The sequence below is a fragment of the Butyrivibrio hungatei NK4A153 genome, from assembly GCF_000424465.1.
Classification (GTDB): domain Bacteria; phylum Bacillota; class Clostridia; order Lachnospirales; family Lachnospiraceae; genus Butyrivibrio; species Butyrivibrio hungatei_A.
Window position 1 is genome coordinate 57,672 of the sequence record NZ_KE384196.1, and the last position, 57,671, is coordinate 115,342.

Sequence of the window (57,671 nt, forward strand, 5' to 3'; positions counted from 1 at the left end):
TTTTTGATCTGCAACTGTTAATGAGATCTGAGGCTGAGGAACGTATTCAAGAGATTCGTCATTCTCATTTACTTCATCACCTTCTTTAATAACAGATTCTTTGAATTTTGCAATGGCTGCATCTACATCTTCCTGAGATTTGAAGATCATTTTTTCTTTGCCGCCCATGAATTTATCCAGGTGAATACTGTTATAGTTATCAACCGAACCGTCTTTGTGATGAACAGTCAAAAGATACTGAGGATATATCTTTGTTCCCTTAGGATAATTATCGGGATTACTGTATATTTCATCACAGATACTCTGTATTTTTGTATTTTGTGATGAATAAACCTTAAGACCGCCGGAATAAACTTCGTTTATCGCCTCCTGTTTGGTCATGACTTTATCACCCATTATTTCTTCATCCATAAGTGAGTTAATAAGATCTTCAATAAGGGCATCAACAAAGTAAGAGTTAACTTTTTTGTTTTCTTCTGTTTTTTCATTCACAGATTTGATGCGGTCATATATATCATCTGATTTTGCAATGTCATATTCATCCTGTTTGATATAGCCCTGAGCGAGCATTTTATCAAGGACGATATTTCTTTTCTCTTTATTGTTCTCAGGATGTCTACGAGGGTCGTATTTGCTGGGGTTCTGAGTGATTCCGGCAATTACGGCACATTCTGAGAGGTCGAGGTCCTCGACATTTTTTCCGAAATAAGTCTTTGCAGCTGCCTGAACGCCGTAGACACTCTGTCCCAAGGCGATTGTGTTCATGTAGTTTACAAGAATATCTTCCTTGGTCTGTTGTTTTTCAAGTTCAACCGCAAGGAACTGCTCCTGAATCTTACGCTTAATTTTTTCAAGCTTGGATTCGTTTGTCCAGGTTTCGCTAAATACAGTGTTCTTAATAAGCTGCTGTGTAATTGTACTCGCACCCTGTGACATATCACCTGATGAAAGTGCTTTGAATCCGGCACGGATAATACCGTGAATATCAATTCCGTTGTGGTCGTAGAAACGTTCATCCTCTACGGCGACAAAAGCGTTTGACATATTCTCCGGAATCTTATCTTTGGTTACAACTACACGGTTTGAATCAGCAGCATCAAGTTTTGCAATCTGATTACCATCCTGATCGTATACAAATGTAGAAAAGCCCTTGGGAGTAGCAAGAGTCTCCAACTTACTTGCATAATCATTCGCCTGATCTTTTACACCCATAAAAACGCCGAGTCCGGCGCTGGCACCTATTATCGCTACGGCTAAAACTCCTGATATCAGAGAGTAAAAACCTAACAGTCCAAATTTTTTCCCCCACTTATCGGTACCGGAACTTAGCACTCGGGCTTGAGACACGATACCTCGTTTACCATAATTCATATATCAACCTCTCTTTTTATTCCTTTTATAATGTATGTTAGTATACCACTAATTGAAGATATTATAAAGAAAGTGTGTTATTATGGCTTTATGAGTGAGATTAAAACGTACAAAGTAGTAACAAAAGAGGGAACGGGCGAGATTGTCGAGAAAAAGTCCAGATTTATAGGTGGTTCCTACATAGTCGAGTCCGTAGAAGACGCAGAAAAGAAGATCGCAGAGGTGTCAAAAAAGTACTGGGATGCTCGCCACAATTGCTATGCCTATGTAATAGGTAAAAACAGCGAGAATACCAGATGCAGCGATAACGGAGAACCGTCGGGAACTGCAGGAAAGCCCATACTTGAGGTGATCACGGGGGCGGGACTTACCAATACACTTGTGATAGTTACAAGGTATTTCGGAGGAGTTCTTCTTGGTACCGGAGGCCTTGTGAGAGCCTATACACAGGCCGCTCAGGCCGCCATTGCAGCTTCCGAAACGGGAGAGATGGTATATGCCAGACAGATCACGATAGAAGTCGCATATAATATGATAAATAACGTAAAATATTTCCTTGAACAAAATAAAATTTCTATAAGCGATCCAAGGTATACAGAAAACGTTCAATATGATATTTGCGTAAAAGAAGAAGATAAAGAAGAAATCACCGAAGGCCTCATCCAGAAGTGTGAAGGAAAGATCACCATCACTGAAGGCGATGCGGGATACTACCTCATGTAAGAAGAGTAGGAATGTAAGAGCTTAAGGAAAAAAATCATGCATTCTTGAACATGAAGTTCAGGAGTCATACTATATAAAAAGGCAGATATATGAATGAATCGCGATTTTGTGCGCGCTTTTTGCGCACAATCGGAGCGATGCATCATATATCTGCTTTTTATATTGAACTATGATTTTTACTTTTTAAATCCGGCTCTCTTACGAAGTGTAGGATCGAGAATTCTCTTTCTGATACGAAGGCTTGTAGGTGTGACCTCAAGAAGCTCATCGTTATCGATGAATTCGATTGCCTGCTCAAGAGACATGATTCTCGGAGGAACAAGTCTCAATGCTTCGTCTGAAGATGAAGTTCTTGTGTTTGTAAGGTGCTTTGTCTTACATACGTTAACTTCAACGTCTTCGCTCTTTCCACTGGTTCCGATTACCATTCCTGAATAAACCTTGTCACCTGTCTTAATGAAGAGCTGACCTCTGTCCTGAGCATTGAAGAGACCGTAAGCTGTAGCTTCACCTGTCTCAAATGCGATTACGGAACCGGTCTTTCTATAGTTCATATCTCCCTTGTAAGGAGCATATCCGTCAAAGATTGTATTGATGATTCCGTTACCCTTTGTATCAGTCATGAACTCACCTCTGTAACCGATAAGTCCACGTGAAGGGATGTTAAACTCAATACGTGTATATCCGCCGTTTCCGGCACCCATGTTTACAAGCTCACCTTTTCTTTCGCCAAGCTTCTGGATAACGCTTCCTGAGAACTCGTCGGGAACGTCGATGTAGCATTTTTCCATAGGCTCAAGTTTCTGGCCGTTTTCATCTGTGTGATAGATAACCTCAGCTTTACTTACCGCAAACTCAAATCCTTCACGACGCATTGTCTCGATAAGAACAGAGAGGTGAAGCTCGCCTCGACCTGAAACCTTGAATGTCTCTGTTGTATCTGTATCTTCTACACGAAGAGAAACGTCTGTGTTGAGCTCTTTGTAAAGTCTGTCTCTGAGGTGACGTGAAGTAACATACTTACCTTCCTGACCTGCGAGAGGAGAGTCGTTTACAATGAAGTTCATGGATATTGTTGGCTCTGAGATCTTCTGGAAAGGAATTGCAACCTGCTCATCAACGGAACAGATTGTATCACCGATCTTAAGATCTTCGATTCCTGAGATGGCAACGATTGAACCGATCTTTGCCTCCTGAACCTCAACTCTTCCGAGACCGTCATACTCATAGAGCTTGCTGATCTTGGTCTTAACGCGTCTTTCAGGCTCGTGGTGGTTTACTACGATAACTTCCTGGTTTACTTTAACAACACCGTTATCAACCTTACCTACACCGATACGTCCTACGTACTCATTGTAGTCGATAGTGCTGATAAGAACCTGTGTGCTCGCATCGGGATCTCCGACGGGAGCGGGTATATAATTAATGATCGTATCAAGAAGAGGCTTCATATCCTTGCCTGCTTCATCAAGTGAAAGAGATGATGTTCCTGCTTTTGCGGAAGCGAATACGAACGGGCAGTCAAGCTGGTTGTCATCTGCGCCAAGGTCGATGAGAAGTTCAAGAACTTCATCGATAACTTCGTTAGGTCTTGCTTCGGGTCTGTCAATCTTGTTGACACATACGATAACGGGAAGACCGAGAGACATAGCCTTTCCAAGAACGAACTTGGTCTGGGGCATGGGACCTTCGAAAGCGTCAACAACAAGGATAACGCCGTTAACCATCTTAAGAACACGCTCAACCTCGCCGCCGAAATCAGCGTGACCGGGAGTGTCGATGATATTGATCTTGATATCTTTATAAGTAATAGCCGTATTTTTAGACATGATCGTGATTCCACGCTCTTTTTCGATATCGCCGGAATCCATTACGCGCTCTACAACTTCCTGACCTTCACGGAATACACCGCTCTGTCTCAAAAGTCCGTCAACCAGAGTTGTTTTACCATGGTCAACGTGTGCAATTATCGCAACGTTTCTAACATCATTTCTTGTCTGCTTCATAAATCTTTTGTCTCCTTAAAAAACACATCCATTTCAAACTAAGGAATTATAGCACGCGTATTTTTAATGTTCAACCATAAAATTTCACAGAAAAACTGACCTTCTGTGTTAGAATAGAGCGTAGCTGTGAAGATATGACCCAAATAAAGTTATGAAAGGAGATAATAATGAAAGCTAAATTTTCTATATATTTAAACGACATAGCGTTGAAATTGAAAGAGATGATAGCAGAGCTTGCAAAAAGCTATGACTATGTCAGCGTTCTTTCAACTGACTCTGTAGGTTTCAATGTCAGAGTATCTCAGCACGTTAAGACTATTGCCGGATCAACACTTACAACAGAGAGAGGAAACGTTATAAGGGTTTACAAAGACGGTCTGTACAGCGAATATTCTTTTAACAGATTTGAGGGCGATACCGTAGCTATGGCAGCCAAGGCTAAGGGAGTTCTTGATCGTCAGCTTGCAGTGTTAAAAGAGACAAATTCAGAAATCTACAATACTCCAAAGCTCGAGGATGAGAAGCAGGAGCTCTTTGTGGAGATGGAGACGGGCGAACTTCCTGAAGAGACAGATCTTTCGGCTCTTGTCGGTAAGCTTCAGAAGCTCAGCGACGAGGGAGCAGCTCTTTCTGATGAAGTCATTGATTGCACCTGTGCGGCTCAGTCAACCCACATTTGCAAGATGTTCCTTACACCAAATAAGGACCTTCGACAGAGCTATGTAATTTCAGAAGGTTTCGTGTACATGATCGGTGACCGTGATGGTAATAGCAATCAGGCTATCAACGGAATTTCTGACAGAGAAGGTCCGGAAATCTTTGACAGACTCGGAGACCTCGTCAATAAGAGTTTCAAGGAACTTCAGGACAGCCTTGGTTCTGAGCACGTGATTCCCGGAGAGTACGAGATCATCACTGCTCCCGACGTTTCGGGACTTATCGCTCACGAGGCATTCGGTCACGGCGTTGAGATGGATATGTTCGTTAAGAAAAGAGCTCTCGGAGCAGATTATATTGATAAGAGGGTTGGATCGGATCTTGTTACCATGCATGAAGGGGCAAACTGCGTAAAAGACGTATCCAGCTATGCATTTGACGATGAAGGAACTCTGGCGGGCGATGTTATCGAGATTGAAAAGGGTATCCTTAAGGCAGGTATATGCGATGCCCTGGCAGCTCTCAGACTCGGAACAAAGCCAACCGGTAACGGTAAGAGAGAGAACTTCGAGCACAAGGTTTATACAAGAATGACAAATACAATGTTTGATAAGGGAACATCCACAAAAGAAGAGATGATCGCTTCGGTTAAGAAGGGATATCTTTTAGACGGAATTGATGCCGGAATGGAGGATCCAAAGCACTGGGGAATTCAGTGCATCATAGCAAGGGGCTACGAGATCATCGACGGAAAGCTCACCGGAAAGGTGGTTTCTCCTGTTGTTCTCACGGGCTATGTGCCCGATCTTCTTGGATCCATTTCCATGGCCAGCAACGACTATATATCATTCGGAGACGGAGCCTGCGGAAAAGGCCACAAGGAATGGGTTAAGGTTTCAGACGGCGGCCCATACCTGAAGGCGGTGGCAAGACTTGGATAAAGGGGATGAGAAGATGACAGATAAGATAATTGAACTTTTGAAAAACTCAGGCGCAGATGCCTGGGAAGTTACAGATACATGTACAGAGGGCTGGGAGTTCTATTTCATCGGACACAGGCTTGATCAGAACAGAGTTCGCGACGTTGAGCACATAGAGGTAATTGTTCACAGAAAGCTGGATGACGGCAAGTTCCTTGGAAGCGCATCGCAGGAGATAGCGCCGACAGCAACGGAAGCCGAGGCTAAAAAGATTATCGACGACCTTTATGAGAGAGCTTCCTATGTTAAGAATCCATACTACGAGCTCAATAAGAAGCCTGTTAAGGGAGTGGATGAGAACTTTGATCCACAGCAGATGGCAAAGGATTATATCGAAGCTATGCAGCATATTCCCGAGACTTCAGGCGAGGACATCAATTCCTATGAGATCTTTGCTGAGAACTGCAAGAGAAGATACGTCAACTCTGAGGGCATTGATGTTACGATCTCTTACCCGAGTTCAACCGTCGAAGTTGTTGTCAATGCAAGAAACGATGAGCATGAGATCGAGCTTTACCGCATGTATACTGCAGGAACATGTGACAGAGAGAATCTGGTAAAAGAAATTTCGGATACTCTTAAGTATGGTAAGGACAGACTTGTGGCAAAACCGACACCAGCCGCCTATAAGGCAGCAGTTCTTTTCCCTACACAGGACTGTGTTCAGATTTACGAGTGGATCGTTGATAAGATGATGGCATCCATGAAGTACCGTGAAATGTCTGATTGGGAGATCGGCAAGGCGATCTGCAATGATGTTAAGGGCGACACCTTCACGATCAGTGCGGTAAAAGAGCTTGCCAATTCCTCCAAGAACTTTCCTGTTGATGCTGAAGGTGCAGAGGTCAGGGATATGGCTATCATTAAGGACAACGTTCCCGTAAGCTATTGGGGCGGCGTTCAGTTCCGTCATTATCTCGGGGTTGAGGATTCCTTCATTGCAACAAACTTTAAGGTTGAGGGCGGCAGGCTTTCGGAGAGCGAGATAAGAACAGGTACATACCTTGAGCCTGTTGAGTTTTCGGACTTCAGTGTAGATATTTTCACCGGAGAGATCGCGGGAGAGATCAGACTTGCTTACTGGCATGAGGGAGATAAGGTTACACCTGTGTGCGGAGGATCCGTAACGGGAGCTCTTACCGAGCTCATCAGCGATGTTAAGCTTTCAAAGGAACTTCGTCAGTATGACAATTATCTCGTACCCAGCGTTATAAAGATTGAAAACGTCACAATTGCTGGGGCTTAAAGCTTTTTTAGATAATGCTTAGTTTATGGTAAAAAATGCTTGTGTGTTGACAGTCTATTGACGCTGGTGTAGTATCAGTATAAGAAACAGTTGGATAGAGGTTGCGTATTTAATAAGTAACGTCGCAGATGTGACAGGCACAGATGAAGCGGCATGAAAGGGAAATACGCCGAAAGGGTTGACCCCCTGAAGGTCAATTGCTTGGGCATACGGTTAAGAACCGTATGACTGTCATCTAAGGATGGGGCGCTATCAACATTATTCTTTTTATAGTGAAAAGATTATGTTACCGGCTCCCATTATGGAGTCGGTTTTTTGTTGGACACAAATTCCATTCGATGAAAGATGCTTCAACCGGCGCGATTTATTAAGGAGGAAAAAATGGCAATTTTTAAAGGAGCGGGAGTTGCAATCGCAACACCATTTAAGGAAAACGGAGAGGTTAATTACGAGGAGTTCGAACGTCTTATCGAGTTCCAGATCGAGAACGGAACAGACGCGATCATCGTTTGCGGAACAACAGGCGAAGCAGCAACCATGACAGAAGAAGAGCACATGGATGTTGTTAAGTTCTGTATAGATAAAGTTGCAAAAAGAATTCCCGTTATTGCAGGAACAGGATCAAATTGCACAGAGACAGCAATTAAGCTCTCTAAGCTTGCTGAAAGCTACGGTGCGGATGCGCTTTTGTGCGTAACACCATATTACAATAAGGCAACACAGGGCGGTCTTTTTGCACACTTTTCTGCAATTGCTGACGCAGTAAATATCCCTATCATTCTTTACAATGTACCGAGCAGAACAGGATGTAACATTCTTCCTGAGACAGCTGTTAAGCTCTGCAAGGAGAAAAAGAATATTGTTGCCATCAAGGATGCTACAGGAAACATGTCACAGACTATCAAGATGATGCAGCTTGCAGACGGATGTATTGATCTTTATTCGGGAGATGACGATCAGATCGTACCTCTTATGTCAGTCGGCGGCCTCGGAGTAATTTCGGTTCTTGCAAACGTTGCTCCGGCTCAGACACATGAGATCTGCCGGAAGTGTCTTGAGGGAGATTATGAGACTGCAAGAAAGCTTCAGTTCAAGGCATATCCTCTTGTAAAAGCTCTTTTCTCAGAGGTTAATCCTATTCCCGTTAAGAGCGCGCTTAAGATGATCGGTTTTGCAGCAGGTCCGCTTCGCCTTCCTCTTACAGAGATGGAGCCCGAGAACTGCGCTAAGCTTAAGGAAGAGATGAAGAAGTTCGGACTTATCTGACGGATGCTTGGCAAAAACGATGTTTCTTAGATAAAATAGCTAGGATTACACAGATTTGGAAAGGAAACACAGATGACAAAAATGATCATGCACGGCTGTAACGGCCGTATGGGCAAGGTTATCATCGACCTTATAAAGGAAGATAATGATATAGAAGTAGTAGCGGGCGTAGACGCTTTTGGCGATAACAATTACGATTTTCCCGTATACAGAAGTCTTGATGAATGTATTACCGATGCCGATGTTATCGTTGATTTCTCGAATGCATCAGCAGTAGAGGGACTTCTTAATTACTGCACGGCTAAGAATGTTCCGGTTGTTCTTTGCTCAACAGGACTTTCTGAGGATCAGCTTAAGATGGTAAAAGAAGCTTCTTCAAAGGTAGCGGTTCTTAAGTCGGCAAATATGTCGGTTGGTGTAAATGCACTTATCAAGGTGCTGAAGGAAGTTTCTCCCATGTTTGCGGCTGCGGGATTTGATATCGAGATAGTTGAAAAGCATCATAATCAGAAGCTTGATTCACCCAGTGGAACAGCAATCGCACTTGCAGACAGCATTAACGAATCTCTTAATAATGAGATGGATTATGTATACGACAGAAGCACAAGAAGAGAAAAGAGACCTCAGAAGGAAATCGGAATCTCTGCTGTACGCGGAGGAACAATCGTAGGTGACCATGATGTTATCTTTGCAGGTCACGACGAGGTTGTAACTCTTTCTCACAGAGCTTATTCAAGAGCAATTTTTGGAAAGGGCGCCATTGAGGCAGCTAAGTTCCTTGCCGGTAAGTCTGCGGGATTGTATGACATGTCGGATGTTCTTGCCTGACTGATCGGAAGCGGCACCTGAGGAGAAGTGTATGAGATTCAGACCTTGTATTGATATTCATAACGGCAAAGTGAAGCAGATAGTGGGGAGCAGCCTTCGTGATAAGAACGATGAGGCAAAAGAAAACTATGTTGCTTCACAGGATGCTGTATTCTACGCCAGAATGTACAGAGAGATGGGACTTTCGGGCGGGCATATAATATTGCTTAATCCTGTAACAAGCCCCTTGTATGAGAAGACGAAAAAACAGGCCATAGAGGCTCTTTTGGCTTGCCCCGGACTCATGCAGGTCGGTGGCGGAATAACGACTGAAAACGCCTCAGAATTTATAAATGCGGGTGCTTCTCACGTTATTGTCACTTCTTATGTATTTAAAGACGGAGAGATCAATTACGCCAATCTGCAGAAGCTTAAAGAGGCAGTTGGAAAAGAGAAGGTTGTTCTTGATCTTTCATGCAAAAATGTAGACGGAAAGTATTACATAGTAACAGACAGGTGGCAGAAGCTTACTGATGTTGAACTAAATGAGGAAACGCTTGATCTGCTTTCCGGGTACTGCGATGAATTTCTTGTTCATGCTGCCGATGTAGAAGGCAAGCAAAAAGGTATAGAGAAGAATGTGGCAAAGATCCTCGGAGACTGGGGAAAGATACCCGTTACCTATGCCGGAGGAGCAGGAAGCCTTGATGATGTAAAAGAGCTTAAGGAAATCGGAAAGGGAAGAGTGGACGTTACGATAGGAAGTGCCCTTGAGATTTTCGGCGGTAATCTTAAGATAAAAGATATAGTTGATATATGTGAATGATAAACAAAAAAGCCATCCAACAAATGTTGGATGGCTCTGTTGATTAATCATCTATACAATATTGCAAATTCTAAATATTTATTTTTATATTTAAGAATAAGTCGACATGTAGTCTGATTAATTAGCTTCAACTTTTGATTAATTAAAGCTTGTTTACGTTTACGGCCTGAGGTCCTTTTTCGCCCTGGATTACATCGTACTCAACTGAAGCGCCTTCGTCGAGAGACTTGAAGCCCTCCATGTTAAGTCCTGAATAATGTACGAATACATCGTTTCCAGCCTCATCAGAGATAAAGCCATAACCTTTCTGGTTGTTGAACCACTTAACAGTACCTTTGTTCATTGTAATACCTCCACTAAAAAATAAAAAAATAATCGTTCTGTTGTCCATGACAACAAACTAACAATAGCATAAATAGCTAAAAAAGTAAAGTAGATCTTCCTATTTACTTTAAGATTTTAAAGTGATAAAATATATAAGCACAGAGGTTTTTTGTTAACGAAATATAGTTTACCTTTTTGTGTTAGAAAAATCGGAGGGATGGCGAAATGAACAAAAAGATTAGAACAGATGCTGTAGACCATCTGTTTGACGCAATTCTATGCCTTCAGAATAAAGATGAATGTTATAGTTTTTTCGATGATCTTTGTACCGTGAACGAACTTTTATCTCTTTCTCAGAGATTTGAGGTGGCTTCAATGCTTAAAGAGCACAAGACATACCTTGAGATTGCAGAGAAGACAGGAGCATCAACAGCGACCATCAGCAGAGTAAATCGCTCACTGAATTATGGCGATGATGGATATGAGCTCGTATTCGATAGATTGCAAGAGTAATTTCGAAATTAAAATTGAGTCAAAAAAATATAAGCGCTTCGGCTTGAACCGAAGCGCTTATTTAATCTAAATATTTACTTAAATTACTTTCTTCTCGTCAGATTCGTTAGTCTCTGATTCAGAATCGTTTTCTGCATCACTTGTTACGGCAGCAGCTCTTTCTTTTGCGATATCCGCTGAATTTCTCTCAAGACCTGTCATTTCGCATCTGCCCTGGAAAATAGCATTCTCATCGATGATAATACCTTTGCAGATGACGTCGCCGACAACTTTTCCGGTATCGCTTATCTCGACTTTTCCCTGAGGCGCGGATAGATTTCCGTTTACTTCGCCGGCTACATAAATATTTACGCCGGAAGCAGTTCCAAAAATTTTACCTTCCTGACCTACAATGAGAGCACCGCTTATAGTGACGTTGCCTTTGATAGTGCCATCGATCCTTGTTGAATCCTTTGTGGTAAGCGGACCGTCAATTACGGCGCCGGGACCGATAATAGTTCCTACCTGTTCAAGTATCTCATTTTCAGTTGCGTTGGTAGAATCTTTTTTAGTGTTTCCAAACATAATGAATCCTCCATTTAACCCTTGATATCCATTACATCTTCGGGATTTACGTATTTCTCATCCTTCTGTATCTGATATCCTAAAGTTTTGTTTTGGCTGCCTACAACGTATAACAGGTCGCCCCTGTCAACAGTATCGCCTTCCGAAACTACAGGTGAACCTTCGTTTCGATAAATTGAAATATATCCGTTTCCGTGATCTATGGAAACGATGTGTCCAAACTTCGCATCTGAAGTTACGGTCATAACTGTTCCGCTTCCGGTAGCTATAATATTACTTCCGGGAGCTGCTGTAAATAGAACCAGAGGATTTCCTGTTGCGGTATCCTTGTTCTTGTCGGTAAGCTTGGTTATATTGGTGGCATTCGGATCATCCACAGCCTGAGTGGGAAGCGGAGTGGTTCCTGTCAAAGGAAAGCCTGAAGGAACTGCCAATTTTTCAGCCTCTTCACTAGCCTGACGCTCGTTCTTAAGTCTTTCACTGAGGGCAGCCTGAATATGTTCCGAATTGGAACTTGCGCTCTCGTATGACGCTGCGAGACTACTGTTTTCTTCTTGAAGATCTGAGATTTCTTGCTTCTGTTCGGCTTGTATAGCCTTCAAATTAGAAATGGTCATAATACTATAGATAATGTAGCATCCTAAAAATAATGCAAAAGCAAAAATTGAGTATGCCAACCATTGTGTTTGGGAATGATTCAGATGGAGACGTTTTGTTACACCGTCAGAGTCTCCGGAAATAACCATAAATGTATAACTTCGCTTGTGTCTGTGTTTTCTGTGGTACCTTTGCTGTCTGGGCTTACTAATAGTACTCATATTCACCTCCGACTTAGACACTGTATTTTAACATATAATCGGTCAATCGTGCAACTTTACATGAATAGGGCCCGCGAAAACGCAGATAAATAGCGCTTTCCCGGGTCCTGAAGAATAGGAGTATAATTATGATCAACCCATAACAGCTTCTACTGTGTATTCTTTTACGCCTTCTTCGTATGGGATGATATTTCCGCTTATTTCTTTTCCGTTTACGGTAAGCTTCTTGATACCCTTCTGAGCACCGTTCTGCTTAACGCTGATGTTGTAAGTAGCACCGCGGTATTTTCTGGTGAGAGTGAAGTCACCGAAATCTGCGGGCACACAAGGATCGATTGAAAGACCGTTGTGTGTAGGATATACACCCAGGATGTACTGGGAGATATTTACAAATGTCCATGCAGCTGTTCCTGTAAGCCAGCTGTTCTTGCCCTGACCAAAGAACTTAGCGTCTCTTCCTGCAACCATCTGAGAGTATACATAAGGCTCGGTGCAATGAACTTCGCTGATATCCTCGATGTAAGCAGGACATGTCTTCTTGTAGATCTCGAAAGCTCTGTCGCCGTGTCCGAGAACAGTCTCAGCGATAGATACCCAAGGATTGTTGTGACAGAAGATACCGCCGTTCTCCTTGTATCCCGGTGGATATGAACTAACTTCACCAAGTTCGAGATGATATTTTGTGTAAGCAGGCTGTAAGATCATTACGCCGTACTTTGTATCAAGTCTTTCTTCAACGCTCTTAAGCGCTTTCTCTGCAAGACCTTCTTTTACACCGATTCCTGCAAGAACGCAGAAGCCCTGAGGCTCGATGAAAATCTGACCTTCTTCACATTCTTTTGAACCAACCTTGTTGGAATTAGCATCGTAAGCTCTTACGAACCATTCGCCGTCCCAACCTGCTGTGCAAGCTGCATCGTAAACTTTCTTGATTTCTTCTCTTGCTCTCTTTGCTTCAGCATCATCGCCGAGGAGTTCAGCAAGCTGTGCATATTCTTCGCCGTATTTTACGAACATACCTGCGATGAATACAGACTCGGCAACAGGGCCTTCTGAAGGACCGAATGTCTGGAATGACTCACCCGGATGCTCTGAGAAGCAGTTAAGGTTGAGGCAGTCGTTCCAGTCCGCACGTCCGATAAGAGGAAGGCCGTGAGGACCCTTGTGAGTAGCAGTGAAGTTGAATGAGCACTTAAGGTGATCCATAAGTGTCTTTGCAACGCTCATATCATTATCGAAAGGAACCATTTCTTTCAAGATAGAAAGGTCGCCTGTTTCTCTTACATATGCGCTTGTACCTGCGATGAGCCAGAGCGGATCGTCGTTGAATCCTGATCCGATGTCTGAGTTACCCTTCTTTGTAAGGGGCTGGTACTGATGGTAAGCGCTTCCGTCCTGGAACTGAGTAGAAGCGATATCGATGATACGCTGTCTTGCTCTGTCGGGAATAAGGTGAACGAATCCGAGAAGATCCTGACAAGAATCTCTGAATCCCATTCCACGGCCGATACCTGACTCATAATAAGAAGCAGATCTGGACATGTTGAATGTAACCATGCACTGATACTGGTTCCAGATATTTACCATGCGGTCAACCTTCTCGTTTGAAGAAGATACATGATAGATTCCGAGAAGATTCTTCCAGTAGTCGTTAAGCTCTGCGAGAGCCTTGTCAAAAGCATCCTCAGTCTTGTATGCATCAAGCATTGCGTATGCAGGCTTCTTATTGATAACGCCATATGATTCCCACTTGTCATCTTCGGGATTCTCGATGTATCCGAGTGTGAAGATGAATGTCTTGGATTCGCCGGGCTTAAGGTTGATGTTGATCTGGTGAGCAGCGATAGGAGACCATCCGCTTGCGACAGAATTTGTGCACTTTCCTGCTGCAACTGCATCAGGGCTGTCCGGTCCGTTGTATGCGCCAAGGAATGCATCCCTGCTTGTGTCATATCCGTCAACTTTAGTATTTACGCCGTATACTGCGTAGTGATTTCTACGCTCTCTGTATTCTGTCTTGTGGAAAAGAGTTGCTCCGTCGTTTGTAACTTCAACTTCACCTGTACTGAGGTTACGCTGGAAGTTCTTCATATCGTCATCTGCATTCCACAGACACCATTCTACATATGAAAAGAGAACGAGCTTAGCATCTTCTTTCTTATTATTTGTGATAGTGATCTTGGAAACTTCACAATTATCATTCATAGGAACGAAAGTTAACACATCGGCTTTAATATCTGATTTTGATGATGAGAACTTGCTATAACCTAATCCATGGCGACACTCGTAGCTGTCAAGGGCTGTCTTTACAGGCTGCCATCCGGGATTCCAGATAACGTCATTTCCTTTATCTGTTTCATCTTTAATATAGAAGTATTTACCGTTGTTATCATAAGGAACATTGTTATAACGGTATCTTGTAAGCCTTAAAAGCTTGGCATCCTTATAGAATGTGTATCCGCCGCAAGTATTTGATATTAATGAGAAAAATTCCTTATTTCCAAGGTAGTTGATCCAGGGAAGAGGAGTCTTTGGTGTAGTGATGACGTATTCACATGCATTGTCATCAAAGTAGCCGAATTTCATAAATATAACCTCCGTTCACTTAAACGTTTAAGATAATTACTAGAGACATTATATATGGGAAGCTCCTATATTGCAACACAAAATATCACAAATATTATTGCCCTTAAACCGTTGTCCTGTGCGCGTTTCAGAGACAACACGCATAAAACCGCCGATGGACACTGGGCGTAAATGATATTTCGAAAACGTTTTACTAAATCATTAACCAATTGTAACCAAAATCAGAATTATATATGAAAAAAGAGAGTGGATTTTGTAAAAAACAAACAAAGATATATAATGTGCACAAAAAAATCGTTTTTTTTATTGCTTCTGGAGTCATTATGATGTATATTTATCGTGCGAAAACGATTAAGTTCAAGGGTATTTATTGATATGGCTAAGCGTAATGTTTCATTAAAGGATATTGCCGTTGCTTGTGGAGTGTCCATAGCTACAGTGTCTAAGGCACTAAACGATCATAGCGACATAGGGCAGGAAACTAAGGAACATATACGGGCAGTTGCTGATAAGCTCGGATATCATCCGAATGCGGCTGCGCAGGCTCTTAAGACGAACAGGACCAACAATATCGGTGTCTTGTTTGTAGATGAAGCCAACAGCGGTCTCACACATGATTATTTCAATCATGTGCTTAACAGTTTTAAGAAAACTGCGGAGGAGAACGGTTTTGATATAACCTTCATCAATGGAGGGAAGGCGAAGATCAACAATATGTCCTATCTGTCACATGCGATATACAGAGGCTTTGATGGAGTGGTTATAGCATGTGTTGATTTCTCCGATCCGGAAGTTGAGGAACTTATTAAGAGCAATATACCGGTCGTCACGATCGACCATATCTTTTTTAACAGGACTTCAGTCGTGTCTGACAATGTAAAAGGGATGAGAGAGCTTGTAAATTATGTTTACGGGCAGGGGCACAGGAAAGTGGCATATGTTCACGGCGCAGGTTCATCCGTTACACAGAACAGACTTACAAGTTTTTATAAGACACTTCAGGAATTGGGAGTAGAGATTCCGGATGAATATGTAGTTGTATCTCCTTATAGAGATACTGATGCCGCATATGAAGCGACTAACAAGCTTTTAGATCTGAAGGAACCACCTACATGCATCCTTTATCCCGATGATTTTGCGGCACTTGGTGGAATAAATGCTATAAGACAGAGAAATCTCAGAATACCGGAAGATATTTCAATTGCAGGATATGATGGACTTGAACTTGCAAAGCGTCTTTCTCCGAGACTTACCACAGTGGTGCAGAATTCTGAGAAAATCGGTGGAATAGCGGCAACCAAATTGATCGACCTTATAAACAATCCTAAGGGGACACTGGTTGAGCAGATTGTAGTTGAAGGTACATTGGAAAAAGGGGAATCCGTTAAAAAGATTCAATAAGATTTGAGATGGCTGAGCCATTTTAAATACACACAACAATTATTTAACGCAAAAGAATGGGAGGTACGGTTATGAAGAAAAGAGTACTTGGGTTACTTCTTTCTATGACTATGGTAGCAGGAATGCTTACTGCTTGTGGCGGAAATGCAAACACTGCTGCTTCAACCGGAGCATCAGCTGATGGAAACGCAGCAGATGCAACTGCAGCAGATGCACCTGCAGCTGCTGGAGATGAGGGTAAAGTCCTCAATATTTACTGCTGGAACGAAGAGTTCAAGAGCAGAGTTACAGATCACTATCCTGGATATACAGAGACAGATGCTACTTCAGGAAAAATCGGTGATGTAACTGTAAAGTGGAATATCACACCCAGCCAGGACAATGCTTATCAGAACAACCTCGACGAGGCTCTTCTTAAGCAGGCTGACGCAGCAGCTGATGACAAGATTGATATTTTCCTTGTAGAGGCTGACTACGCACTTAAATATGTAGATGCCGATGTTTCAATGCCTGTTGCAGATCTTGGTATCGCAGACGCTGACATCGCTAACCAGTACAAATATACACAGGATGTTATGACAGATTCTAACGGAAAGCTTAAGGGTCTTTCATGGCAGGGCTGCCCCGGTGTTCTTATTTACAACCGTGCAGCTGCTAAAGATGTTCTTGGTTCTGACGAACCCGCTGAAGTTCAGAAGGCCGTAGCTGATTGGGATACATTCCTTAAGACAGCTGAGCAGATGAAGGCTAAGGGCTACAGCATGACATCAACAACTAACGATGCTTATCGTGTATTCTCTAACAATGTATCAGGTAAGTGGGTACAGGATGGAGTAGTTAAGGTTGATCCCAGCATCATGAAATGGGTTGAGATGACAAAGAAGATGGTTGACGCTAAAGAGGTTGGTTCTACATCAGATCTTTGGAGCGATGACTGGAGCAAGGGATTCTATCCTGACGGAAAGACATTCTGCTACTTTGGACCCGCTTGGATGATCAACTTCTCAATGGCTGCTGATAAAGAAGGCTCAATCGCTCACGACGGTGGTTGGGGTGCAACAGAAGGACCTCAGGGATTCTTCTGGGGCGGAACATGGATCTGCGCAGCTCAGGGAACAGACAATGTATCTCTTGTTGCAGATATCATGAAGCAGCTTACAACAAACAAGGATATCATGCTTGATATCGTTGCTAAGGACAGTGATTTCGTAAACAACAAGCCTGCTATGGAAGAAGCAGCAACTAAGGACGAGTATGCATTTGCTCCTCTTGGTGGACAGAACCCTCTTGCAATGTTCTGCAACGGTGCTGAGAAGTGCGATCTTTCTAACCAGTGCGAATACGATCAGGGTTGTAACGAAGAGTTCCAGAAAGCTATGAAGAACTACTTCGACGGCAACGCTACTCTCGACCAGGCTCTTGACATGTTCAATTCAGCTATCGTTGAGAAGTATCCTGAATTAAAGACTGAGTAATCAGTAAGTAATTTGTAGTTTTAGATTTATCATTGTGGAACGTATTGTTCGCAATGCGTTCCACAAATATTTATTCAGAAGGGTAACGGGTATGAAAAAGAAGAGCAAAGTAGTCAGTTATAATAAATGGGGCTACATTTTCCTTATTCCGTTCGTGGTAATTTATCTGGTATTTCAGATGATACCGCTTTTTTCAACAATTTATAATTCATTCTTTGAGAATTATCGCTCGGGATTAAAACAGATCGGTCCGAATTTTGTCGGATTACAGAATTTTGCAACAATAATTACAAACGGAGATCTTCCTACATATTTAAAGAACACTTTGATAATGTGGATTTTGGGATTTATTCCGCAGATTCTTCTTTCACTTTTGTTAGGAGCATGGTTTACAGATCCGTCACTTAGATTGAAGGCACAAGGCTTTTTTAAGACAGTTATTTATCTTCCAAATCTGATAATGGCCTCAGCATTTGCAATGTTGTTTTTCACATTGTTCTCAAATTCAGGCCCTATCAATTCGATTTTGGTACAGATTGGTTTTTTAAAAGAACCTTATCAGTTCATGGCCCATGTTTGGTCAGTTCGTGGCTTGGTTGCTTTTATGAACTGCCTTATGTGGTTTGGAAATACGACAATTCTTTTGATGGCAGGAATGATGGGTATTGACCCTTCACTTTTCGAAGCGGCACAGGTTGATGGTGCTACAGCCACTCAAATTTTCTATAAAATTACATTGCCTTTGTTAAAACCAATCCTTATTTATGTTATGATTACATCATTGATTGGTGGACTCCAGATGTTTGACGTACCTCAGATTTTGACAAACGGTACAGGCGATCCTATGAGATCTTCAATGACCTTGATCATGTATCTTAACAAGCATCTTTTCAGTAAGAACTTTGGTCTTGGTGGTGCTCTTTCGGTATTCATGTTTATTATTACCGGTATACTCAGCTTGATCGTATTTAAGTTCACGACAGGCGAGGATAAGGATTGATTTTGGAGGCTTAACAATGGAAGAAAAAAGAATTGCGATGGCCGGACAGAGTGATACCGGAGCATCGGTTCACGCCAGACGCGTGATAGCGTATATTATACTTATATTGATAACATTTATCTGCCTTTTCTGGTTCTATGTTTTGTTTATAAATTCAACCAGATCAAACGCAGATCTTACAAGAGGATTCAGTCCCGCTCCGGGAAAATTCCTTGGAACAAACTGGGATAATCTTGTACATGGAACTTTGCCTATATTTAATGGCTTGATTAATTCGCTTATTGTTGCTACACTAACAGCGGTATTTGCTACATATTTTTCTACGATGACAGCGTATGCAATACACGCTTATGACTTTAAGCTTAAGAAGTTCATTTTTACATTTATTTTGATGGTTATGATGATCCCTACTCAGGTAACTGCACTTGGTTTCTTGCAGCTTATCGGAAAGATGGGATTGGATGATAAGTTTACACCACTTATTGTTCCGGCTATTGCTTCACCTGCAGTATTTTTCTTTATGAAGCAGTACATGGATTCTACACTTCCTCTTTCTCTTGTGGAAGCTGCCAGAATCGACGGATCTACAGAGTGGGGCACATTCAACAAGATTGTAGTACCGCTTATGAAACCTGCTGTTGCTGTTCAGGCAATCTTCAGTTTCGTAACAAGCTGGAATAACTACTTTACTCCTGCACTTGTGCTTCACACAGACACAAAGAAGACACTTCCTATACTTATAGCTCAGCTCAGAAGTGCAGACTGGCTTAAGTTTGACATGGGACAGGTATATGTAATGATTTCATTCTCTATCTTCCCTGTTATAGTTGTTTATCTTTTATTATCCAGACACATCGTCGGCGGTGTTACACTCGGTGGTGTAAAGGGATAATCTGACTTAGTTATTTACTACTCTTCATCTTGCTTGTCCGCGAGGTGAAGATACTCTTTCCTTTTATAAGCGTTATGGAAGGCCATGGTATTCCCCATACCATGGCCTTTCGCATGCTCAAAAAAGCCATATCAATCTCATTAGAAAGGGATTGATATGGCTTTTTATAAATCATCGTTATATTTATGCTTCGCTTACTTGTGGTATCTTGCTTGATTCTGCTGCACGTGTGGCTTTTATTTTCTTTATCCATAGCGCTACAGCTTGGAAAAGCAGAAATACATATATTGCACCACAGTATGCGTATTTTTCTGAATTTGCGCCTTCAAGCCAGGCAAATATCCTAAAGAAATCTCGCTGTGAAAGAGATGGTAGATATGAGTTTAATTTATTTTGCCAAGAAATAGCAAATTTATAAGTGATTATAATTTCCGATGTTGTCATTATGATAAATAAAACTTTCCACACTATCTTATTGTTTCCACGAATAAAATAGAATAATGTAGCCACAACTCCAATTACAGCCGGAATAAGTATAAGAATTACATACAATAAATTTGGCTTTATTACAGAAGTTAAAGTATCAATAGAGAAGTTATATTTAAGAGGCTCTGCGAAGATTAAAGGCATTATCTTAAAGGTGATTATCTGTGTGACATGAATCAAACTGCTTGTGGCAAAAGTCACTATTCCAATAATGCCAGTTATCTTAGGGGAAAGAGTCCCTTTTGCTACGTGAATGAATCCATAAATTAAGACTAATGTCAGAGCGCAGAATATAATCTTAGGCATCATTATCCATGCGGTGTTCTCATTGAAAAAAGAATCAGCGTGAAAATATGCATAAGTTGTAGTTTCTTTTATAAATTTGCATGTAAAAAAATCCGTGGAAATCATACTCAAACAACGAAATAAAAAAACAGCATAGACAGTAAAAATCACTTTTTCTGCAAGGTTATTATCTACTATAGAGTTTCTTTCTATGACTTTATTCATATCTTTTCCGGATAATAGGTCATCGAGGCTGACATCCAGTGCTTCTGATATTTTCTTTGTAGTAGGAAGATCGGGATACCTTTCACCGCATTCCCATTTTGAAACGGCTTGTCTTGTAACAAATAACTGTTCCGCGAGAGTTTGTTGTGTCAATCCTTTTGCCTCGCGTGCCTTTCTGAGCTGCTCGCCAAACTCGACCATATTATCTTGCTCCTTTCGAATTATCACCTGCAAGTGTAATTCCAGTATCCGTTACAATCATAAAAATAACAAGCAACAGGTCCAAAATGCTTGTAGACAGTCTGTCGCTATCCCTATTTTATGCGCTTTTCAAAGGTTAGCGTGAGCGAACCCATACTAGTTCGTTTGATGTAAGACTGTGAAGAAAATCTACATTTACAAATGTCAGGGCGGTAAATGCGATAATAATTACGAAGACCATAAACATAAGAGTTTTTTCTTTGAAGAGCTTTTCGGGTCTTTGTACCGCTGAATCGGGATCAAACGCCATTGCAACATAGTAAGAGAAAAGCAGGAATACAAGAGGCATGCACAATAAATATTCGATGCGGTACTTTATGAGAAATACCCCGAGGCAAAATGTTGATACGAGTGAATAGAAGAGTGCTGATGCCAAAAGAGTTTTCTCGGAATAATATTTGAAGGAACGTCTGTATAAGCCTGCTGTTTCAGGATTTCCGATCATTCTGTACTCCGCAAAGCGTTTTGTTGCCATGAGGAATGCTCCGCTCATCCAGTAACCGATCAGGATGCTTGAAGGTGGAAGTGATGAATCTGTTACGACGAACCATCCCATCATGAGACGAAGCATATTGTTTACTGATTCGGAGAGAACATCGAAATATGCGATGTCTTTTGTTCTGAAAGGTTTTACGTTGTACAAAAAGCCCATAAACAGAAGAATAAGTGATGTTATAAGGAAAGGCTTATTAACAAGTAATGAAAGAATCACACCGACAATAATAAGGGCAATGTATTCGGCTATAACAATCGAGAACTTCATGTTTTCCGCTACGACAGGCCTGTTTTTCTTGGTCGGATGGAACTTGTCAAAAGGTGCATCCAGCCATTCGTTTATTACGTAGTTTGCGCTTGCAATCATGCAGGTTGCAAAGAATGCGCATATAAGTTTGATGATATTTATATCTCGTATCGAATGCTCGGTCAGTAGAAAGGCGATTGCAACTCCGGGCATGATAAAGAAGTTTTTTATCCAGTGGTCGGGACGGGCGATTTTAACGTAATTTTTCATTGTGCATCTCCATGTTTTTTATAATGAATATACCCATATGGTGTATGGTGAGTTTGTATCCGAGTATTTACCGATGAGCTTAAATCCGGCCTCATCGCCGTTTGAAATCTCGATTCGTGAGAATACATATTTTCCGTTTAATTTCTCAAATGCAGATCTATCGATAAGAAGACGCTTGTCTTCAACATCAACTGTTCTTACAGGATTCCAGATGCCGTAGTCGCTACCTGAAAAGATATAGGCACGTGCGCCCCAATCGTCGTAGTAGTTGCGGGCTTCCTCTGATTCGGAAAGCGAAGGTGCGATCACATTTCTGAATGAATCCTTATATGACTGATAGTAGTAGCTGAGGCACCCGTCCAAAGTCGCAATCTCGTTGTAAGAAAGAACAGCGGGGTGAAAACCGTAAGCTACGCTGTATTCACCGTTATAGCCAATATCTTTTTTTATCTTCTCGAATAATTCTGTAGAAAAGAAATCCCCGTAGGACAGGGTTTCCGATTTCTGCCCTTTCAGTGTTTCCCAAGTGTTTACATAGCATGTGTTGAAAAAGTCGTTATATAAAGACTGTGTGCCAATTACCGAGAGAAGAACCAGTATAGTGACTGTCTTTGGGACAAATGGTAAAACTGCGTTTAAACGGCTTTTTTTACTCTCGTTGAATGTAATGTAATCTGAAAGACGTATCATTGCGATAAGGGCTTCAACGTACCACAGAAGCGGGTTAAAAAATATAGTTCTGTTAAACTGCCATCCCTTTAAAGGCGGAACGAGCGTCTCAAATAGAGTTCTTACGGCATGATTGTTGTAAAGACCGTAAACAATGCAGTTTGCAACTATAAAAAGAAATACAAGGTTAAAAGGATCCTTAAGAGCATTCTTTAGCTCTTTTCTCCTGATATATCCCCAATTTATTGCTATAGATGAAATGACAAACAAAGGAAGAACCACAACTCTGTGCAAGTCTTCGCAGTGGAAAATGTTATTTACAAAAACATTAAAGATGCTGCTTATGATCTCAGATGCAGAGAGATCGTCGATCACCATTGTGTCTCTGATCGTTGCCTGTCCGGAGCCGAATATCAGGGCAAAAAGCCTGTATTCAATGAGAATGTAGCTTACGGACATAAGGATCATCGCAGTAAAGATCCTTATGTTTATCTTTTTTTCTTTTATCCAAAGATAAATGAAGTAGATAAAGATATAACCCAGGATAAAAGGGCCGAAGAATGTAAAATACGACAGCGTCGGGTACAGAAAAGCGAGCAGGTAATAGATTTTGTTGCCGCTGTTTTTAAGTCTTCTGATTATGAATACAAGTAGCGGGAGCGAAGCAAAAGAAAACGAGAATGCCGGATAGAGCGGTAAAAGGCCGTAGATGAAGCTAAAGAGCACAACAGCCCATTCGTATCTTTTGTACTTATCTCCTAAAATGTCTTTTCCCAGGAGGATTCCCGAAAAGAGTGCGATGAATATTTTGAGAAAATATCCCGTAATATACGCCGCGAAATTCGGAAGGATCATATAAAGCCAGGAATAAGCGTAAAACTCTGACAGCAGGAAATTTCTGTCAATACCGCCGAGAAGCGGAATAGTCTTTCCCTGTGAAAAGAACGCATTATTATCCTTTAACAATTTGTAATCGGTTATGTGAATGTCCAGATTATCATGAACGCCAATGAACGTATGAGATTCGCCTGCAATAAGAAAAACGGCGAGCTGAAGAAACACTATACCTAAAACTATAAGAAAATACCAATTCCTAAAAACTTTTTGTTTCATTTAAAACCTATAAACCTATAACCCGAAAAACCACGTTGACCAATGAAAAAGTATAGCATATCTCAACCCCATTTAGACCAATTATTCCAAGGGTTCACAGTTTTTTCGTATTTTATCAAGGGAGCTCTCTCGCAATACGCGAATAAAGATCTGCCCTGTGCCAAAAGGGGTCTCTTATGGTAAAATGTTTCTATTGTGCTATGGGAACCCATGTAAATAGCGGTAGTTTGGCATGATTACCAAAGAGAATGGGGGAGGGAAAAGTTTTTTTGGCAAAAATAAGCCTTGCCTTCAGAACTTTAGCATGCTAAACTCTTTACGTCGCACACAAATGTCCGTAGCAGAAAAACAAGGTGTTATAAATGCGGAGGTCAGGGATGCAGCAGGACACAGGGTATTATGTTATTAGAAGACAGGCGGTTCCGGAAGTGCTGCTTAAGGTTGTAGAGGCCAAGAAACTCTTGGAGTCAGGCAAGGTTAAGACAGTAAATGAAGCGTCTGCGATGCTCGGTATCAGTCGCAGTTCTTTCTATAAATATAAAGAAGATATATATGAGTTTCATGATTCATTGCAGGGAACGACATTTACCCTGACATTCCAGATGAATGATGAAGTAGGTCTTTTATCATATGTTTTGAATCTGATTGCGGATTTCGGAGCAAATATCCTGACAATCCACCAGTCAATCCCGCTTAACGGAGTGGCATCCATATCGATCACGATTCAGGTGCTTGAAGCGACTAAGGATATAATGGAGATGATCTCCATTATGGAAGGTAAAGAAGGAATTCATAAGGTGCACATAACCGGAAGAAGTGCAACCTATTAAAAATATATTGGAGGATGAAATGGCAAAAGTAGCGGTTTTAGGTTACGGAACAGTAGGAAGCGGAGTTGTTGAAGTTCTTGACACAAATGCAGCAGAGGTTGCAAACAGCGCAGGAGAAGCCGTAGAAGTTAAGTACATACTTGACCTCAGGGATTTCCCCGGCGATAAGCATGAGAATCAGGTCGTACATGACTTTGATATTATACTTAACGATCCCGAAGTTGACGTTATCTGCGAAACAATGGGAGGTCTTGAGCCTGCTTTTACATTTGAAAAGAAGGCACTTGAAAAGGGAAAGAGCGTATGCACATCAAATAAAGAGCTCGTTGCAGCGCACGGTCCCGAACTTGTTGAGATTGCAAAGAAGAACGGCGTAAGTTACCTCTTTGAAGCAAGCGTAGGCGGCGGTATTCCGGTTCTTCGCAGCATCAACGATTCACTTAAGCATGAGAAGATCGATTCAATAACAGGTATTCTCAACGGAACAACCAATTACATCCTTACTAAGATGGATAAAGAGGGCATCGGATTTGCCACAGTCCTTAAGCAGGCACAGGATAAGGGCTATGCAGAGAGAAATCCCGAAGCCGATATCGAGGGATATGATGCATGCCGTAAGATCGCTATTCTTTCAAGCCTTATGAGCGGCGAGCACGTAAATTACGAGGATATTTACACAGAGGGAATCACCACGATCAGCATTGAGGATTTTGCTTATGCAAAGAGCCTTAACATGGCTATCAAGCTCCTTGGAATGTGCAAGAAGAACGAGAGCGGATTCTTTACTATAGTAGCTCCTTTCCTTATTCCTATGGAGAATCCTCTTGCAAACGTAAACGGCGTATTCAACGCGATCGACGTTCACGGAAACATGCTCGGCGATGTAATGTTCTACGGTAAGGGCGCAGGTAAGAGCGCTACAGCAAGTGCGGTTGTTGCAGACGTTGTAGATATCCTTAAGCACAAGGACAAGCATATCGAAGTAAACATGAATTCCAAGAAGGCAGTGCTTACTTCAAAAGACAACGCTGTTCGTAAGTTCTTTGTAAGAGTTACCGAGGATCTTGAAGATCATGCAAAAGAACTGTTCGGAAACAAGATAGAGATTATTAAGAGCGAAGAAGTAAAAGGCGAGTTCGCATTCGTCACAGATCTTATTTCAGAAAAAGATTTTGAAGAAAAGCTTTGGAAGTTTGACAGCGTTAAGGGATATATCAGGCTTTATTGATAAGTTTTCCCTATAAAAATACAAAAAAGAGGTTTGTTCATTATGAAGAAGGTAGTTAAATTTGGCGGAAGTTCACTTGCAAGTGCAGAGCAGTTTAAAAAGGTAGGCGAGATCATCAAGGCAGATCCCGACCGCGTGTATGTTGTTCCTTCTGCTCCGGGAAAAAGAAATTCCAAGGACACAAAGGTTACAGACATGCTTTACAAGACATATGCTCTTGCCGAGGCAAAGAAGGACTTTTCAAAACAGCTTGCCGATATTAAGGCAAGATACGACGAGATCATCAAGGGACTTAACCTTAAGCTTGATCTTTCTGATGAGTTCAAGACAATTGAGAAGAACTTTAAGGCTATTGCAGGTAATGACTATGCTGCAAGCCGTGGAGAGTACCTGAACGGAATAATCATGGCAAATTACCTTGGTTATGAGTTCATCGATTCCGCAACAGTAGTTGTATTTGACAAGAACGGTGAGTTCGACGGAGAGAAGACAAACAAGCTTATGTCTAAAAAGCTTGAGAAAACTCCCAAGGCCGTTATTCCGGGATTCTACGGTGCATATCCCGACGGAAGCATCAAGACATTTTCAAGAGGCGGTTCCGATATAACAGGTTCTATCGTTTCAAGAGCTATCAAGGCTGATGTTTACGAGAACTGGACAGATGTTTCGGGATTCCTTGTTGCAGATCCCAGAATCATCGACAAGCCACCGCACATTGAGACTATCACATATACAGAGCTTAGAGAGCTTGCATACATGGGAGCTTCCGTTCTTCACGAAGACGCTATCTTCCCTGTAAGAAAAGAGGGTATTCCGATCAATATCAGAAATACCAACAAGCCTGAGGATCCGGGAACATGGATCGTTGAGTCAACAGCAAAGAAGTCTAAGTATGTTATTACCGGTATTGCCGGAAAGAAGGGATTCTGCTGTGTAAACATTCTGAAGGATCAGATGAATTCAGAGATTGGATTTGTAAGAAAGGTACTTCAGGCTTTTGAAGATCAGCAGATCTCAATCGAGCACGTACCTTCAGGAATCGATACCATGACGGTATTTGTTCAGGAAGATGAGTTTATCGAGAAAGAGCAGTCGGTTGTTTCAGAGATTCACAGACTTGCACATCCCGATATGCTTGAGATTGAATCAGATCTTGCCCTCATCGCAGTCGTTGGACGCGGAATGAAGTCTACAAGAGGAACAGCCGGAAGAATATTCTCAGCACTTGCTCATGCAAGCGTTAACGTAAGAATGATCGACCAGGGTTCTTCAGAGCTTAACATCATCATCGGTGTTGATGCGCGTGACTTTGAGAAGGCAATTCGTTCAATATATGATATATTCGTAACTACTCAGTTCTGATATATATAATCTAAGAATTTTACGGCAGCTTCGGTTCGTGTGGAATTTGCAATGATTCCGACAACCGATGTCTTGCCTGAATATATTCCGGTCTTTTCGTAGGCTTTAGAATTATTGATGATAATTCCTACGGGGACCGGATTTTTCATTTCTTCTTTGGGAAGATTGGTATAATTTCCGGTCTTTGCCGCGTTGTCACAAAGAACAGCGTATTTGTTGTTTTCGTCAAAAGTTCCGTTTGTCAGATAAGCCTGATATTCATCGGATGCAATGTATTCGATGTAGCCCGCATCCATGTAGAGAACATTGTCACCCATTGCTTCAAGGTCTTCTTTGGAATAATAAGCTGAAAGGTCGGCGAATACATCCTGTCCGGCATACTGGAAAAAAGTATTGTAGTCCGCGCCGAGAACATCAAGCTCCTTTGCGGCTATGTTTGCCGTTATCTTCTGAGTTGTAGCGACAGCAACCTGATCGATGTTGTCCGGGTTAAGAACTGCTGTGGTGTCTACAAAGCAGACATTTTCTGCGGGATCGACACCTATGGCTTCCATAAAGTCCTCAGCCATCGTGTTTTCAAGTGAAGCAGGTGTAGAATTGACAAGAATTACACTGAGAAAAGTGGGCTTTTCGTTGACCATGTTCTTTATGCCTGAGATGATGAAGATCAGGGCGACGACAACCGTCATTACGTGGAACTTGTAGTAGTCCCAGAAATAATCCCATTTTGCCTTGAAATCTTTATCCTTCATCTTGTCTTGCTGCTGCTTGACTTCTTCACGAATTGACATATACATACCTCTCTATTTTTAATAAAACAATGTCATTTTGTTTCTAAAACATATATAATGAAATAAAGCTTGTACATTTATAATGATATAAACGTTATTTAACTATAAGTCAACTGATTGGTCAAAAAAAACTTGAAAGAGTAACGGAAATAATATAAGATAGTCGATAAAATGGCAGGCAGTCAAGTATGTAGGAGGTTGGATTTATACATGATCGGTAATGACAACAGTTATGTTGAATGTCTAGTAGCCAGTAAAGCGTCTCCGCTAGTTGTTGTTCTTAAGTATGTGTGCTTTGGATTGGCTATATTTTTCTTACTTTCAACTCTATTGTTAAATGCAAATATCATTTGTGTTCTGCTTTTTCTGGCAGCCGGTGCCGGATACTATTTCGCAAAGCAGAATTCCAGTATAGAGTATGAATATCAGTATTGTGACAAGGAAATTTCCATTGATAAAATCTTGAATAAGAGTTCCCGTAAACATATAGGAACTTATGAAGTCGAAAAGATCGCTGCTATGGCGCCTTCGAATTCATATCATCTTTCGGAGTACAAGAATCAGACATTTAAGACTCTTGATTTTTCGGCAAAAAATAAAAATGTTCAGCCCGATCCTACATATACATTTTATTATGACGGAAAAGAAAAGATCGTATTTGAGCCAAGCAGTGAGCTTGTTGCTGCCGTTAAGGCCGTTGCACCGAGAAAGGTTTTTACAGACTGATTTTTTTGGTGGATTAATTATTGTGTAGTTATTACGGAGGTTTTTTGCCTCCATAATCATTATTATTATTTAGATTGGAGTTAAAAGATGGGACAGATTATTGGTGAAGGAATAACATTTGATGACGTGCTTTTGGTGCCTGCATATTCACAGGTTATACCCGGACAGGTAGATGTGAGTACATGGCTTACCAAGAAGATCAGACTTAACATTCCTATGATGAGTGCGGGAATGGATACAGTTACAGAGCACAGAATGGCAATCGCAATGGCCAGACAGGGTGGAATCGGTATTATCCACAAGAACATGTCTATTGAGGCACAGGCTGAAGAAGTAGATAAAGTTAAGAGATCTGAGAACGGCGTTATCACAGATCCTTTTTCACTTTCACCGGATCACACACTTGCAGATGCGGACGCACTTATGGCTAAGTTCCGTATTTCGGGTGTTCCCATTACAGAAGGCAGAAAGCTTGTCGGAATCATTACAAACCGTGACCTTAAGTTTGAAAAAGATTTCTCACAGAAGATCAAGGATGTAATGACAAGCGAGAATCTTGTTACTGCTAAGGCAGGTATCACACTCGAGGAAGCAAAGAGCATCCTTGCAAAGTCCAAAAAAGAGAAACTTCCCATCGTAGATGACGACTACAATCTTGTAGGTCTTATTACAATCAAGGATATTGAGAAGACAATTAAGTATCCCCTTGCTGCAAAGGATGACCAGGGCAGACTTCTTTGCGGTGCAGGCGTTGGTATTTCAGCTAACTGTCTTGACCGTGTTGCTGCTCTTGTAGATGCTAAAGTTGACGTTATCGTGCTTGATTCCGCACACGGACATTCTGAGAACGTTCTTAAGTGCCTTAGAATGATAAAAGAGAAATTCCCCGATCTTCAGGTTATCGCCGGAAACTGTGCTACTGGTGAGGCTACTAAGGCTCTTATCGAAGCAGGTGCCGACGCTGTTAAGGTTGGTATCGGTCCCGGATCTATCTGCACAACTCGTGTAGTTGCAGGTATCGGTGTTCCTCAGGTTTCAGCTGTTATGAACTGCTATGAAGTAGCTAAGGAATATGGTGTTCCGATCATCGCAGACGGTGGTATAAAGTATTCAGGAGACATCACAAAGGCTATCGCTGCCGGCGGAAACCTTGTAATGATGGGTTCAATCTTCGCAGGCTGCGACGAGGCTCCCGGTGACTTCGAGCTCTTCCAGGGCAGAAAATATAAGGTATATCGTGGAATGGGATCAATCTCAGCTATGGAGAACGGTTCCAAGGATCGTTATTTCCAGGAAAATGCAAAGAAACTTGTTCCCGAAGGTGTTGAAGGACGTGTTGCATACAAGGGAACAGTAGAAGATACAGTATTCCAGCTTATGGGTGGTCTTCGTTCAGGTATGGGTTATTGCGGATGCGCTACCATCGAGGAACTCAAAGAGAACGGAAAGTTCATCAAGATGACTTCCGCAGCGCTTCGTGAGTCACATCCTCATGATATTCAGATCACAAAAGAGGCACCTAACTATAGTGTAGATGACCACTAATTTCCTGTTATTTTATTAAATTGATAAACAGGGATGGGGGGATATTTTGCAAGAGACACTAAATGAGATGGACACGATAAATGCTACCAATAAGGGCTCTTCTTCGTCAGTAAGCGGAGCTCTTGGTAGTTTTACGCCTAAATATGCCGATGAAATGCAGGCTTGGCAGGACAAGTTCTGCGAGATGGCAGGGGTTTACGCCTTCTGCCTTGATCCGGCAGGTGTCCCTCTCAGTAATTTTTCCGGAAATCCTCATGAGATAGAAATCATAAAAAAATACGTTACGGAACCCAGAATAAAGAGTATCCACAAGCGAGTGTCGGAGAGCGACCTCGAGGATCAGGCGGTTGAGATAACAGAGATTCCGAACCTGCGTCTTGCTGCGGTAGCTGTTAAAAACGGCAATACAACAGCGGCTGTGTGGATAGTCTGTGGGGTGTTCACTGATTTTGAATACGATTCCGAGTATTTTCATCTTGAGCCGATAGATTCTTTCGGCTACAGAACTTCAGAGAGTAAATTTTATAAGACGCTGGATATATTGCGCACGACACTTGATATTCTCATAAAGCTTGAAGCTTCCAGATCCAAAGCTGTGGCTGTAAGTGAAGAGAGCAGGCAGCAGGAGCTTGAAATGACGAATTCATTCAGGCGTGCCGAGACCATGACTGAGATAGTATCACTCCTTGATAGCGACGATACTATTGAAGAAATAATGGTCGAGATATTAAAGAAGCTCTGCACATATCTCCAGATAAGCAACGGATTTACATGTAAGGTTCATCACAATTCTCTTATGGATATTGTTGTTCAGTGGACTGCTTCCGGTGTTGAAAAGATTTTTCCTGAGACCACTGACAGAGAGCTTTGCTGGTTCCTTGGAAGCGAGAAGGCGGTTGTTATATCAAGTGATACGGCGATGAATGCGGGCGAGCGCGAACAGGTGGAAGACCTTGGCATTAAGGCTCTTGTCGCAATGCCTGTTATTATTAACGGCTCGGCTCTTTTCTATGCATGTCTTACAGAGAACAGAGAGAACAGGATATGGTCGATAGATGACGTTAAGTTTATCAACGATGCGATCCGCGTTCTACAGACAATAATAACAAAGAGACTTCAGAAGAATTCGCTCGCAAGTTCTTTTGCTTCGCTTGAAGCTGTGCTTGATAACGTGGGAAGTGCCATCTACGTAAGGGATATAGGCACCGGCGTCCTTCTGTTTGCAAACAGAAGCTTTAAAAAGAACTTTAATAAAGAGCTTACCGAGAATACTCTTGTGGATCTTTTTGAATCAAATATTCCCGCGAAGAGCAGAAGCGGAAACTACGAGGTTCATCACAAGGACAGAGAGAAATGGTACGATGTTTACTACACTAGGATCAAGTGGGTGGACGGACGTCCCGTTTCTTTGTGTGCTATATATGATATTACCGAGAAAAAGCTGTATCAAAAGAGAATTGAGCAGCAGGCATATACAGATTTCCTGACAGGCCTTTACAACAGAATGTGCTGTGAGAAAGACCTTGCCAGATACATTGACGAAGCAAGGACAAAGCGTATTCACGGTGCGCTTATGTACCTTGATCTTGATGACTTTAAGCATATCAACGACAGTTTGGGACATCAGTACGGAGATGTTCTTTTAAGAGATATTTCTAAGGCGATAAGCAGAATCGAAGGAATAACCAATTCCTGCTACAGAATGGGTGGAGACGAGTTCGTTATTATCGTTCCTCCCGAGAGTTTTGATAGACTCCCCAAGATCATTGAGGAGATAAAAAATACTTTCGCAACACCGTGGTATCTTAAGGACAGCGATTATTACTGTACAATGAGTATGGGTGTTGTAAAGTATCCCGATCACGGTGACAATGTTTCGGAACTTATCAGAAAGTCCGACGTTGCGATGTATGAAGCGAAGAAATCCGGTAAGAACAGGATTGCCGAGTATTCCGACAATATTGATTCTTCATCGATACACAGACTCGATCTTGAGAAGAATATGTATGACGCTATAACAAAGAGTTGCAGCGAGTTTGAGGTTTACTTCCAGCCTGTTATCAGCGAACCTATAGACAACAAGAGCGGAAGAAAGCAGTACAAGCACGTCGGTGCAGAGGCTCTTGTAAGATGGAACAGTTCAAAGCTTGGATTCTTGAGCCCCGATGAATTTGTTCCGCTTGCTGAGTACCTGGGACTTATCACGCCTATCGGTAATCACGTTCTTAAAAAAGCTTGTGAGTGCTGCAGACAGTGGAATGAGTCGGGAACGGGAGAATATGCGGTTTCCGTAAATCTTTCCGTTGTGCAGATTATGCAGAACGACATCGTGGATGTTATAAGGAAGAATATTGAAGAAAACCACATCAATCCTCGTAATCTGGTACTTGAGCTTACTGAGAGACTTGCGATAAACGATCTTGCAAGAACGAAGCAGACGCTTCTTGATATCAAGGCACTCGGAGTAAGGCTTGCACTTGATGATTTCGGTACGGGTTACTCTGCTCTTAGCAGTATAAGAGCGCTTCCTTTTGACATAATCAAGGTTGACCAGAACTTTGCCAAGGATCTTGCCGAGGATGATTATTCGCAGGCATTTATCCGCATGATGGCAGAGCTTGGAAAGGCAATAAATGCCGAGATCTGCGTTGAAGGAATAGAGACGCAGGCGCAGCTTGATGCGATAAAAGGAATGGGAGTTAAGTATGTTCAGGGTTATTATTACGACAAACCCATGCGCAGAGTGGCTTTCGAGGAAAAGTACGTTTATAACTAAAAATATGTTATTATATAAGAGCGCTAAACGGCACAAAGATATAAATGTAAAGGTTAGGATTTAATAATGGCAGAAGTAATTACAAATACAAGTGATAATGCTGAGGTGGAAAATACACCTTCCAGACATTTTATAGAGCAGGCTATAGACAAGGATCTTGCGGAGGGAGTTTACGATCATGTATGCACAAGATTTCCTCCCGAGCCAAACGGTTTTTTGCATATAGGACATGCTAAGAGTATTCTTCTTAACTACGGAATGGCAAAAGAATACAACGGCAAGTTCAACATGAGATTTGACGATACCAATCCCACCAAGGAAAGATCTGAGTTCATGGACTCCATTATCGAGGACGTTAAGTGGCTCGGTGCGGATTATGAAGACCGTCTTTTCCATGCTTCGGATTACTTTGATGAGATGTATGAGAATGCCGTTAAACTTATAAAAAAGGGCAAGGCATACGTTTCAGAGCTTACTGCCGAGCAGATGCGTGAATACAGAGGAACACTCACAGAGCCCGGTAAGGACGATCCTAACAGAAACAGAAGTGTTGAGGATAACTTAAGACTCTTTGAGGATATGAAGAACGGCAAGGTCGAGGACGGCGCTATGACACTGAGAGCCAAGATCGACATGTCTTCACCTAACATAAATATGAGAGATCCCATTATCTACAGGGTTGCTCATATGACACATGCACGTACACAGGATAAGTGGTGCATTTATCCTATGTATGACTATGCTCATCCCATTGAGGATGCGATTGAGGGTATAACACATTCACTCTGCACATTGGAGTTTGAGGATCACAGACCTCTTTACGACTGGGTAAAAGAGGAGTGCGGCTACAAGAATCCTCCCCGTCAGATTGAGTTTGCGAAGCTCTACCTCAACAATGTCGTAACAGGTAAAAGATATATCAAGAGACTTGTAGAAGACGGAATTGTTGACGGATGGGACGATCCGAGACTTGTAACCATCGCAGCACTCAGAAGAAGAGGATTTACTCCCGAGTCAATCAAGATGTTCGTTGATATGTGCGGAATCAGTAAAGCACAGTCAACTGCAGAGTACGCGATGCTTGAGTATTGCATAAGAGAAGACCTTAAGCTTAAGGCAAAGAGAATGCTTGCAGTTCTCAACCCCGTAAAGCTTATAATAGATAACTATCCCGAGAATGCGACAGAGTATCTCGAGATTGAGAATAACAAAGAAGTTCCTGAGATGGGAACAAGAAAGATTCCTTTTGGAAAAGAGCTCTATATCGAGAGAGAAGACTTCATGGAGGAGCCTCCGAAGAAGTATTTCCGTCTTTTCCCCGGAAACGAAGTAAGACTTATGAACGCTTACTTTGTAACATGTACGGGTTGCGATAAGGATGAGAACGGCAATGTTATCGCCGTACATTGTACTTACGATCCCGAGACTAAGTCCGGAAGCGGATTTAACGCAAGAAAAGTTAAGGGCACGATTCACTGGGTTGCTGCAAAAGAAGCGGTAACTGCAGAAGTTCGTCTTTATGAGAATATTATTGATGAGGAGAAGGGCGTTTATAACGAGGACGGTTCTCTTAACTTAAACCCCAACTCAATTACAGTTATCAAGGATGCTAAGCTTGAGCCCGAACTTGCAGATGCGGTAAGCTACGACAAATTCCAGTTTGTAAGAAACGGATTTTTCTGCGTTGACAGCAAGGATTCTAAGCCCGGAGCACCTGTATTTAACAGGATTGTTTCGCTTAAGAGTTCTTTTGTTCTGCCAAAGAATAATTAAAAATTTTTCTATAGTAATATTTAGAAAAGAGGTATAGAAATGGCTGGTATTTTTTCTGGACTGGAGAAGCTTGGACTTGGAAATATTGACGGAGGAAATCTTTTTGAGGATCCAAACAAGAAAGAGGCCAATGTCAAGAAAGCTGAGCCCCAGAAGAAGCTTACACTTGTCAATGAGGAGGATTATCTTTTTGACAAGAAATATAAATGTCCTATCTGTGATTCGGACTTTGAATCAAAGACTGTTCGTACAGGTAAGGTTAGAATGAAGGCTGTGGATGTGGATTTAAGGCCTGACTATTCTGAAGTCGATCTTACAAAGTATGACATCATTGCATGCCCCGAATGCGGATATGCGGCGCTTGGAAGATATTTCACGACGCTCAATAAGTATCAGATTGACGATATCAGAAACAAAATCTGCATGAATTACAAGAAGCAGGACTACAAGGAGCCTATATACACATATGAGCATGCACGAAGCCTTTATCAGCTTGCACTTGCAAATGCGGTAGTAAAGAAGGCGAAGAACAGCGAGAAGGCTTATATCTGTCTTAAGACAGCCTGGGTAATTAGAGGTGAGACTCAGAGACTCGATCAGGACGAAGCTGATTACGAGAAGAAGAAAAAAGATAACGACGCTCAGGAGCTTGAGCTTTTAAAGAACGCACTTAACGGATTCATCATGGCAAGGCAGTCAGAAGATTTCCCTATTGCCGGAATGGATTCGACAACGCTCGATTATCTTATCGCAGCACTTGCATTTGAGACAGAACAGTATGATATCGCAAGCAAGATGATCTCTGAACTTCTCATGTCCAGAACCGCAAACAGCAGGATTAAGGACAAGGCTAGAGCTCTTAAGGATATGATGGCCGAGAAGCAGGGCGAAAAGTAATTCTCCCAAATAAAAACAGACATAATAAAACCCCATGGATAGCGATATCCGTGGGGTTAACTATTATTTATAACTTATCTTCTTCATTGCCAAAGAATTCATCAGGTGTAGCGGAATCATTGCTTTCGGTAGTGCTTATTGCTTCGGCAGCTTCAGCAGTAGTTGCGGCTTTTCCGGCCTTTTCTTCGGCGGTTTTGATGTCTACGTATTTTCTGGAACCGAATCTGGACTCGGTTGCTTCATCCAAATCCTCATCGAAATCTTCGAACTCTTCAAAATCATCGTCATCAAAACTGTCGGCAATCTCAGCATCTCTCTTACTTAAGTAATAATATACACCGGCTGCGGCTGCACCAACAGCAGTACAGAATAAAATAAACTTTCCGAATCCATTTCCCTTGGACATAACCATACATCCTCCTATCCAAACGTTGAATTAATTTTATAACAATTTTCAGATAAATAAAAGTACGTTGTATTAAAAATTAATAAATAACGGCAAATCGTTTGAATTAGTACTTACAAAATGATATATTAAAATCAGACTGATGTAGTCAATTGAAGCCGGAGAACGTGTATGAATGAACGATTTTTTGAGCTAAAAAAAGATAAGCAGGAACGGATCATTAACGCGGCGTTTAAGGTGTTTGCGGAGAACGGCTACACGCATTCCAGCACCGACGAGATAGTTAAGACTGCGGATATCAGTAAGGGCTTGTTGTTTCATTATTTTGGAAATAAAATCGGTTTGTATTCTTTTCTGTATGATTATGCGACGAGGTCGGTGACGCTTGAATTTTCGACACATGTTGAAAAGAGTGAGACCGGCTACTTTGAGCTGTACAAGCAGGTTCTTGCGGCTAAGGGCGATGCTCTTAAACGGTTCCCGTATATTTTTTCTTTTCTGAAAAAAGCGGATGAAGAGACGGATACTAAGGCTTCTTTTGAAATAAGCGAGAAGCGGGAGAAGTTCTCGATGATAATGCGTGCGCTTAAAGAGAGGGCGGACATAACAGTCTTTTCCACGGGAGTTGACTACAACAAAATATGGTACATTCTTGATTATACGGTGGAAGGAGTACTCGAAAAGAATATCAGAGGTGGTAGCTTTAGGGCAGACCTGTTTATGGAAGAAGCTTTGGAATACGTTGATATGGTTCAAAGGATGGTGCTTACATAATAAGGAGGCTAAAAAATGGGTAAATTTTTAGTGGCTGGTGTAACACAGATTGAAACTATCGTAAGAGTTGAAAAGATTCCTGTCAGCTTTGCGCCTATGACAAGCGCTATAGATTCTATCTATACCGCGATGGGCGGTGATGCCTACAACGAGTCGCTTGCACTTGAGTGGCTGGGTGACGAGGTTGTCTTTATGTCAATTGTCGGACGTAATCAGGATCTTGAGATGATCAATCCGCCCGACAGGAGAATCACGCTTTCCACTGAATATATTATCCCGCAGATGAATGATACGCCTACCGAAGTTGTTCTGTACGACAAGGAAAGGCGACAGCAGATCTTTGAAGATATCAAGGATCTTAGAGAAAATACATATGACATGTCCATGGTTCCGCCTATTGCGGAGAGCTGTGACATGGTAGTTCTGGCCAATGCGAATTTCTGCAGGCCGTTTGTTAAGGTTGCGAAAGAGCACAATAAGCCTGTCGCAGTTAACATCAGATATTACGAGAGAGAAAAAGAAAAATATAACGCAGACTTTCTAGACTCCGCAAAGGTTCTTTATTTCAGTGACGATACTTTGACGGAAGATCCCTACGATTTCATAGACAGAATGGCAAATACATACGGAACGGAGATAATTATCCTCGGTCAGGGCAGTGAAGGACTGATGCTTTATGACAAAGTTCAGAATCTTCGAATTCACTACAACACCGTTAAGACCAACGAGGTAGTAAATACCATAGGTGCAGGTAATGCGCTTTTTGCATGCTTCCTTCATTACTACATGGAGACGGGAGACAGCGTAAACGCCATAAAGAATGCACTTTTGTTCGCATCCTACAAGATTGGATATATGGGAACGTCAAACGGATTTATGACGCCGGATCAGCTTGCACAGTGGAGAAACCTGATCTGGGGTATTAAGTAAAAAAGATACTATAAGGGGACCGATATGAAAAAAAGCGAAAATGAGCAAAAAAGAGCTTGCGGCGTTTTACTTCCTGTTTTTTCATTGCCGTCGAAATACGGAATCGGTGCGTTTTCAAAAGAAGCGTACGAGTTTGTGGATTTCCTTAAGAAAGCGGGGCAGAAGTATTGGCAGATCCTTCCTCTTGGGCCTACGGGATACGGTGATTCGCCTTATCAGTCTTTTTCTACTTTTGCAGGAAATCCGTATCTGATAGATCCTGAGTTTTTTGCGGAAAAAGATCTTTTGACATTGGAAGACCTTGAGGTATTAAAGAGCGAAGAGCCGGTTGATAAGGTTGACTACAAGACTATTGAGGCGCATAAATACGAGCTTATGCGCAAGGCTTTCGGAAATATAGATAAGGCCTTTGGAGCTTCTGGCATAAAAGCTGATTTCGAGAAGTTCAAGAAAAGCAACGGAAAGAAGTGGCTCTTTGACTATGCACTTTTTATGGCTCTTAAGGATATGTACGGCGGAAGGTCTTGGAATACCTGGGATGAGGCCATAAGACTCAGGAAAAAAGACGCCATGACAAAGTATAGGGAGAAGCTCTCGGAAGAGATAGATTTCTACTGCTTTGTCCAGTTTGTTTTTTATGTGCAGTGGAATGCGCTTAAAAATTACGCGAATAAGAACGGGATCGAGATTATCGGCGACATACCGATATATGTTGCTTTTGACAGCTCGGATACGTGGGCAAATCCTGAACTTTTCCTTCTTGATAAGGACAATGTTCCTATAGAGGTTGCGGGATGTCCTCCCGATGCGTTCAGTAAGACAGGACAGCTTTGGGGAAATCCGCTTTATAGGTGGGACTATCACAAGCAGACGGGGTATAAGTGGTGGCTTGAGAGAATAGGGCACTGCTACAAGCTTTATGATGTGCTTCGTATCGATCATTTTAGGGGCTTTGATGAGTATTATGCGATTCCTTACGGAAATCCTACGGCTGAGATCGGAAAGTGGCGTAAAGGTCCCGGATACGATCTTTTCGATGCGGTGAAAAAAGAATTCGGAGACGTAAAGGTTATCGCAGAAGATCTGGGATTTCTTACGCCTTCGGTCATTAAGCTTGTAAAAAAGACGGGATATCCCGGAATGAAGGTGCTTCACTTTGCGTTTGGAGCGGATGATGACAGCGAATATCTTCCGCACTACTATAACAGCAACTGCGTTGTATATACGGGAACTCACGACAATGATACGACAAGGGGATGGTATAAGACACTAAGCAGAGATGATAAGAAATTTGTGAGGGACTATCTTGGAGTAAACAGCGGAAGGCAGGTTATAAGCGGACTTATACGCGCTGCATTTTCAAGCGTTGCGGACACTGCGATAATTCCCATGCAGGATTATCTCGAGCTTGACGAGAGTGCAAGAATAAACATTCCGTCGACTCTCGGTGGAAACTGGCAGTGGAAGATGGAAGGCGATGAGCTCACGGATGAGCTCTGCGAGAGGATGTATAGCTACGCTAAAGTTTACGGAAGAATCAGGAAGTAAATGAAAATTTAGAAAGTAACTTAAGGCATAGGAAGTAGCCGGGAGACATAGAAAGTAACATGGGCGGAAAAGTATTCATTGTCTATAGGAGTGAGTTATAGACGAAATCGGCGATGTAGAAATACGTATCTATATCGCCGCAGGTGATTAAAATGATTCAGTGCTCATGTATGAATTGCTGTAGTGGAAATCTCCGGTTACGTCTTCGCGGAACCAGGAAGCGGGGTGATATGCGCTTGCGGCTTCTTCGCTTGGAAATTCAACTTCGGCAAGCAGACGACCGTTAAACGGCGCGTCAAAAACATCAAGTTCAATCTTGATGGCGCCTGATTTTATTGCAAAATTAATATTTGGATTGGCCGACAGAAATCCGTTATCAAATGCGTCTTCGTTAAGTGGCAGGAGATATCGGGTTTTCTTTATGATGTTGCCGTCACATTTTTTTACAAGATGATCATAGCTCACCGCATCAAGGGGCATGTTGTACTCCACCTTTCCGATGCCGCTTTTTTCTGCGGGTGAGGAGCCTTTGTAGGTCATATAGTATCTGTCGTCTTCTCTTCGTACGCGTACGGCGGGGGTTGTGTTTAGGTAGCCTTGCTCGATTATATGGCAGGGATATGTATCAAGGTTCTGCGGAAGGTCTTTTACGGTAAATTTTTTTTCTATCTCAATTCCCATGGTATATGCACCTTTCTGTGATTTTGTCTAAGACTGAATATACTTTTTGTGCTATCATGTCTTCGATTTTAGTGGTGTTATGACTTTTTATAATAAAATGATACCAAAAAGTCATAGATTTCAAGTTTTCATATCTTAAATTATAGTAGAGGACATGACTTTTTTGAATAAAAACTATCTAACAGGTCATGTTTTCTCAGATTAGTGCGAATAGAAATGATATAATGATTCATATAATTGCGTAGAAGAGCCGAAAAGACGAATGTTGAAAAGCGAAAGTATTAAGAATAAACGGAGGACGAATATGGCAAAAACAGCGATTTTTCTTGCAAACGGTTTTGAAGAAATAGAGGGACTTACAGTAGTGGATATTCTCAGGAGAGCGGGAATCGACATAACAATGGTTTCTATAACGGGAACTACAGCCGTTGAGGGTTCTCACGGAATAAAGCTTGAGGCTGATGATACAATTGAGAACTATGATTTTGGCGGAGTTGATATGATCATTCTTCCGGGCGGAATGCCGGGAACGAAGAACCTTGATGCGTGTGCGCCTCTCAAAGCTAAGATAGAAGAGTTTAACAACGCAGGCAAGATGCTTGCAGCAATCTGTGCTGCACCAACCGTATACGGCAAGATGGGACTTCTTAAGGGCAAAAAAGCCTGCTGCTATCCCGGATGCGAAGGCGACCTCATCGGTGCAAACGTATCTACTGACATGGTCTCAAAGGACGGCAACTTCATCACATCACGCGGCATGGGAACGGCAATTCCATTCGCACTTGCAATCTTAGAGCACTTCAATGGAAAAGAAGCAGCAGACGAGATGGCAAAAGCAATCGTATACTGATTTCCGAGCAGTTATGTTATAGACAGGGGGATAGGAAAGGAGATACGAGTTTTCGCTACGGGCAAGTGTTTCGGCATATAAAAGGCTGAAGTGGTGTGGTTTTTATATGCCTTTTTGACTTAAACTAAGTCTCAAAAGCATATAAATGCGCTTGAGCATGAGCTGTTTATATGCTTTTGCTTCGAGGATTCAGGGAAAAAAGCATATAAAATTGGCACAAATCATAAGTTTTATAGGATAGACGTTATCATTTTTAATGCTATAAGCATATGAATCTGCCTGGTATTTGAATATCTATATGCTTTGAGCTTTTGACCTTTCGAAACTATTTCTGCAAGTCTGTTAAGGAAGATAGAACCTTACGCAAAAAATAAGGCAGATATATATAATTTTTGCGAATTTGTGCCATATAAATGAGACCAACTCTTTGGGCTCATTTATATGTCCGGCACAATCTGAGCTAAAATTATATATATCTGCCTATATATTTACAGCGTAACCCTATCAGGTTTTAAAGAACTGAATATCCTGATTAAGCTTATTTGCAACATCTTTAAGGTTAGTAGCCGAACCTGCAAGAGATGTAACAGTAGCGGAAAGCTCTTCCATAGAGGCGCCGGTTTCTTCTGATGAAGCGGCGTTCTGCTGTGAAATGGCAGAGAGCGAATTCATTGAATCCGATACAACATTCTTGGAAGATACGCAAGTCTCTGCACCTGAGGAGATGCTCTTTACACCGTTTACGGTCTCGCTGATATCTGAAAGCATTTCGTTTACGGAAATGAGTGTTTCGCCAAGAGCATCCTGCTGGTCAAGATTTCCTTTTCTTACTTCATCTGAAGCTTCAACCGCAGCTTCACTCTGCTCAAGAAGGATATCCATCTGTTTTCTGATATCGTCAGCCATTGCCTTGGAATCATCGGCAAGTTTACCAATCTCTTCAGCAACAACCGCAAATCCTTTTCCTGCTTCGCCTGCCCTTGCAGCCTCAATCGAAGCGTTAAGTGAAAGGAGGTTTGTCTGAGTTGCGATACTTGCAATTCCTTCGACCTTCTCGTTGATGCTTGAAACCGCTTCCTGAGTAGCGGAGATAGTCCTTGAAATGTCGTCGATCTTGGAAGTCATGTTTGTACTTGATTCCTGAAGAGCTGAAAGCGACTGTGAAGAAGCTTCCGAAGCATCTTTCATTCTTGTTGCAAGAGCTTCAAGACTTCCGGTTGAACCCTGAACATTTGAAACGGCATCACCGATCTGAGTAACATTCTCGGATGCTTTCTGAATCTCATCGGCCTGCTGGGTAGCACCGGATGCAATATCCTGAACTGCATTTGATACATCTTCGGCTGTTTGCGAAATCTGATTGGCCATATCTGAGAGCTCCTCGGATGACTCGCCGATTGTTGTTGCAGATGCTTTAATATTGGAAACAATTGCCTGAAGTTCATTTATTACAGTGTTTGTGTTGTTGATGATCGCTCCAAACTCATCTTTTCTGTTAATATGCTTGGTCACAACTGCAAATTTACCGTCAGCAAGCTCTGCGAGAGCAGTGTTGACATCGTTGATGGGGTTCGTGAAAGAAATAGCCATCTGTACAGAGATAAATGCTGTTAAAACGAGCAACACCAGTCCGACGATCACGACAATAAGTGCAGCGGATCTTGTCTCTGCGGTTACTACTTTCGTATCGGTTGCAGCAACAACTACAAAACCTGTACTCGGAGATTTCTTATAAGAAACTACGGCATGATATCCTTTACCGGTATCAACCTGATATACTCCGCTGTCCTGACCGGAAGTTACGAATTGTGATTTGCTTCTGTCATCTTCGTTCTCTGCAGTGATCTCATACTGTGAATGAGCAGCAACAAGTCCGTTTCTGTCAACGAAGAAAGCGTCGCTTGACTTTTCGGAAAGAAATTCATGGAATCTGTTAAGATCGAGATTTCGCTGAACAATACCTATAGCCTCACCCTTTGAATTGTACACGGGAGCTGCGATTGTAATCTGACGTACACCTGTTGATGCTGAAACTATGACATTGGAAACATAAGTATTTCCGTTCATTGCTTCTTTAAAGTAATCTCTTTCACCTACTTCGACAAGCTCTCCTGTATTTCTGAGAATCTGTTTTCCATCTTTGCCCGTAAGAACGGTAATGTTGCCGTCATTAAGCATTGTATCGATTTCTTCGAGATATTTGGCGGCTTCTTCCTGGAAAGTAACATTGAATGGAGTCTCCATGAATCGTGTTGTGGCAGGTGATTTGGCAAGTGTCTGAATACTCATTATATTTTTTTCCATAATGCCTTCAAATTCGGACTGAATATAGTTTGCTTGCCAGTTTAGTGTATTTTCTGCATCCTTAACCGCTTTTGAAGTCGATGATGCATAACTTACTATTACGGAAATAATAAGCGGAACAGCTGCTACTAAAAGCATTATTGCAATCATTCGCGGTTTAATGCTGTTCATAAAATTGGTAGTTTTTTTCTGGGGTTTGGAATCCTTTGCCATAGAAATTGCCTCCGTACTATTGATAAAAGTAAATAACTTTAACACGTTAAAACGATTAAAAAATAATAACAATTTTATACTAAAATGATACTATTTAGCAGTTAAAAAATGACTGAAATTAGGAAAATTTTATATAGTTTTAATGATTTGGCGTGCTAAGTTCAGTATAATATCGGCAATTGGTTCGCTTAATTTAAGTGCCGGGATTCAAAATAGCAATTTTTTCCATGTGGGATACTATTTAAAAAAGCGCGAATAAAAACATGGAAATTATTATGTACTTATGTTATAATCTGAAGCGATTGTGCCTATATGTGGGCTAAAGGGCTTGAAACTGTGTTTTTCGGCTCTTTATTATAAATACTTTTAGGAGGAATTACAGATAAAATGAGCGTAACAGTTGAGAAGCTTGAAAAGAGCATGGCTAAGCTTAAGATTGAAGTATCTGCTGAGCAGCTCGAGAAGGCAATTCAGAAGGCCTATGAGAAAAACAAGAATAAGATTCAGTTACCCGGTTTCCGTAAGGGTAAGGCTCCTCGTAAGATGATCGAGCAGATGTACGGTAAGGGAGTATTCTATGAGGATGCTGCAAATGAACTTATCGAGACAGAGTATCCCAAGGCTGTTGAGGAGTGCGGAGAGAACGTTGTATCATCTCCCAAGATTGATGTTGAGCAGCTTGAGGCAGGAAAGGACTTCATCTTTACAGCTGAAGTAGCTCTTAAGCCTCCGGTTAAGCTTGGAAAATATAAGGGCGTTGAAGTTGAGAAGATGGACATCGACGTTACAGATGCTGATGTTGACGCTGAGATCGACAAGCAGAGAAATACAAATGCAAGAACTGTTGATGTAACAGACAGAGCAGTTCAGAACAACGATATCGTTACTCTTGATTTCGAAGGATTTGTTGACGGAGTTGCATTCCCCGGCGGAAAGGGAACAGATTATCCTCTTACAATCGGTTCAGGTGCATTCATTCCCGGATTCGAAGAGCAGCTTGTTGGATTTGAGATTGGTAAAGAAGGCGATGTAAACGTTAAGTTCCCTGAGGAATATCAGGCAGCTGAACTTGCCGGAAAAGATGCTACTTTCAAGTGCACAGTTAAGGCTATCAAGGCTAAGGAACTTCCTGAGCTCAACGATGAGTTTGCAAGCGATGTATCAGAGTTTGATACACTTGCCGAGTACAAGGAAGATGTTAAGAAGAAGCTTGTTGAGAAGAAGACAAACGAAGAGAAGGCTAAGAGAGAAGATGCTGTAGTTAAGGCTGTTATCGAAGATTCAGATATGGAGCTTCCTGAGGCTATGATCGAGACACAGCAGAGACAGATCGTTAATGATTTCGCTCAGAGACTTCAGATGCAGGGTATGAACATGGATCAGTATCTTCAGTATACAGGTAACACTGTAGACAAGATGCTTGAGCAGGTTAAGCCTCAGGCTATCGAGAGAATCAAGTCAAGACTTGTTCTCGAGGCTGTAGCTGAGAAGGAAAACATCACAGTTTCAGACGAAGAGTTCGAGAAGGAACTTGAGAAGATGGCTGAGCAGTACAGAATGGAGCTTTCTAAGCTTAAAGAGCTCATGTCTGATGCTGAGAAGAAGGTTATGAAGAGTGATCTTGCAGTTCAGAAGGCTGCTGATTTCCTTGTGGAGAATGTAAAGGAAGGCGCTGCTAAGAAGGCTGCAAAGAAGACAACAACAAAGAAGACTGCTGAAAAGGCTGAGAAGGCTGCCGATAAGGAAGAGAAGCCTGCAAAGAAGACAGCTGCCAAGAAGACTACAGCTAAGAAAGATGCTGCAGACAAGGAAGAGAAGCCTAAGAAGACAACAACAAGAAAGAAGAAGACTGAAGAGTAATCAGGCAGTTTGAATAAAAACATATGAACCTTATGGCACTTATTATTTGGTAAATACAAAGAAATAGGTGCCATTAGTTTTATGTGGAACCGGGAGGATGTATGATAGAGTCTTTTTTTAACAAGTATAAGAAAATATTTGCGGGGATATTCATTATCGGAATATTCTGTGCAGTTGTGCCTGTTATAGTGGGCTGTGGTTATACATATCTGTGTGAAGATGATTTCAGCTTTGAGGGTGGAGCTGCGGATGCTGCGGATGTATACGGATCCAACGTGGTTGCAGCCGCACATAAGATGGTTGAATATTACAATGTAAATCAGGGAACATATCTTTTTAATTATCTGATTCATTTTATCAGGGCATATACAAGAGGTGGACTTCCGGGATTTCATTTTTACATGATCCTAAACGCTGTCGCTTTCTGCGTTGCACTTATGGTTCTTCTGAAAATCCTTATAAAAGACAATACCGCGTGCCTCGGAGCCTCTTTTGCAATATTTGCGACTGTTTTTTCCATGACGAATACGCCAAGTGGAAGAGAGCTTTTTTACTGGTATACCGGCGGACTTAATTATCTGACGGAATTAACCCTTGGTCTGCTTGCCGTTTCGTTGAGTATCCTGTATATACGAAAGAAAAAAATTGGATATCTTGTTGTAAGCGCCATATTGGCATTTTTGGCAAGCGGAGGATCGCTTAATATTGTACTTGCTGATCTTTCGTGGCTTATCGCAGTAGTGATACTTAAAAGAGAAGAATTCATCAAGGATAAAAAGATTGCTATACCGGCGGGCGTATCGTTTGTAGGAACACTTATAAACGGTCTTGCTCCCGGAAACTATAGAAGAGCGGAGAAAGACCTGAAGGAAGGCCACAGTACATTTTTTGACGCACTTAGGGATACTTTTAAATGTATCGTTTCCGAAGACAAGATCCTTTTTACAAGTGCTGTGTTTATCCTTATGCTGCTCTTGGCATTTGTGATCTTCACTATTTATAAGGTTAAGGTGCTTGAGGGAAAAGTCACGGTGTTAAATCTTGTGATCGTTCTTGTCGGAACATGGTTTGCGAGATATTTCACCATGTTTCCCGTATGTTTCGGATATCATGTGGATGAAGTTATCAACATGAGAACCGCAAGTTCTTATGAGATTGTGGCGAAGTTTATGTATTTTCTTGTAGTGGCGGTGCTTGCACAGTTTCTTTCGGAGAAGTTTGAAGGAAAGACAGATCGTATCGCAACGGGAGTGCTTGCTGCAGGAGTATTGCTTGCACTGATCCTTCATTCGGCATTAAGTGAAGATATTAAGAGCGGAATGTCGTATGCTTCATATGACGATTATAGGACAGGGGCATTGCAGGAAAACTATGCTGCCCGCGAATATGTTCTTTCGGCGCTTACTTTGGCGGAAAAAGGAAGCGATGCCGTTATTTATGTCAGACCTTACAGACCGGCATATTCCACCTATGGAATGGGGCTTGGAGTAGAAGCCGGAGAGTGGGTGAACAGGTCTGCGGCAGGCTTTTATGATCTTAATACCGTTACGATTGTTTATCTTGAAGAGTGAGATGCTATGAAAAATTTCCCGTAAATATCAGTTTGCGGGAAATTTTTATGCTCTTTTTATAAAATTATTGGTATAATGGAAATTGGAATTTTATTTTTAGGCTAGAAAGGAAGAAAAAATGAGTTTAATACCTTACGTCATTGAACAGACAAGTCGCGGTGAGAGGTCATATGATATTTACTCCAGACTTTTGAAAGAGAGAATCATTTTCCTCGGAGAAGAAGTTAATGCCGCATCAGCCAGTACAGTTGTAGCTCAGCTCCTGTTCCTTGAAGCTGAAGATCCCAATAAGGACATTCATATGTATATTAACAGTCCCGGGGGAGAGATTACATCCGGAATGGCTATATATGATACAATGCATTATATAAAATGTGACGTTAGCACAATATGTATAGGAATGGCTGCAAGTATGGGAGCGTTTCTTCTTGCAGGCGGAGCAAAGGGCAAGAGAATGGCTCTTCCCAATGCGGAAGTTATGATCCACCAGCCTTTGGGAGGAACACAAGGTCAGGCTACTGAGATTGAGATTGCTGCAAAGCATATCATCAGAACAAAAGAGAAAATGAACAGGATGCTTGCTGAGAATACAGGAAAGCCTTTCGAGCAGGTTGCTGCAGATACTGAAAGAGATAACTGGATGACTGCGCAGGAAGCTTTGGAATACGGGTTGATTGATTCTATAGTTGAGAACCGTCCTAAGAAAGAGGAAAATAAATAATGGCAAAGATACCGGGAGAGATCAAGTGCTCTTTTTGTAATAAGACACAAGATCAGGTAAAAAAATTAATAGCGGGACCTGCAGGTGTATATATCTGCGACGAGTGCGTAGAGATTTGCTCGGACATCATCGCTGAGGAATTCGACGATGAGCCCGAAGTAGTTGAGAGGGACCAGCAGATAAATCTTTTGAAGCCTGTAGAAATCCGAAACTTTTTGGATGAGTACGTTATCGGACAGGAGGAAGCTAAGAAAGTTCTTGCTGTTTCCGTATACAACCATTACAAGAGAGTATTGGCTCCAAAGAATGAAGATAAGTCGGAAGTTGAACTTCAGAAGAGTAATATCATAATGGTAGGTCCTACCGGATCGGGTAAGACATACCTTGCACAGACACTTGCCAAGATAATCCATGTACCTTTTGCGATTGCTGATGCTACAACGCTTACCGAGGCAGGATATGTCGGAGAAGATGTTGAGAATATATTGCTCAAGCTTATCCAGAATGCTGATTACGATATCGAGAGAGCGCAGTACGGCATTGTATATATCGATGAGATCGATAAGATCACAAAGAAGAGCGAGAATGTTTCCATAACAAGAGACGTATCGGGTGAAGGTGTTCAGCAGGCACTTCTTAAGATCATTGAGGGTACTATTGCAAGCGTGCCTCCGCAGGGCGGAAGAAAGCATCCTCATCAGGAGCTTATTCAGATTGATACAAGTAATATCTTGTTTATTTGCGGCGGAGCGTTTGACGGCCTTGATAAGATCGTTGAGGCAAGACTCGACCGCAACTCAATCGGATTTAATGCTGAGATTGCTGACAAGTCTGAAAGAGAAATCGGAGAAGTTCTCAAAGAGGTTACACCTCAGGACCTTGTTAAATTTGGACTTATTCCGGAGTTTGTCGGACGTGTGCCTATTACGGTAACACTTGAAGGTCTTTCAAAGGAAGCACTTGTCAGAATTCTTACAGAGCCCAGAAATGCTCTTGTTAAGCAGTATCAGAAGCTCTTTGATTTTGATGATGTTAAGCTTACATTTGAGGAAGGCGCTGTTGATAAGATCGCGCAGATGGCATACGAGAGAGAAACAGGTGCCAGAGGACTTCGTTCCATCATGGAAAAGACTATGATGAATGTTATGTACGAGATTCCTTCCGATGAAACAATCAGCGAGTGTGTGATCACTGACAATTCCGTTGACGGAACAAGTGAGCCTCTTATTGTTCACAAAGAACAGGGAAAACTTCTTAAGCCCGCAAAGTAATTGCAAGGCAGAACAGAGAAAAAAAGATAGATTTAGAGCCATGACTTAAAGTCATGGCTCATTTTTTAGTGGGGTTTATATTTAAAACAAATAGTGTTTAAATATCAATTTTCATTCCGCCGTATTTTCTGATCTTAAGAACGACGCATGCTCCTTCGCCGAATATATCGTTGAGGGCTTTTTTGTATTCTTCGACCTTGTCATTACGAACAAAAGCCTGGATTGTTCCGGCAAATCCGCCTCCGTGAACCCTGCATACACCGCCGTCTTCACCAAGTATGGTTTCGCTGATGCAAAGAGCAAGTGAAATACCCTGGTGCTGAACGTCCTGATTGGTATATACGTTCTGAAGGAATTTGTATGATGAATCACCGGATTCTTTTATGGTTTTCAGGAATGTAGCAAAGTCATTGTTTTTGAGGGCGTCAACCTGTTTTATAACCCTCTTGTTCTCTTCATAGAAGTGGAGAGCACGAAGAACTGCTCTGTCTCCGAGCTTTTCACGAAGAGCGGGAATGGATTCAATAACTTTGGATTCAGGAACATTTACAAGAACGGCTTTCCTGAATTCTTCCGCTACGGCTTTCATTTCTTTGGTAACGGCAGCATATTCCGAAGTTAAGTCTGCGTGATTTCCCTTTGTATCTGTGATGCAAAGACTGTAGCCTGCTGCATCGAGATCAAGTTCTAAGGTTTCAACCTTTGGAGTGCCGGGAACTTTGAAATCTATATGACTGAGTTTTCCGAAAGAGCAGGCCATCTGGTCCATAAGGCCGCACGGCTTACCGAAATATATATTTTCTGCATATTGACCTATTGTTGCAATGGTCATCGGATCGATCTTACCCTCGTTGTACAATGAGGAGATGATAGTACCTATCACTGTCTCAAAGGATGCAGAAGATGAAAGACCTGAACCGTTAAGCACATCGCTTGTAATATAAGCATCAAAACCGCCTATTTCAAATCCGTTCATTTTGGCTCCGGCGAGAACACCTTTTACCATGGCAAGCGAAGAACCGTGTTCAGCCATGTTTATAGCTGTGTCATCAGGGCTGAAGCTTATCATGTTGTTGTAGCCTTCGGATCTGATATTTATCATGTCGGCTTTTTTTGCTACAACGGCGATAGTGTCTAAGTTGATGGATGCCGTAAGGACATGGCCGTGCTGATGGTCGGTATGATTACCACCTATCTCTGTGCGTCCCGGTGCATTTATTATGCATACATCATCGTTGTATCCGGCAGTTGACTTAAAAGTATCCTCATAGCTTTTTATTGCCTTGATATATCTTTCTGTCTGATAAGCAATCAGAGATTCATCAAGATAGATATCCAGAAGCTTATCGTTTAATCTGCCATCTTCAATATAACTGATCAAGTCCTGTGTTTTCATATTTTCCTAACCCTCATCTGTTGACAAATATCTTAATACCCCAAGGTCCGATACTGATCCTGTCTCCGCGGTTGTAGTTATCCGAGCTTATAAGTTCCGTGCAGTCTTTAAATATTGAGATAAGCTCAATTCTGGGAGAGTAGTTAAAGTAGTAGGTTATCTCTTCACCGAGAGCATTGGTTCCCGATTTGACTATAATAGGGAATATTTCTTCGGGTACGGAGAGGCCTATTCTTCTTATAAGTTTTTTCAGTATCGAAGTGAGACCTTCGCATTTCATGTAACATCCGATATAGGTTACGGTTCCGCTTCCGTTTTCATAGAGTTTCTTATGAAGGATTGCGGCATATTTATCCCAACATGGATGTACGTAGGTACCCCAGATTTCTTCGCCTGTGCCCTGAGGCCTCAAAAGTTCCATCCAGTGAGAAACATTAAATTCTCTTCCTTCGATCTTTATAGTTGTATCTACGGGTCTTGTAAATTGATCGTAGCTTCCTCCGACCATGTCTGTCATGTTATAAGGAAGAGCATCGGGATAAATCTTAAGCTCTTCATCAGAGACAAGACTCTTAAATCCAAGTACAAGATTTCCGCCTTTCTCTACATATTTGCGAAGAGAATCGATGAGTTCTGTTGTAGCCGAATAGAGTGAAGGTGCAATCAGGAGAGGATATTTTTTAACCAGCTCCTCCGGATCCATATTAATAATATCGTCTTTGTAAACAATATCTGTTTCAAGATTCATCTTGTAGCAGGCATTGTACATCCAGCGAAGTATATGGTTATAACTAAGCTCCTTAGGGCTCCAGTCATCTTCCCCGACGCTTGCATCAGATACATCGTCAATAGGAAATTCATCCAGACCAACAAGGCTTCTGTTATCTGCGATAATGGCAGCAGGACAGTGCTTCCTGAGATTTTGTAAATGCTCGTCTATCTTAAGCTCTTCAGACCTTGCAAAGGCAAGCTCCTTATAAGTTTCACCGGGAATCAGGTCGTGGCTTATGATCCCTTTCCAGTATGACTCAAGGGAATTGTGGATTGAATGCCAATTCCAGTACATAACACCGTTTGCTCCACTTGCAAGGTGGCTGTAATAAGCCTGTCTGAGCTGTCCGGGATATGCGAGCCAGTCAAGTCTGCCCTGAGACTGTGTTTCAAGTACAAGGTAATTATCCTTTTTGAGTGATCTTCCGATGGCACCGCCGAAACCTATGGTTGCGCCGTCGAATCTGTTCTGAGTGGGATGGTAGATATCAACTCCGGCAATATTAACGGCTTTTGCAGCATCCTGCTGATTAACAAGAGGCTGAATGCCGTAAGAAAATCCATCCCATGAGAAATCATAATTGTGAGTGATGAACTGATCGTCTCTCTTATACTCATTTATGATGTCTGCCTGCCATTTCTGGTACTCGGTTATCCTGTCTCTGAGGAACGCCTTGTAGGCAGCGGAAAGACTACCGTTTATGGTACCGCGGATATCGGGCATGTCATCCCATGATTCAATGCGGTTACTCCAGTAATTGAGCCCGAATTCATCGTTGAATTTATTGATGTCGGGATATTTCTTCTTCATCTCTTCGATGAACAACTTTTGATTTTCCGGAGAATATCCGTTTCCTGAGCGTGTCTCGTTATCAATCTGATATCCGATAACCTGCGGATTTGCCGCAACTTCTTCCATCATCTTTCTGATGATCCTTTCAGCATGGAAAAGAAAATGCGGGTTGGTGATATCGTGTTGCTGTCTGCGTCCGTAGATGCTCTGTCCTTCAGGAGTTACGGCCATGACATCGGGGTATTTCTTTGCAAGCCATGAAGGTATAGCGTAAGTAGGCGTACCTACGATAACCGAAATATCGTATTTTGCGGCCGCATCAAGAACTTTGTGTAAATATGTAAAATCAAATACGTTATCGGAAGGCTCCCAATTACTCCATGTGGATTCAGCGATTCTGATAACGTTCATGCCGGCATCCTTCATAAGTTGGAAGTCGGTATCTATTCTGTCATAAGGCATATATTCAGCATAATAAGCAGCACCAAAAAAAGTTGATTTCATAACAATTCACCTCATAAAAAACCTTTGTATATATATTTTATAAAAAAATTCGCTTAATATGTCAAAAATGAGAAAAAATATTCGTATATGCAACAAACACAAGATGCAGTTTTTTATTTGATAGGAATTTCATATCAAATATAAATTGGTTTTATTTAGCAGCCAACATGAAAAATCAAGTAACAATTGCGGTTGACGAAAAAATGATAAAGTGCTAAATTTCAAACAAGACAACCAATTGCGCAAAGTATAACACAGAGTTTAAAAAAAGCAAAGTATTATTTTAAATATCGATTAAAAGAGGTTTTATCGGATGGGAGAGAATGAAAAAAAGAATATAACCATCGGGGATGTTGCGAAGGCGTTGGGGGTGTCAAAAACAACGGTTTCCCGTGCAATTTCCGGTAAGGGCAGAATAGGAAACGAAACAAGGAAGAGAGTCCTTGAATATATAGAAGCAAACAATTACAGGCCAAATCCAATGGCCAAAGGGCTTGCGGACCAGAAAAAATATAATATATGCTGGGCTATTCCCGGAGATTCGAATGTGTATGCACTTCCTTTTTTTCAGAGGTGCATGGCGGGAGTTTGCGAGGTTACTACGGCTACTGACTATGATGTCCTGATCTCGCTTGTATATGAGGATAATATTTCTCATTTAAAGAGGATCGTCGAGAATAAAAAAGTGGACGGCGTTATCCTTGGTCGAACAATGGTGGACGATCTTGCAGTTAAGTACTTAAAAAGCATGAATATTCCGTTTGTTACGGTCGGAAGCAGCAAAGAAAAGGGTGTTATTCAGGTAGATAACGATCAGGAGAATGCCTGCATGGAGATGACAACCGCTCTGATAAAATGCGGTTATAAAAAGCCGGTTCTGATCGGCGGAGCACTCGGCCACATGGTAAATAGGACAAGACAGAAAGGGTTCGAGATGGGGCTTAAGGCAGCAGGTATCGGAGTTGAGCCGGATATGCTCTTTCTTGGAAACGAAACTTCCGAAGAAGTGGAAAAAGCAGTCGATGCAGCGATCAAAGCAGACGCAGAGTGTATAGTATGTATGGATGACAGAATATGTCGTGATGTGATATTGAAACTCAGGCGAGATGGCGTGAATATTCCCGGGGATGTCGGAGTTGCGTCTTTTTATAACAGCGATCTGCTTTCGGGAAATCAGCCTCAGGTCACAGCTCTTCAGTATGATCCGAAGGAACTTGGAAACGTTGCGTGTAAGACGTTGCTCAGACTTATAGACGGTGAAGAGGCTCCGGAAAAGAGTCTTCTTGGCTATGAAGTATTACTGAAAGAGTCCACACAAAAAAGCGTAAATCCGATTACATTATCAAAAAAACATTGATACACCCCCGTAAAAAAGGTAAAATATAATAGTATGGACAACCGTTTGCGTGTGATTTTTGCGCAATAGTACAGGCAGAAGAACTTTTTATATTACTTATAATTGTTAGGAGGGAAACGATTATGAAAAAGAAGTTTCTATCAATTGCTTTGGCATCTATGATGGTTGCAGCTGCTATTACAGGGTGTGGCAATCCTGAGGTTGCCAATGACACGGTAGAGTCTGAAACACCAACAGCTGAAAGCTCAGGAGATAGCGGGGAAACGGATGGCGCAGCTTCTGCGGACGCAGTTCAGAACCTTATCAGCAGTACAACGGGACCGGTGGATCTTACACTTTGGGCTTCTGAGGAAGATCAGGATTTCACACAGGGAGTTATTGATGACTTCAAGGCTCTTTATCCTGATGTAACATTTAACATTACACTCGGCGCAGAGTCAGAGTCTACAGCTAAGGATAAAGTCCTTACAGACGTTGAGGCTGCTGCGGATGTATATACATTTGCACATGACCAGATTAATGACCTGGTTAATGCGGGAGCACTTCAGGAAGTATTGGCTACTTACACATATGATGTAAAGAATGCCAATGTTCAGACTTCTGTTGATGCCGCAACAGTAGGCGGAAAGCTTTATGCTTATCCTATGACGGCAGATAACGGTTACTTTATGTTCTATAACAGTGAGGTTATCAAAGACCCTTCCAATCTTGAAGCAATGATCGCCGATGCAAAGGCTGCAGGCAAGAAGATTGCTATCGAGTTTAAGAACGGATGGTACCTTTACGGTTTCTTTAAGGCAGTCGGCCTTGACGCTACACTTAATGAAGACGGAAAGACAAACACTTGCAACTGGAACGGAGAGGGCGGTGTTGACGTATGTCAGGCAATCCTTGATGCAGTTGCTTCAGGTGTTGTTGTAAATATGGATGACGGCACTACCGTTACAGGAATTAAGGACGGTACGGTTTGTGCGGCTATTAACGGTATCTGGAATGCACAGGTTGCACAGGATGCCTGGGGAGCAAACTACGAAGCAAGTAAGCTTCCCACAATGAAGATCGGTGGCAAAGATTGCCAGCTTTCATCATATTCCGGATTTAAGCTTATCGGTGTAAATCCTCATGCAAAGAATATCGGTTGGGCTATGCTTCTTGCTGAGTACCTTACTTCAGAGGAAGTTCAGACAGCAAGATTTGAGGCAAGAAACCTCGGACCTTCCAATATTAATGCAGCTTCATCTGATGCGGTTAAGAGTGATAAGGCTATTTCAGCTCTTGCAGCGCAGGCACCTTTCTCAACACCTCAGGTTATTGGCGGAAATTACTGGAGTCCTGCTGAGACACTCGGGCAGATTCTTGCAAGCGGCAATCCTGACAAGACAGATCTTCAGCAACTTCTTGATACTGCAGTTGAAGGTATTACAGCACCGGTCAATGACTGATAATTGAATTTTGGGCTAGATACTAGCCAATGAAGTATAACCCCATATCGAATGAGGTATGGGGTTATATTTGTCAAAAAGGTAAAAGGGTAAGAGAAAGGAGTTGAGATAATTGGCTAATTATAGGACTTATCCGCATAATCAGAGAAATTATCCGCGTAATCAAAAGACTGTTCGTATTAAGAAGGCTCCCAAAGTTAATCCGATCGTAAAATACTTCAAGGAATTGGGCACTTGTCTGGCAGAGGGCAGTACTTGTGTGAAACTATCGACCGTATTCATGGGATTGGGGCATATATACAATTACCAGTTTATAAAAGGTGTGCTTGTATTTATTGTGCAGGCGCTGTTTATTGTATACCTCATTTTCGGTGCCGCACCGAATCTGGCTAAGTTCAGTACACTCGGTACGGTGAAAAGAGAAGCCATATTCGATCCTCTGACGATGCAGAATACAGTAAATGATTATGACAATTCATTTATGATACTGCTTGGCTCGGTAGGTGCACTGTTTATTATTTTCATGTTCTTTTTATTCTGGGTAAGCAATATTAAGAGCATGTACAGGACACAGCTTCTGCTGGAGGCAAGAAAGCATGTAAATACTTTCAGTGAAGATTTCAAAGAGCTCTTGGGCGAGAAGTTCCATATTACACTTCTTTCATTCCCTATTCTCGGCGTTATTTTGATGAATATCATCCCGATATTGATCCTTATCACTATAGCATTTACCAATTACGACCAGAATCATCTGCCGCCGAGTGAACTGTTTACCTGGGTTGGATTCAGAAACTTTGTAAAACTGTTTACTCAGACAACAACATCCTCTTTTGGATATGCATTCAGAAGAATTCTTGAATGGACATTTTTGTGGGCATTTTTTGCAACGGTTTCGAACTTCCTTCTTGGTCACCTTATTGCACTGCTCATCAATTCGAAACTTATCAAACTTAAAAGATTTTGGAGAACGTTATTTATAGTTACGATTGCCGTGCCACAGTTTGTAACACTTCTTTTGATAAGAAATTTCCTTGCGGATTCGGGTATTGTCAATTCTATATGTTCAAGCATGGGCATAACGGCGTTTCTTCAGAATGTAGGCCTTGTAAGTAAGAATATTTCATATATTCCGTTCCTTACCAGTCCCGGATGGGCAAAAGTTACGATTGTCATTATAAATATCTGGGTTGGTATTCCGTATCAGATACTGATTTCTACAGGTATTCTTTTGAATATTCCAAGGGACCAGATTGAGGCGGCAATGATCGACAGAGCGTCACCGTATGCGATATTTAAAAACGTAACAATGCCTTATGTTATGTTCGTTGAGGGACCGACGCTTGTCACTGACTTTGTAAGAAATATCAATAACTTCAATATTATTTATCTGCTTACGCAGGACGTATATGTAACGACGGATCAGGCACTGGCCAATTCACACGGAAAAGAAGTAGACCTTCTCGTCACGTGGTTGTTCAGACTGACAAACGAGTATTACGATTACAAGATGGCGTCGGTAATCGGTGTCATTGTATTCTCGATATGTTCGATATTTACTATTCTTTCATTTAGCAGAATTGTAGCAGGTGAGAGAGAGGAGGTATTCATGTGATGAAAGTAAAAAAATTTATTATATCAAGCCTCCTTCATATCCTGTTGGCATTTATAACATTTGTATGGATAATACCGATCATCTGGCTTGTAGTTACGGCTTTCAGCGGATATAAGGGAATAGACATATCTCATTTCTTCCCTGAGACATGGTCGGTTAAGAATTTTAGTACCATTTTGTTTAAGCCGGACTCTGTTGTACAGTATGTGACATGGTTTAAAAATACGTTTATCATAGCAGTCTTTACTTGCATAATATCCACAGTGTTTATATTCATGGTAGGTTATGCATTTTGCTGCCTGAGATTCCCCGGACGTAAGCAACTTATGGTATTTAGCGTTGTTTTGAATATGTTCCCCGGCGTACTTTCAATGATAGCTGTGTACTTTGTACTTAAGTCTCTCGGACTTACAAACAGCCACATCGGTATGATCATAGTTTACTCGGCGGGTTCCGGACTTGGATTCCTCATTGTCAAAGGATTCATGGATACAATTCCCGTATCTCTGCGTGAGTCCGCAAGACTTGAAGGAGCCAATGAACTTCAGATCATGCTTAATATCATACTTCCTATCTGTAAACCTATAATTGTTTATCAGGTAATCGCTTCATTCCTTGTTCCGTGGGGAGATTTCGTACTCGCAAAGCTTATGCTCAATTCCGGACTTTCAAAAGACTGGACCATTGCGATAGGACTGTACAACATGCTTGATAAGTCGCTTATCAACAAATACTTCTCAATATTCTGCGCAGGCGGACTACTCGTCTCCATCCCGATATCAATCCTGTTCCTGCTTATGCAGAAGTTCTACATCGAGGGCGTATCAGGCGGAGCGATTAAGGGCTGATTATTTATAAAAGGGACGACCTATATGGCCATTCTTCACGGCCTGCAGCGACGGTATCAGTTTTGAAATGTTTGTGGTCGGCTGCGCAGTGATTTTCATAATTTTAGAAAACCCGAAAATGCCTCCTTTCGACGTTGCTCAGGGAAGTCGGCATTTTCGGGTTTTCTAAAATTTGAAAATCATCTTGCTCGTCCGAAAACTGCACATTTTAAAACTGATACCGTCGCTGCAGGCCGTGAAGAATGGCCATACAGGTCTGTTGCTTGTTATATGCTGATTTTAGCAGCTACTCATATAATGCAGCAGACCTCCTAATGGAAGGAATAGTTGTTTTGCATTAAAGAGAACTAATTGATATCATTATAATCTGACATTAATCTGATTT

The 57,671-nt window shown here is 41.8% G+C and carries 46 protein-coding genes and 1 riboswitch (1 of these 47 only partly in view); of the genes, 31 read left to right on the forward strand and 15 right to left on the reverse strand.

The genetic code is table 11. The features are described from left to right. Positions 1-1,371, reverse strand: the 5' end (the start) of a protein-coding gene (locus G628_RS17500; protein WP_081670734.1) for a transglycosylase domain-containing protein. Its footprint begins 1,578 nt before the window's first position; only the first 1,371 of its 2,949 coding nucleotides appear in the window; its start codon is at positions 1,369-1,371; its stop codon lies off the left edge, out of view. Positions 1,372-1,461: 90 nt separating this feature from the next. Between G628_RS17500 and G628_RS0113305 the strand changes: the two genes are divergently transcribed. Beyond that, entirely contained in the window at positions 1,462-2,094 is a 633-nt protein-coding gene (locus tag G628_RS0113305; protein WP_034500976.1) for a YigZ family protein, read from the forward strand. 176 nt (positions 2,095-2,270) lie between these two features. Here the strand turns inward: G628_RS0113305 and typA are convergent, their stop codons facing one another. Further along, a complete protein-coding gene (gene typA, locus G628_RS0113310) occupies positions 2,271-4,100 on the reverse strand; it encodes a translational GTPase TypA (RefSeq protein ID WP_026656781.1) in 1,830 nt (609 codons plus the stop codon). A gap of 167 nt (positions 4,101-4,267) precedes the next feature. Between typA and G628_RS0113315 the strand changes: the two genes are divergently transcribed. The 5 genes from G628_RS0113315 (at position 4,268) to hisA (ending at position 9,882) form a co-directional block, all read left to right on the forward strand. Beyond that, positions 4,268-5,698 (forward strand): TldD/PmbA family protein, encoded by a 1,431-nt coding sequence (locus G628_RS0113315; protein ID WP_027209344.1) that lies wholly within the window; start codon positions 4,268-4,270, stop codon positions 5,696-5,698. Positions 5,699-5,711: 13 nt separating this feature from the next. Continuing rightward, positions 5,712-6,983 (forward strand): metallopeptidase TldD-related protein, encoded by a 1,272-nt coding sequence (locus G628_RS0113320; RefSeq protein WP_027209345.1) that lies wholly within the window; start codon positions 5,712-5,714, stop codon positions 6,981-6,983. Positions 6,984-7,070: 87 nt separating this feature from the next. Beyond that, positions 7,071-7,243: riboswitch (Lysine riboswitch) on the forward strand. Positions 7,244-7,364: 121 nt separating this feature from the next. Then, positions 7,365-8,249 (forward strand): 4-hydroxy-tetrahydrodipicolinate synthase, encoded by an 885-nt coding sequence (gene dapA / locus G628_RS0113325; RefSeq protein WP_026656785.1) that lies wholly within the window; start codon positions 7,365-7,367, stop codon positions 8,247-8,249. 72 nt (positions 8,250-8,321) lie between these two features. Beyond that, entirely contained in the window at positions 8,322-9,077 is a 756-nt protein-coding gene (gene dapB / locus G628_RS0113330) for a 4-hydroxy-tetrahydrodipicolinate reductase (protein WP_027209346.1), read from the forward strand. Positions 9,078-9,108: 31 nt separating this feature from the next. Beyond that, on the forward strand, positions 9,109-9,882 hold the full coding sequence (gene hisA / locus G628_RS0113335) for a phosphoribosylformimino-5-aminoimidazole carboxamide ribotide isomerase (RefSeq protein WP_027209347.1): 774 nt from the start codon (positions 9,109-9,111) through the stop codon (positions 9,880-9,882). 142 nt (positions 9,883-10,024) lie between these two features. Here hisA and G628_RS0113340 read toward each other — a convergent pair whose 3' ends face one another. Next, positions 10,025-10,225 (reverse strand): cold-shock protein, encoded by a 201-nt coding sequence (locus tag G628_RS0113340; RefSeq protein WP_022755461.1) that lies wholly within the window; start codon positions 10,223-10,225, stop codon positions 10,025-10,027. Between the two features lie 206 nt (positions 10,226-10,431). Between G628_RS0113340 and G628_RS0113345 the strand changes: the two genes are divergently transcribed. Continuing rightward, the gene (locus tag G628_RS0113345) at positions 10,432-10,719 is read left to right on the forward strand and encodes a YerC/YecD family TrpR-related protein (RefSeq protein WP_026514625.1); all 288 of its coding nucleotides are present in this window, start codon (positions 10,432-10,434) and stop codon (positions 10,717-10,719) included. A gap of 78 nt (positions 10,720-10,797) precedes the next feature. Here G628_RS0113345 and G628_RS17505 read toward each other — a convergent pair whose 3' ends face one another. From G628_RS17505 to G628_RS0113360, 3 genes are all read right to left on the reverse strand, one after another. Further along, positions 10,798-11,283, reverse strand: coding sequence for a bactofilin family protein (locus G628_RS17505; RefSeq protein ID WP_051199213.1), 486 nt, complete (start codon positions 11,281-11,283; stop codon positions 10,798-10,800). 14 nt (positions 11,284-11,297) lie between these two features. Beyond that, entirely contained in the window at positions 11,298-12,101 is an 804-nt protein-coding gene (locus G628_RS17510; protein WP_026667189.1) for a murein hydrolase activator EnvC family protein, read from the reverse strand. A gap of 132 nt (positions 12,102-12,233) precedes the next feature. Next, positions 12,234-14,687: a GH36-type glycosyl hydrolase domain-containing protein gene (locus G628_RS0113360; protein WP_027209349.1), complete on the reverse strand. Its 2,454-nt coding sequence runs from the start codon at positions 14,685-14,687 to the stop codon at positions 12,234-12,236. Positions 14,688-15,062: 375 nt separating this feature from the next. Here G628_RS0113360 and G628_RS0113370 point away from each other — a divergent pair, with 375 nt between their 5' ends. The 4 genes from G628_RS0113370 to G628_RS0113385 all read left to right on the forward strand — a co-directional run bounded on the left by G628_RS0113370 (position 15,063) and on the right by G628_RS0113385 (position 19,455). Continuing rightward, positions 15,063-16,088, forward strand: a complete 1,026-nt coding sequence (locus G628_RS0113370; protein WP_027209350.1) for a LacI family DNA-binding transcriptional regulator — start codon at positions 15,063-15,065, stop codon at positions 16,086-16,088. Positions 16,089-16,159: 71 nt separating this feature from the next. After that, complete coding sequence (locus G628_RS0113375; protein WP_027209351.1) at positions 16,160-17,563, forward strand: ABC transporter substrate-binding protein; 1,404 nt, start codon at positions 16,160-16,162, stop codon at positions 17,561-17,563. Positions 17,564-17,654: 91 nt separating this feature from the next. Further along, a complete protein-coding gene (locus G628_RS0113380; protein ID WP_026667192.1) occupies positions 17,655-18,563 on the forward strand; it encodes a carbohydrate ABC transporter permease in 909 nt (302 codons plus the stop codon). 37 nt (positions 18,564-18,600) lie between these two features. Then, complete coding sequence (locus G628_RS0113385; RefSeq protein ID WP_027209352.1) at positions 18,601-19,455, forward strand: carbohydrate ABC transporter permease; 855 nt, start codon at positions 18,601-18,603, stop codon at positions 19,453-19,455. A gap of 183 nt (positions 19,456-19,638) precedes the next feature. On the opposite strand, the gene G628_RS18600 is transcribed toward G628_RS0113385, so the two are convergent. The 3 genes from G628_RS18600 to G628_RS0113400 all read right to left on the reverse strand — a co-directional run bounded on the left by G628_RS18600 (position 19,639) and on the right by G628_RS0113400 (position 23,506). Further along, positions 19,639-20,652, reverse strand: coding sequence for a helix-turn-helix domain-containing protein (locus G628_RS18600; RefSeq protein ID WP_081670736.1), 1,014 nt, complete (start codon positions 20,650-20,652; stop codon positions 19,639-19,641). 136 nt (positions 20,653-20,788) lie between these two features. Then, positions 20,789-21,724: a UbiA prenyltransferase family protein gene (locus G628_RS17520; protein ID WP_051199215.1), complete on the reverse strand. Its 936-nt coding sequence runs from the start codon at positions 21,722-21,724 to the stop codon at positions 20,789-20,791. Positions 21,725-21,742: 18 nt separating this feature from the next. Further along, complete coding sequence (locus G628_RS0113400; protein ID WP_155833818.1) at positions 21,743-23,506, reverse strand: DUF6044 family protein; 1,764 nt, start codon at positions 23,504-23,506, stop codon at positions 21,743-21,745. Between the two features lie 377 nt (positions 23,507-23,883). Between G628_RS0113400 and G628_RS0113405 the strand changes: the two genes are divergently transcribed. The 3 genes from G628_RS0113405 to G628_RS0113415 are packed head-to-tail and all read left to right on the forward strand — an operon-like array spanning position 23,884 to position 26,926. Continuing rightward, positions 23,884-24,336 (forward strand): ACT domain-containing protein, encoded by a 453-nt coding sequence (locus G628_RS0113405; RefSeq protein WP_026656799.1) that lies wholly within the window; start codon positions 23,884-23,886, stop codon positions 24,334-24,336. A 19-nt stretch (positions 24,337-24,355) separates the two neighbouring features. Then, a complete protein-coding gene (locus G628_RS0113410; protein ID WP_027209354.1) occupies positions 24,356-25,564 on the forward strand; it encodes a homoserine dehydrogenase in 1,209 nt (402 codons plus the stop codon). A 42-nt stretch (positions 25,565-25,606) separates the two neighbouring features. Then, positions 25,607-26,926 (forward strand): aspartate kinase, encoded by a 1,320-nt coding sequence (locus tag G628_RS0113415; protein ID WP_026656801.1) that lies wholly within the window; start codon positions 25,607-25,609, stop codon positions 26,924-26,926. On the opposite strand, the gene G628_RS0113420 is transcribed toward G628_RS0113415, so the two are convergent. Continuing rightward, positions 26,917-27,717, reverse strand: a complete 801-nt coding sequence (locus G628_RS0113420; protein ID WP_026667196.1) for a hypothetical protein — start codon at positions 27,715-27,717, stop codon at positions 26,917-26,919. The genes G628_RS0113415 and G628_RS0113420 overlap by 10 nt on opposite strands. Positions 27,718-27,927: 210 nt before the next feature. Between G628_RS0113420 and G628_RS0113425 the strand changes: the two genes are divergently transcribed. The 5 genes from G628_RS0113425 (at position 27,928) to G628_RS0113445 (ending at position 35,434) form a co-directional block, all read left to right on the forward strand. Next, positions 27,928-28,443 (forward strand): DUF6106 family protein, encoded by a 516-nt coding sequence (locus G628_RS0113425; protein WP_051199216.1) that lies wholly within the window; start codon positions 27,928-27,930, stop codon positions 28,441-28,443. Between the two features lie 87 nt (positions 28,444-28,530). Continuing rightward, entirely contained in the window at positions 28,531-29,988 is a 1,458-nt protein-coding gene (guaB, locus tag G628_RS0113430) for an IMP dehydrogenase (RefSeq protein ID WP_026656805.1), read from the forward strand. A 46-nt stretch (positions 29,989-30,034) separates the two neighbouring features. Next, positions 30,035-32,764, forward strand: coding sequence for a putative bifunctional diguanylate cyclase/phosphodiesterase (locus G628_RS0113435; protein WP_155833819.1), 2,730 nt, complete (start codon positions 30,035-30,037; stop codon positions 32,762-32,764). A gap of 66 nt (positions 32,765-32,830) precedes the next feature. After that, positions 32,831-34,537: a glutamine--tRNA ligase/YqeY domain fusion protein gene (locus G628_RS0113440; protein WP_196803767.1), complete on the forward strand. Its 1,707-nt coding sequence runs from the start codon at positions 32,831-32,833 to the stop codon at positions 34,535-34,537. A 39-nt stretch (positions 34,538-34,576) separates the two neighbouring features. Beyond that, the gene (locus tag G628_RS0113445) at positions 34,577-35,434 is read left to right on the forward strand and encodes a DUF2225 domain-containing protein (RefSeq protein ID WP_026656808.1); all 858 of its coding nucleotides are present in this window, start codon (positions 34,577-34,579) and stop codon (positions 35,432-35,434) included. Between the two features lie 67 nt (positions 35,435-35,501). On the opposite strand, the gene G628_RS17525 is transcribed toward G628_RS0113445, so the two are convergent. After that, entirely contained in the window at positions 35,502-35,840 is a 339-nt protein-coding gene (locus tag G628_RS17525) for a hypothetical protein (protein WP_155841050.1), read from the reverse strand. 171 nt (positions 35,841-36,011) lie between these two features. On the opposite strand from G628_RS17525, the gene G628_RS0113455 reads away from it, so the two are divergent. Genes G628_RS0113455 through malQ form a run of 3 tightly spaced genes read left to right on the forward strand, consistent with a single transcriptional unit; the run spans position 36,012 to position 39,092 of the window. Continuing rightward, entirely contained in the window at positions 36,012-36,614 is a 603-nt protein-coding gene (locus G628_RS0113455; protein WP_026656809.1) for a TetR/AcrR family transcriptional regulator, read from the forward strand. Positions 36,615-36,629: 15 nt separating this feature from the next. Next, the gene (locus G628_RS0113460; protein WP_026656810.1) at positions 36,630-37,544 is read left to right on the forward strand and encodes a carbohydrate kinase family protein; all 915 of its coding nucleotides are present in this window, start codon (positions 36,630-36,632) and stop codon (positions 37,542-37,544) included. Between the two features lie 24 nt (positions 37,545-37,568). Further along, a complete protein-coding gene (malQ, locus tag G628_RS0113465; RefSeq protein ID WP_026667199.1) occupies positions 37,569-39,092 on the forward strand; it encodes a 4-alpha-glucanotransferase in 1,524 nt (507 codons plus the stop codon). Positions 39,093-39,239: 147 nt separating this feature from the next. Here the strand turns inward: malQ and G628_RS0113470 are convergent, their stop codons facing one another. After that, positions 39,240-39,773, reverse strand: a complete 534-nt coding sequence (locus tag G628_RS0113470) for a CYTH domain-containing protein (protein WP_330365508.1) — start codon at positions 39,771-39,773, stop codon at positions 39,240-39,242. 304 nt (positions 39,774-40,077) lie between these two features. Between G628_RS0113470 and G628_RS0113475 the strand changes: the two genes are divergently transcribed. After that, positions 40,078-40,623, forward strand: a complete 546-nt coding sequence (locus G628_RS0113475) for a DJ-1 family glyoxalase III (protein WP_027209356.1) — start codon at positions 40,078-40,080, stop codon at positions 40,621-40,623. Between the two features lie 504 nt (positions 40,624-41,127). On the opposite strand, the gene G628_RS0113480 is transcribed toward G628_RS0113475, so the two are convergent. Next, positions 41,128-43,140, reverse strand: a complete 2,013-nt coding sequence (locus tag G628_RS0113480) for a methyl-accepting chemotaxis protein (RefSeq protein ID WP_027209357.1) — start codon at positions 43,138-43,140, stop codon at positions 41,128-41,130. A gap of 387 nt (positions 43,141-43,527) precedes the next feature. Between G628_RS0113480 and tig the strand changes: the two genes are divergently transcribed. From tig to clpX, 4 genes are all read left to right on the forward strand, one after another. Continuing rightward, positions 43,528-45,000 carry a trigger factor gene (gene tig / locus G628_RS17530; protein WP_034468583.1) on the forward strand — a complete coding sequence of 491 codons (1,473 nt, stop codon included), beginning with the start codon at positions 43,528-43,530 and terminating at the stop codon, positions 44,998-45,000. A gap of 101 nt (positions 45,001-45,101) precedes the next feature. Further along, a complete protein-coding gene (locus G628_RS0113490) occupies positions 45,102-46,571 on the forward strand; it encodes a DUF6056 family protein (protein ID WP_027209358.1) in 1,470 nt (489 codons plus the stop codon). 118 nt (positions 46,572-46,689) lie between these two features. Beyond that, on the forward strand, positions 46,690-47,292 hold the full coding sequence (gene clpP, locus G628_RS0113495; RefSeq protein ID WP_026514654.1) for an ATP-dependent Clp endopeptidase proteolytic subunit ClpP: 603 nt from the start codon (positions 46,690-46,692) through the stop codon (positions 47,290-47,292). After that, complete coding sequence (gene clpX / locus G628_RS0113500) at positions 47,292-48,563, forward strand: ATP-dependent Clp protease ATP-binding subunit ClpX (protein WP_027209359.1); 1,272 nt, start codon at positions 47,292-47,294, stop codon at positions 48,561-48,563. Before clpP ends, clpX begins: the two co-directional genes overlap by 1 nt. A gap of 97 nt (positions 48,564-48,660) precedes the next feature. Here the strand turns inward: clpX and G628_RS0113505 are convergent, their stop codons facing one another. Together G628_RS0113505 and G628_RS0113510 are read right to left on the reverse strand one after the other, a co-directional pair. Continuing rightward, on the reverse strand, positions 48,661-49,959 hold the full coding sequence (locus G628_RS0113505; protein WP_026667204.1) for a galactokinase: 1,299 nt from the start codon (positions 49,957-49,959) through the stop codon (positions 48,661-48,663). Positions 49,960-49,972: 13 nt separating this feature from the next. Then, positions 49,973-52,027, reverse strand: coding sequence for a beta-galactosidase (locus G628_RS0113510; RefSeq protein ID WP_026656817.1), 2,055 nt, complete (start codon positions 52,025-52,027; stop codon positions 49,973-49,975). 313 nt (positions 52,028-52,340) lie between these two features. On the opposite strand from G628_RS0113510, the gene G628_RS17535 reads away from it, so the two are divergent. From G628_RS17535 to G628_RS0113530, 4 genes are all read left to right on the forward strand, one after another. Further along, complete coding sequence (locus tag G628_RS17535; RefSeq protein ID WP_051199217.1) at positions 52,341-53,384, forward strand: LacI family DNA-binding transcriptional regulator; 1,044 nt, start codon at positions 52,341-52,343, stop codon at positions 53,382-53,384. Positions 53,385-53,506: 122 nt separating this feature from the next. After that, complete coding sequence (locus G628_RS0113520; protein ID WP_026656818.1) at positions 53,507-54,826, forward strand: extracellular solute-binding protein; 1,320 nt, start codon at positions 53,507-53,509, stop codon at positions 54,824-54,826. Between the two features lie 112 nt (positions 54,827-54,938). Then, positions 54,939-56,438, forward strand: coding sequence for a carbohydrate ABC transporter permease (locus tag G628_RS0113525; RefSeq protein ID WP_242827233.1), 1,500 nt, complete (start codon positions 54,939-54,941; stop codon positions 56,436-56,438). Beyond that, on the forward strand, positions 56,438-57,286 hold the full coding sequence (locus G628_RS0113530) for a sugar ABC transporter permease (protein ID WP_026656821.1): 849 nt from the start codon (positions 56,438-56,440) through the stop codon (positions 57,284-57,286). The genes G628_RS0113525 and G628_RS0113530 overlap by 1 nt, the downstream gene beginning before the upstream one ends. The last annotated feature ends 385 nt before the right edge of the window (positions 57,287-57,671 follow it).

Excerpts from the sequence above, each read along its gene's own strand:
- G628_RS0113400 (WP_155833818.1), bottom strand. The coding sequence starts at position 23,506 with ATGAAACAAAAAGTTTTTAGGAATTGGTATTTTCTTATAGTTTTAGGT.
- G628_RS0113455 (WP_026656809.1), top strand. The coding sequence starts at position 36,012 with ATGAATGAACGATTTTTTGAGCTAAAAAAAGATAAGCAGGAACGGATC.
- tig (WP_034468583.1), top strand. The coding sequence starts at position 43,528 with ATGAGCGTAACAGTTGAGAAGCTTGAAAAGAGCATGGCTAAGCTTAAG.
- G628_RS0113480 (WP_027209357.1), bottom strand. The coding sequence starts at position 43,140 with ATGGCAAAGGATTCCAAACCCCAGAAAAAAACTACCAATTTTATGAAC.
- G628_RS17510 (WP_026667189.1), bottom strand. The coding sequence starts at position 12,101 with ATGAGTACTATTAGTAAGCCCAGACAGCAAAGGTACCACAGAAAACAC.
- clpX (WP_027209359.1), top strand. The coding sequence starts at position 47,292 with ATGGCAAAGATACCGGGAGAGATCAAGTGCTCTTTTTGTAATAAGACA.
- G628_RS0113340 (WP_022755461.1), bottom strand. The coding sequence starts at position 10,225 with ATGAACAAAGGTACTGTTAAGTGGTTCAACAACCAGAAAGGTTATGGC.
- G628_RS0113305 (WP_034500976.1), top strand. The coding sequence starts at position 1,462 with ATGAGTGAGATTAAAACGTACAAAGTAGTAACAAAAGAGGGAACGGGC.
- G628_RS0113470 (WP_330365508.1), bottom strand. The coding sequence starts at position 39,773 with ATGGGAATTGAGATAGAAAAAAAATTTACCGTAAAAGACCTTCCGCAG.
- G628_RS0113415 (WP_026656801.1), top strand. The coding sequence starts at position 25,607 with ATGAAGAAGGTAGTTAAATTTGGCGGAAGTTCACTTGCAAGTGCAGAG.
- G628_RS0113520 (WP_026656818.1), top strand. The coding sequence starts at position 53,507 with ATGAAAAAGAAGTTTCTATCAATTGCTTTGGCATCTATGATGGTTGCA.
- G628_RS0113360 (WP_027209349.1), bottom strand. The coding sequence starts at position 14,687 with ATGAAATTCGGCTACTTTGATGACAATGCATGTGAATACGTCATCACT.
- G628_RS0113405 (WP_026656799.1), top strand. The coding sequence starts at position 23,884 with ATGCAGCAGGACACAGGGTATTATGTTATTAGAAGACAGGCGGTTCCG.
- G628_RS0113420 (WP_026667196.1), bottom strand. The coding sequence starts at position 27,717 with ATGTCAATTCGTGAAGAAGTCAAGCAGCAGCAAGACAAGATGAAGGAT.
- G628_RS17520 (WP_051199215.1), bottom strand. The coding sequence starts at position 21,724 with ATGAAAAATTACGTTAAAATCGCCCGTCCCGACCACTGGATAAAAAAC.
- G628_RS0113315 (WP_027209344.1), top strand. The coding sequence starts at position 4,268 with ATGAAAGCTAAATTTTCTATATATTTAAACGACATAGCGTTGAAATTG.
- G628_RS0113505 (WP_026667204.1), bottom strand. The coding sequence starts at position 49,959 with ATGAAAACACAGGACTTGATCAGTTATATTGAAGATGGCAGATTAAAC.
- typA (WP_026656781.1), bottom strand. The coding sequence starts at position 4,100 with ATGAAGCAGACAAGAAATGATGTTAGAAACGTTGCGATAATTGCACAC.
- G628_RS0113375 (WP_027209351.1), top strand. The coding sequence starts at position 16,160 with ATGAAGAAAAGAGTACTTGGGTTACTTCTTTCTATGACTATGGTAGCA.
- dapB (WP_027209346.1), top strand. The coding sequence starts at position 8,322 with ATGACAAAAATGATCATGCACGGCTGTAACGGCCGTATGGGCAAGGTT.
- hisA (WP_027209347.1), top strand. The coding sequence starts at position 9,109 with ATGAGATTCAGACCTTGTATTGATATTCATAACGGCAAAGTGAAGCAG.
- G628_RS0113475 (WP_027209356.1), top strand. The coding sequence starts at position 40,078 with ATGGCAAAAACAGCGATTTTTCTTGCAAACGGTTTTGAAGAAATAGAG.
- G628_RS0113345 (WP_026514625.1), top strand. The coding sequence starts at position 10,432 with ATGAACAAAAAGATTAGAACAGATGCTGTAGACCATCTGTTTGACGCA.
- G628_RS17535 (WP_051199217.1), top strand. The coding sequence starts at position 52,341 with ATGGGAGAGAATGAAAAAAAGAATATAACCATCGGGGATGTTGCGAAG.
- malQ (WP_026667199.1), top strand. The coding sequence starts at position 37,569 with ATGAAAAAAAGCGAAAATGAGCAAAAAAGAGCTTGCGGCGTTTTACTT.
- G628_RS0113370 (WP_027209350.1), top strand. The coding sequence starts at position 15,063 with ATGGCTAAGCGTAATGTTTCATTAAAGGATATTGCCGTTGCTTGTGGA.
- clpP (WP_026514654.1), top strand. The coding sequence starts at position 46,690 with ATGAGTTTAATACCTTACGTCATTGAACAGACAAGTCGCGGTGAGAGG.
- G628_RS0113425 (WP_051199216.1), top strand. The coding sequence starts at position 27,928 with ATGATCGGTAATGACAACAGTTATGTTGAATGTCTAGTAGCCAGTAAA.
- G628_RS0113410 (WP_027209354.1), top strand. The coding sequence starts at position 24,356 with ATGGCAAAAGTAGCGGTTTTAGGTTACGGAACAGTAGGAAGCGGAGTT.
- G628_RS0113440 (WP_196803767.1), top strand. The coding sequence starts at position 32,831 with ATGGCAGAAGTAATTACAAATACAAGTGATAATGCTGAGGTGGAAAAT.
- G628_RS0113445 (WP_026656808.1), top strand. The coding sequence starts at position 34,577 with ATGGCTGGTATTTTTTCTGGACTGGAGAAGCTTGGACTTGGAAATATT.
- G628_RS17505 (WP_051199213.1), bottom strand. The coding sequence starts at position 11,283 with ATGTTTGGAAACACTAAAAAAGATTCTACCAACGCAACTGAAAATGAG.
- G628_RS0113490 (WP_027209358.1), top strand. The coding sequence starts at position 45,102 with ATGATAGAGTCTTTTTTTAACAAGTATAAGAAAATATTTGCGGGGATA.
- G628_RS0113380 (WP_026667192.1), top strand. The coding sequence starts at position 17,655 with ATGAAAAAGAAGAGCAAAGTAGTCAGTTATAATAAATGGGGCTACATT.
- G628_RS0113385 (WP_027209352.1), top strand. The coding sequence starts at position 18,601 with ATGGCCGGACAGAGTGATACCGGAGCATCGGTTCACGCCAGACGCGTG.
- G628_RS0113320 (WP_027209345.1), top strand. The coding sequence starts at position 5,712 with ATGACAGATAAGATAATTGAACTTTTGAAAAACTCAGGCGCAGATGCC.
- G628_RS0113530 (WP_026656821.1), top strand. The coding sequence starts at position 56,438 with ATGAAAGTAAAAAAATTTATTATATCAAGCCTCCTTCATATCCTGTTG.
- guaB (WP_026656805.1), top strand. The coding sequence starts at position 28,531 with ATGGGACAGATTATTGGTGAAGGAATAACATTTGATGACGTGCTTTTG.
- dapA (WP_026656785.1), top strand. The coding sequence starts at position 7,365 with ATGGCAATTTTTAAAGGAGCGGGAGTTGCAATCGCAACACCATTTAAG.
- G628_RS17525 (WP_155841050.1), bottom strand. The coding sequence starts at position 35,840 with ATGTCCAAGGGAAATGGATTCGGAAAGTTTATTTTATTCTGTACTGCT.
- G628_RS0113460 (WP_026656810.1), top strand. The coding sequence starts at position 36,630 with ATGGGTAAATTTTTAGTGGCTGGTGTAACACAGATTGAAACTATCGTA.
- G628_RS18600 (WP_081670736.1), bottom strand. The coding sequence starts at position 20,652 with ATGGTCGAGTTTGGCGAGCAGCTCAGAAAGGCACGCGAGGCAAAAGGA.
- G628_RS0113510 (WP_026656817.1), bottom strand. The coding sequence starts at position 52,027 with ATGAAATCAACTTTTTTTGGTGCTGCTTATTATGCTGAATATATGCCT.